At 60.6% G+C, this 55,709-nt stretch carries 56 protein-coding genes and 1 tRNA gene (2 of these 57 running past the window's edge); 33 read left to right on the top strand and 24 right to left on the bottom strand.

Going from position 1 to position 55,709, the window contains the following annotated elements:
* The 6 genes from ACWHXD_RS08015 to ACWHXD_RS07990 all read left to right on the top strand — a co-directional run.
* Positions 1–1,065, top strand: partial view of an OprD family porin gene (locus ACWHXD_RS08015; RefSeq protein WP_138762206.1) — the 3' portion only. Its footprint begins 228 nt before the window's first position; the window shows 1,065 of its 1,293 coding nt (coding positions 229–1,293); the start codon falls outside the window, past its left edge; it ends in the stop codon at positions 1,063–1,065.
* A gap of 27 nt (positions 1,066–1,092) precedes the next feature.
* Positions 1,093–2,082, top strand: a complete 990-nt coding sequence (locus ACWHXD_RS08010) for a Bug family tripartite tricarboxylate transporter substrate binding protein (RefSeq protein ID WP_192901642.1) — start codon at positions 1,093–1,095, stop codon at positions 2,080–2,082.
* 147 nt (positions 2,083–2,229) lie between these two features.
* Complete coding sequence (locus ACWHXD_RS08005) at positions 2,230–2,688, top strand: tripartite tricarboxylate transporter TctB family protein (protein WP_044272791.1); 459 nt, start codon at positions 2,230–2,232, stop codon at positions 2,686–2,688.
* 1 nt (position 2,689) lies between these two features.
* Positions 2,690–4,204, top strand: coding sequence for a tripartite tricarboxylate transporter permease (locus ACWHXD_RS08000; RefSeq protein WP_032892992.1), 1,515 nt, complete (start codon positions 2,690–2,692; stop codon positions 4,202–4,204).
* Entirely contained in the window at positions 4,197–5,225 is a 1,029-nt protein-coding gene (locus tag ACWHXD_RS07995; RefSeq protein ID WP_138762208.1) for an AbrB family transcriptional regulator, read from the top strand. The genes ACWHXD_RS08000 and ACWHXD_RS07995 overlap by 8 nt, the downstream gene beginning before the upstream one ends.
* A 117-nt stretch (positions 5,226–5,342) precedes the next feature.
* Entirely contained in the window at positions 5,343–6,278 is a 936-nt protein-coding gene (locus ACWHXD_RS07990) for a YncE family protein (RefSeq protein WP_138762209.1), read from the top strand.
* A gap of 16 nt (positions 6,279–6,294) precedes the next feature.
* On the opposite strand, the gene ung is transcribed toward ACWHXD_RS07990, so the two are convergent.
* A complete protein-coding gene (gene ung / locus ACWHXD_RS07985; RefSeq protein WP_138762210.1) occupies positions 6,295–6,987 on the bottom strand; it encodes a uracil-DNA glycosylase in 693 nt (230 codons plus the stop codon).
* 136 nt (positions 6,988–7,123) lie between these two features.
* On the opposite strand from ung, the gene dspII reads away from it, so the two are divergent.
* Positions 7,124–8,236 carry an enoyl-CoA hydratase/isomerase DspII gene (gene dspII, locus ACWHXD_RS07980; protein WP_138762211.1) on the top strand — a complete coding sequence of 371 codons (1,113 nt, stop codon included), beginning with the start codon at positions 7,124–7,126 and terminating at the stop codon, positions 8,234–8,236.
* On the opposite strand, the gene ACWHXD_RS07975 is transcribed toward dspII, so the two are convergent.
* Positions 8,222–8,674 carry a DUF3757 domain-containing protein gene (locus ACWHXD_RS07975; protein ID WP_098952473.1) on the bottom strand — a complete coding sequence of 151 codons (453 nt, stop codon included), beginning with the start codon at positions 8,672–8,674 and terminating at the stop codon, positions 8,222–8,224. The two genes, dspII and ACWHXD_RS07975, sit on opposite strands and share 15 nt — an antisense overlap.
* Before the next feature lie 157 nt (positions 8,675–8,831).
* Positions 8,832–9,191 carry a hypothetical protein gene (locus ACWHXD_RS07970; protein ID WP_032892999.1) on the bottom strand — a complete coding sequence of 120 codons (360 nt, stop codon included), beginning with the start codon at positions 9,189–9,191 and terminating at the stop codon, positions 8,832–8,834.
* A 243-nt stretch (positions 9,192–9,434) separates the two neighbouring features.
* Between ACWHXD_RS07970 and ACWHXD_RS07965 the strand changes: the two genes are divergently transcribed.
* From ACWHXD_RS07965 to ACWHXD_RS07935, 7 genes are all read left to right on the top strand, one after another.
* Positions 9,435–9,647, top strand: coding sequence for a cysteine-rich CWC family protein (locus ACWHXD_RS07965; RefSeq protein ID WP_138762212.1), 213 nt, complete (start codon positions 9,435–9,437; stop codon positions 9,645–9,647).
* Positions 9,637–10,329: a pseudouridine synthase gene (locus ACWHXD_RS07960; RefSeq protein WP_138762213.1), complete on the top strand. Its 693-nt coding sequence runs from the start codon at positions 9,637–9,639 to the stop codon at positions 10,327–10,329. Before ACWHXD_RS07965 ends, ACWHXD_RS07960 begins: the two co-directional genes overlap by 11 nt.
* A gap of 305 nt (positions 10,330–10,634) precedes the next feature.
* Complete coding sequence (locus tag ACWHXD_RS07955) at positions 10,635–11,519, top strand: alpha/beta fold hydrolase (RefSeq protein WP_032893003.1); 885 nt, start codon at positions 10,635–10,637, stop codon at positions 11,517–11,519.
* A gap of 113 nt (positions 11,520–11,632) precedes the next feature.
* Positions 11,633–11,706: transfer RNA gene (locus ACWHXD_RS07950), tRNA-Gly, on the top strand.
* Positions 11,707–12,005: 299 nt separating this feature from the next.
* Positions 12,006–12,416, top strand: coding sequence for a type II toxin-antitoxin system HicB family antitoxin (locus ACWHXD_RS07945; protein WP_069557924.1), 411 nt, complete (start codon positions 12,006–12,008; stop codon positions 12,414–12,416).
* An 84-nt stretch (positions 12,417–12,500) separates the two neighbouring features.
* Entirely contained in the window at positions 12,501–12,839 is a 339-nt protein-coding gene (locus ACWHXD_RS07940) for a hypothetical protein (RefSeq protein ID WP_138762214.1), read from the top strand.
* 86 nt (positions 12,840–12,925) lie between these two features.
* Positions 12,926–13,426, top strand: a complete 501-nt coding sequence (locus ACWHXD_RS07935) for a methylated-DNA--[protein]-cysteine S-methyltransferase (RefSeq protein WP_138762215.1) — start codon at positions 12,926–12,928, stop codon at positions 13,424–13,426.
* Positions 13,427–13,510: 84 nt separating this feature from the next.
* Here ACWHXD_RS07935 and ACWHXD_RS07930 read toward each other — a convergent pair whose 3' ends face one another.
* From ACWHXD_RS07930 to fos, 3 genes are all read right to left on the bottom strand, one after another.
* Positions 13,511–14,038 (bottom strand): DUF4142 domain-containing protein, encoded by a 528-nt coding sequence (locus tag ACWHXD_RS07930; protein WP_003189402.1) that lies wholly within the window; start codon positions 14,036–14,038, stop codon positions 13,511–13,513.
* A 119-nt stretch (positions 14,039–14,157) separates the two neighbouring features.
* Entirely contained in the window at positions 14,158–14,799 is a 642-nt protein-coding gene (locus ACWHXD_RS07925; protein WP_138762216.1) for a LysE family translocator, read from the bottom strand.
* Positions 14,800–14,846: 47 nt separating this feature from the next.
* On the bottom strand, positions 14,847–15,263 hold the full coding sequence (fos, locus tag ACWHXD_RS07920; protein WP_138762217.1) for a fosfomycin resistance glutathione transferase: 417 nt from the start codon (positions 15,261–15,263) through the stop codon (positions 14,847–14,849).
* 101 nt (positions 15,264–15,364) lie between these two features.
* Here fos and ACWHXD_RS07915 point away from each other — a divergent pair, with 101 nt between their 5' ends.
* Positions 15,365–15,604, top strand: a complete 240-nt coding sequence (locus ACWHXD_RS07915; RefSeq protein ID WP_138762218.1) for a CopG family ribbon-helix-helix protein — start codon at positions 15,365–15,367, stop codon at positions 15,602–15,604.
* A complete protein-coding gene (locus ACWHXD_RS07910; RefSeq protein ID WP_138762219.1) occupies positions 15,594–15,878 on the top strand; it encodes a type II toxin-antitoxin system RelE/ParE family toxin in 285 nt (94 codons plus the stop codon). The genes ACWHXD_RS07915 and ACWHXD_RS07910 overlap by 11 nt, the downstream gene beginning before the upstream one ends.
* Positions 15,879–15,885: 7 nt before the next feature.
* On the opposite strand, the gene ACWHXD_RS07905 is transcribed toward ACWHXD_RS07910, so the two are convergent.
* The gene (locus ACWHXD_RS07905) at positions 15,886–16,791 is read right to left on the bottom strand and encodes a LysR family transcriptional regulator (protein ID WP_414478936.1); all 906 of its coding nucleotides are present in this window, start codon (positions 16,789–16,791) and stop codon (positions 15,886–15,888) included.
* A 77-nt stretch (positions 16,792–16,868) separates the two neighbouring features.
* On the opposite strand from ACWHXD_RS07905, the gene ACWHXD_RS07900 reads away from it, so the two are divergent.
* On the top strand, positions 16,869–17,345 hold the full coding sequence (locus ACWHXD_RS07900) for a DMT family transporter (protein WP_138762221.1): 477 nt from the start codon (positions 16,869–16,871) through the stop codon (positions 17,343–17,345).
* Here the strand turns inward: ACWHXD_RS07900 and ACWHXD_RS07895 are convergent.
* On the bottom strand, positions 17,317–17,991 hold the full coding sequence (locus tag ACWHXD_RS07895) for an NAD(P)H-binding protein (RefSeq protein WP_138762222.1): 675 nt from the start codon (positions 17,989–17,991) through the stop codon (positions 17,317–17,319). The two genes, ACWHXD_RS07900 and ACWHXD_RS07895, sit on opposite strands and share 29 nt — an antisense overlap.
* A 668-nt stretch (positions 17,992–18,659) precedes the next feature.
* Positions 18,660–19,808 carry an L-threonine dehydrogenase gene (gene yiaY / locus ACWHXD_RS07890; RefSeq protein WP_032893080.1) on the bottom strand — a complete coding sequence of 383 codons (1,149 nt, stop codon included), beginning with the start codon at positions 19,806–19,808 and terminating at the stop codon, positions 18,660–18,662.
* A 123-nt stretch (positions 19,809–19,931) separates the two neighbouring features.
* On the opposite strand from yiaY, the gene ACWHXD_RS07885 reads away from it, so the two are divergent.
* On the top strand, positions 19,932–20,948 hold the full coding sequence (locus tag ACWHXD_RS07885) for a DUF4917 family protein (protein WP_032893082.1): 1,017 nt from the start codon (positions 19,932–19,934) through the stop codon (positions 20,946–20,948).
* Between the two features lie 62 nt (positions 20,949–21,010).
* Here ACWHXD_RS07885 and ACWHXD_RS07880 read toward each other — a convergent pair whose 3' ends face one another.
* Positions 21,011–21,538 (bottom strand): helix-turn-helix domain-containing protein, encoded by a 528-nt coding sequence (locus ACWHXD_RS07880; RefSeq protein ID WP_032893083.1) that lies wholly within the window; start codon positions 21,536–21,538, stop codon positions 21,011–21,013.
* Positions 21,539–21,698: 160 nt separating this feature from the next.
* Here ACWHXD_RS07880 and ACWHXD_RS07875 point away from each other — a divergent pair, with 160 nt between their 5' ends.
* The 5 genes from ACWHXD_RS07875 (at position 21,699) to ACWHXD_RS07855 (ending at position 27,774) form a co-directional block, all read left to right on the top strand.
* Complete coding sequence (locus tag ACWHXD_RS07875; protein WP_014717335.1) at positions 21,699–22,481, top strand: aldolase; 783 nt, start codon at positions 21,699–21,701, stop codon at positions 22,479–22,481.
* Between the two features lie 30 nt (positions 22,482–22,511).
* Positions 22,512–23,384: a dihydrodipicolinate synthase family protein gene (locus ACWHXD_RS07870; RefSeq protein ID WP_138762223.1), complete on the top strand. Its 873-nt coding sequence runs from the start codon at positions 22,512–22,514 to the stop codon at positions 23,382–23,384.
* Positions 23,385–23,584: 200 nt separating this feature from the next.
* Entirely contained in the window at positions 23,585–24,124 is a 540-nt protein-coding gene (locus ACWHXD_RS07865; protein ID WP_032893085.1) for an RNA polymerase sigma factor, read from the top strand.
* A complete protein-coding gene (locus ACWHXD_RS07860; protein WP_138762224.1) occupies positions 24,121–25,089 on the top strand; it encodes a FecR family protein in 969 nt (322 codons plus the stop codon). Before ACWHXD_RS07865 ends, ACWHXD_RS07860 begins: the two co-directional genes overlap by 4 nt.
* Positions 25,090–25,215: 126 nt before the next feature.
* Positions 25,216–27,774, top strand: coding sequence for a TonB-dependent receptor (locus ACWHXD_RS07855; RefSeq protein WP_138762225.1), 2,559 nt, complete (start codon positions 25,216–25,218; stop codon positions 27,772–27,774).
* 611 nt (positions 27,775–28,385) lie between these two features.
* On the opposite strand, the gene ACWHXD_RS07850 is transcribed toward ACWHXD_RS07855, so the two are convergent.
* The 4 genes from ACWHXD_RS07850 to ACWHXD_RS07835 all read right to left on the bottom strand — a co-directional run bounded on the left by ACWHXD_RS07850 (position 28,386) and on the right by ACWHXD_RS07835 (position 31,817).
* A complete protein-coding gene (locus tag ACWHXD_RS07850; protein ID WP_138762227.1) occupies positions 28,386–29,603 on the bottom strand; it encodes a class I SAM-dependent methyltransferase in 1,218 nt (405 codons plus the stop codon).
* A 206-nt stretch (positions 29,604–29,809) separates the two neighbouring features.
* The gene (locus ACWHXD_RS07845) at positions 29,810–30,427 is read right to left on the bottom strand and encodes a TPM domain-containing protein (protein ID WP_032893090.1); all 618 of its coding nucleotides are present in this window, start codon (positions 30,425–30,427) and stop codon (positions 29,810–29,812) included.
* Between the two features lie 31 nt (positions 30,428–30,458).
* On the bottom strand, positions 30,459–31,187 hold the full coding sequence (locus tag ACWHXD_RS07840) for a TPM domain-containing protein (RefSeq protein ID WP_032893092.1): 729 nt from the start codon (positions 31,185–31,187) through the stop codon (positions 30,459–30,461).
* A gap of 18 nt (positions 31,188–31,205) precedes the next feature.
* A complete protein-coding gene (locus ACWHXD_RS07835) occupies positions 31,206–31,817 on the bottom strand; it encodes a LemA family protein (RefSeq protein ID WP_014717327.1) in 612 nt (203 codons plus the stop codon).
* 242 nt (positions 31,818–32,059) lie between these two features.
* Here ACWHXD_RS07835 and bglX point away from each other — a divergent pair, with 242 nt between their 5' ends.
* Positions 32,060–34,351: a beta-glucosidase BglX gene (gene bglX, locus ACWHXD_RS07830; RefSeq protein ID WP_138763625.1), complete on the top strand. Its 2,292-nt coding sequence runs from the start codon at positions 32,060–32,062 to the stop codon at positions 34,349–34,351.
* A gap of 115 nt (positions 34,352–34,466) precedes the next feature.
* On the opposite strand, the gene ACWHXD_RS07825 is transcribed toward bglX, so the two are convergent.
* The 6 genes from ACWHXD_RS07825 to ACWHXD_RS07800 all read right to left on the bottom strand — a co-directional run bounded on the left by ACWHXD_RS07825 (position 34,467) and on the right by ACWHXD_RS07800 (position 41,298).
* The gene (locus ACWHXD_RS07825; RefSeq protein ID WP_138763624.1) at positions 34,467–35,624 is read right to left on the bottom strand and encodes a phospholipase D-like domain-containing protein; all 1,158 of its coding nucleotides are present in this window, start codon (positions 35,622–35,624) and stop codon (positions 34,467–34,469) included.
* A gap of 1 nt (position 35,625) precedes the next feature.
* Positions 35,626–36,204 carry a YceI family protein gene (locus ACWHXD_RS07820; protein WP_138763623.1) on the bottom strand — a complete coding sequence of 193 codons (579 nt, stop codon included), beginning with the start codon at positions 36,202–36,204 and terminating at the stop codon, positions 35,626–35,628.
* A gap of 172 nt (positions 36,205–36,376) precedes the next feature.
* The gene (locus ACWHXD_RS07815; RefSeq protein WP_138763622.1) at positions 36,377–37,135 is read right to left on the bottom strand and encodes a helix-turn-helix domain-containing protein; all 759 of its coding nucleotides are present in this window, start codon (positions 37,133–37,135) and stop codon (positions 36,377–36,379) included.
* A 65-nt stretch (positions 37,136–37,200) separates the two neighbouring features.
* The gene (locus ACWHXD_RS07810; RefSeq protein ID WP_138763621.1) at positions 37,201–38,643 is read right to left on the bottom strand and encodes an amidase; all 1,443 of its coding nucleotides are present in this window, start codon (positions 38,641–38,643) and stop codon (positions 37,201–37,203) included.
* Positions 38,640–39,950, bottom strand: coding sequence for a citrate-proton symporter (locus tag ACWHXD_RS07805; protein ID WP_032893098.1), 1,311 nt, complete (start codon positions 39,948–39,950; stop codon positions 38,640–38,642). Before ACWHXD_RS07805 ends, ACWHXD_RS07810 begins: the two co-directional genes overlap by 4 nt.
* 169 nt (positions 39,951–40,119) lie before the next feature.
* Complete coding sequence (locus ACWHXD_RS07800) at positions 40,120–41,298, bottom strand: M20 aminoacylase family protein (RefSeq protein ID WP_138763620.1); 1,179 nt, start codon at positions 41,296–41,298, stop codon at positions 40,120–40,122.
* Positions 41,299–41,741: 443 nt separating this feature from the next.
* Here ACWHXD_RS07800 and ACWHXD_RS07795 point away from each other — a divergent pair, with 443 nt between their 5' ends.
* Complete coding sequence (locus ACWHXD_RS07795) at positions 41,742–43,163, top strand: PAAR domain-containing protein (protein WP_138763619.1); 1,422 nt, start codon at positions 41,742–41,744, stop codon at positions 43,161–43,163.
* The gene (locus ACWHXD_RS07790; RefSeq protein ID WP_138763618.1) at positions 43,160–43,549 is read left to right on the top strand and encodes a hypothetical protein; all 390 of its coding nucleotides are present in this window, start codon (positions 43,160–43,162) and stop codon (positions 43,547–43,549) included. The genes ACWHXD_RS07795 and ACWHXD_RS07790 overlap by 4 nt, the downstream gene beginning before the upstream one ends.
* Positions 43,550–43,740: 191 nt before the next feature.
* Here ACWHXD_RS07790 and ACWHXD_RS07785 read toward each other — a convergent pair whose 3' ends face one another.
* A complete protein-coding gene (locus ACWHXD_RS07785) occupies positions 43,741–44,055 on the bottom strand; it encodes an amidase (RefSeq protein ID WP_098952497.1) in 315 nt (104 codons plus the stop codon).
* Positions 44,052–45,125, bottom strand: coding sequence for a serine hydrolase domain-containing protein (locus ACWHXD_RS07780; RefSeq protein ID WP_138763617.1), 1,074 nt, complete (start codon positions 45,123–45,125; stop codon positions 44,052–44,054). Before ACWHXD_RS07780 ends, ACWHXD_RS07785 begins: the two co-directional genes overlap by 4 nt.
* Positions 45,126–45,309: 184 nt before the next feature.
* On the opposite strand from ACWHXD_RS07780, the gene olsB reads away from it, so the two are divergent.
* On the top strand, positions 45,310–46,065 hold the full coding sequence (olsB, locus tag ACWHXD_RS07775) for an L-ornithine N(alpha)-acyltransferase (protein WP_003189352.1): 756 nt from the start codon (positions 45,310–45,312) through the stop codon (positions 46,063–46,065).
* Complete coding sequence (locus ACWHXD_RS07770; protein ID WP_047710261.1) at positions 46,065–46,856, top strand: lysophospholipid acyltransferase family protein; 792 nt, start codon at positions 46,065–46,067, stop codon at positions 46,854–46,856. The genes olsB and ACWHXD_RS07770 overlap by 1 nt, the downstream gene beginning before the upstream one ends.
* 120 nt (positions 46,857–46,976) lie before the next feature.
* On the opposite strand, the gene ACWHXD_RS07765 is transcribed toward ACWHXD_RS07770, so the two are convergent.
* Positions 46,977–47,555, bottom strand: a complete 579-nt coding sequence (locus tag ACWHXD_RS07765) for an acyl carrier protein phosphodiesterase (RefSeq protein WP_032893105.1) — start codon at positions 47,553–47,555, stop codon at positions 46,977–46,979.
* 155 nt (positions 47,556–47,710) lie between these two features.
* Here ACWHXD_RS07765 and ACWHXD_RS07760 point away from each other — a divergent pair, with 155 nt between their 5' ends.
* The 3 genes from ACWHXD_RS07760 to ACWHXD_RS07750 are packed head-to-tail and all read left to right on the top strand — an operon-like array spanning position 47,711 to position 50,291.
* A complete protein-coding gene (locus tag ACWHXD_RS07760) occupies positions 47,711–48,022 on the top strand; it encodes an ArsR/SmtB family transcription factor (RefSeq protein WP_032893106.1) in 312 nt (103 codons plus the stop codon).
* A gap of 18 nt (positions 48,023–48,040) precedes the next feature.
* Positions 48,041–49,207, top strand: coding sequence for an MFS transporter (locus ACWHXD_RS07755; RefSeq protein ID WP_032893107.1), 1,167 nt, complete (start codon positions 48,041–48,043; stop codon positions 49,205–49,207).
* Between the two features lie 28 nt (positions 49,208–49,235).
* A complete protein-coding gene (locus ACWHXD_RS07750) occupies positions 49,236–50,291 on the top strand; it encodes an alkene reductase (protein ID WP_047710259.1) in 1,056 nt (351 codons plus the stop codon).
* 312 nt (positions 50,292–50,603) lie between these two features.
* Here the strand turns inward: ACWHXD_RS07750 and ACWHXD_RS07745 are convergent, their stop codons facing one another.
* Complete coding sequence (locus ACWHXD_RS07745) at positions 50,604–51,236, bottom strand: TetR family transcriptional regulator (protein WP_138763616.1); 633 nt, start codon at positions 51,234–51,236, stop codon at positions 50,604–50,606.
* 265 nt (positions 51,237–51,501) lie between these two features.
* Between ACWHXD_RS07745 and ACWHXD_RS07740 the strand changes: the two genes are divergently transcribed.
* Positions 51,502–52,650, top strand: a complete 1,149-nt coding sequence (locus ACWHXD_RS07740) for an efflux RND transporter periplasmic adaptor subunit (protein ID WP_032893110.1) — start codon at positions 51,502–51,504, stop codon at positions 52,648–52,650.
* 3 nt (positions 52,651–52,653) lie between these two features.
* Positions 52,654–55,709, top strand: partial view of an efflux RND transporter permease subunit gene (locus ACWHXD_RS07735; protein ID WP_138763615.1) — the 5' portion only. The gene runs 106 nt beyond the window's last position; the window shows 3,056 of its 3,162 coding nt (coding positions 1–3,056); it begins with the start codon at positions 52,654–52,656; the stop codon falls past the right edge of the window.

Here is a 55,709-nt window from a genome sequence, read left to right as displayed (position 1 = left end):
ATGCTCAACCTGCAATCGGGCTACACCGACGGCACCGTCGGCTTTGGCGTGGATGCGCTGGGCATGCTCGGCGTCAAGCTCGACTCCAGCCCCGACCGCACCGGCACCGGCCTGCTGCCGACCCACGATGACGGCCGCGCCGCCAACGAGTACTCAAAGCTGGGCCTGACCGGCAAAGTGAAAATCTCCGCCACTGAGCTTAAGATCGGCTCGCTGATCCCCGAACTGCCGATTCTCAAGCCCAACGACGGGCGCATCCTGCCGCAGACCTTCAACGGTGGCTTGATCACTTCCAAGGAATTCAACAACCTGGTGTTCACCGGTGGTCGCCTGGACAAAGCCAAAGACCGCGACGACACCAACTACGAAGACATCGCGCTCAATAACAAGAACAGCCGCTTCCTCAGCGGTGCAACCGGCAAGCACTTCAACTTCGGTGGCGTCGACTACAAGTTCGCCGACAAGATCACCGGCAGCTACCACTTCGCCCAACTCGACGACGTCTACCGCCAGCACTTCCTCGGCATGGTCGCATCCCGCCCGATGGGCCCTGGCACCTTCGGCGCCGACCTGCGCCTGGCGATCAGCGATGACACCGGCTCGGCCCGCGGCGGCAATATCGATAACAAATCCCTCAACGGCCTGTTCAGCTATGCCCTCAATGGTCATAAGCTCAGCGCCGGCTACCAGCACATGTCCGGCGACAGCGCCTTCCCGTATGTGGATGGCAGTGACCCGTACCTGGTCAACTTCGTGCAGATCAACGATTTTGCCGGCGCCGAAGAACGCTCCTGGCAAGCACGCTACGACTACGATTTCGCCAAGCTGGGCATTCCGGGCTTGAGCTTCATGAGCCGTTACCTCTCGGGTGACAACATCAAGCTCAAGAACGGCGAGACCGGCAAGGAGTGGGAACGCAACAGCGAGATCAAGTACGTGGTGCAAAGCGGCACGTTCAAAGATGTGGCCGTGCGCCTACGTAACGCCACCTATCGCTCCAACTATTCGGCCCGTGACGCAGATGAAATGCGCTTGCTGGTCAGCTACAGCGTCGCACTTTGGTAGTACCCCCTCATAACAAAAACGATGGAGATCGCCATGACCCTTTCACTGCGTAAACTTGCCCTCGCCGCCGGCTGCATGCTGTTCGCCGGCCAACTGCTGGCCGCCGACGAACCCAAGCGTCCGGAATGCATCGCCCCGGCCTCCCCCGGCGGCGGTTTTGACCTGACCTGCAAACTGGCGCAAAGCGCGCTGGTGAACCAAAAGCTGCTGACCAAACCGATGCGTGTGACCTACATGCCAGGCGGCGTGGGCGCGGTGGCCTACAACGCAGTCGTGGCCCAGCGCCCTGCGGACGCCGGCACCCTGGTTGCCTGGTCGAGCGGTTCGCTGCTGAACCTGGCCCAGGGCAAGTTCGGCCGTTTTGATGAAAGCGCCGTGCGCTGGTTGGCGGCAGTGGGCACCAGCTATGGCGCCATCGCGGTGAAAAGCGACTCGCCCTACAAGACCCTCGACGACCTGGTCAAAGCCTTGAAGAAAGACCCAGGCAGCGTGGTGATCGGCTCCGGCGGCACCGTCGGCAGCCAAGACTGGATGCAAACCGCGCTGATCGCCAAGGCCGCCGGGATCAACCCGCGCGAACTGCGTTACGTCGCCCTTGAGGGTGGTGGTGAAATCGCTACGGCCTTGCTGGGTGGCCACATCCAAGTGGGCAGTACCGACATCTCCGACTCCATGCCGCATATCCAAAGTGGCGACATGCGCCTGCTGGCAGTGTTCTCCGAGAAGCGCCTGGATGAACCAGAGATGAAGGACATTCCGACCGCCAAAGAGCAAGGCTACGACATCGTCTGGCCGGTGGTGCGTGGCTTCTACCTGGGGCCAAAGGTCAGCGATGCCGACTACGCCTGGTGGAAAGACGCCTTCGACAAACTGCTGGCCTCCGAGGAGTTCGCCACGCTGCGTGACCAGCGCGAGCTGTTCCCGTTTGCCATGACCGGCCAGGAGCTGGACACCTACGTGAAGAAGCAGGTGGCTGACTACAAAGTGCTGGCCAAAGAGTTCGGCCTGATCCAGTAACCGCCCCTCTTTTGTGTAATGCCCCTGTAGGAGCGAGCTTGCTCGCGAAGAACCCAAGGACATCCACGTGCGTCCAGACAGCACGCGTTATCGTTGACGTTTTTCGCGAGCGAGCTCGCTCCTACAAGAGGGGCCTTGGAGTTTTCTATGCTCTTACAACGCATTTTTGCCGCGGTGCTGTTACTGGCCTGTATCGGCCTGGCACTGATGGCTTGGCCGTATCAGGCGGCCTTTTCCTACGAACCCGTAGGGCCAAGAGCCTTCCCCCTGCTGCTGCTCGGGCTGATGGGCCTGGCGCTTGTCTACATGATGATTCGCCCGCAGGCGACCAAGCATACCGACGACGAACCGGCGCTGGATCGACCCACGCTGATCAAGATCGGCATCTGTGTGGCCCTGCTGCTGGTGTTTGCCGGCACATTCGAATCCTTGGGTTTCATTCTCAGCAGCATGCTGATCGGTATTCCGATGGCACGGCTGTACGGCGGCCGCTGGTGGCCCAGCGTGGTGATCATCACCTTGATGAGCGTCGGTCTTTATCTGCTGTTCGATAAAACCATGGACGTACCGTTGCCCCTCGGCCTGCTCGACGTTCTGGAGAACTGATATGGATACTTTTGGCTATTTGGGCCAGGGTTTCGGCATTGCGCTGAGCCCCTATAACCTGGTGACCGCGTTGTGCGGCACCCTGATCGGCACCGTGGTCGGCCTGTTGCCGGGCCTGGGCCCGATCAACGGCGTGGCGCTGTTGATCCCCATCGCCTTCGCCCTGGGCTTGCCGCCCGAGTCGGCGCTGATCCTGCTGGCAGCCGTGTACCTGGGCTGCGAATACGGCGGCCGCATCAGTTCGATTTTGCTGAACATCCCGGGCGAAGCGTCCACCGTGATGACCACGCTCGACGGCTACCCGATGGCCCGCAAAGGCCTGGCTGGCGTGGCGCTGTCGTTGTCGGCCTGGAGTTCGTTCATCGGCGCGTTTATCGCCACCTGCGGCATGGTGCTGTTCGCCCCGCTGCTGGCCAAGTGGGCGATTGCTTTTGGCCCTGCGGAATATTTCGTGTTGATGGTGTTTGCGATTGTCTGCCTGGGCGGCATGGCCGGTGACAAACCGCTGAAGACTTTTGTGGCGGCGCTGATCGGCTTGTTCCTTTCCTGCGTGGGCATCGACGCCAACAGCGGTGTATACCGCTTTACCGGCGACAATATTCACCTGACCGACGGCATCCAGTTCGTGGTGCTGGTACTCGGGCTGTTCTCCATCAGCGAGATTTTGCTGCTGCTGGAAAAAACCCACCGTGGCCAGGAAGCGGTGAAAGCCACCGGGCGCATGATGTTCAACGCCAAGGAAGCCTTGTCGGTACTCACCGTGAACCTGCGTTGCGGCGTGTCGGGTTTTATCATCGGCGTGTTGCCGGGTGCCGGTGCGACCATGGCGTCGGCCGTTGCCTACATGACCGAGAAACGCATCGCAGGCGCGAGCGGCAAGTTCGGCCAAGGCGACATGCGCGGCCTGGCCGCCCCTGAAACCGCGATTGGCGCATCGGTCTGCGGCGCCATGGTACCGATGCTGACCCTCGGCGTTCCGGGCTCGGGCACCACAGCGGTGATGATCGGCGCCCTGTCGCTGTACAACATCACCCCTGGCCCGCTGCTGTTCCAACAGCAACCGGACATTGTCTGGGGCCTGATCGCCTCGTTGTTCATTGCCAACATCATGCTGGTGGTGCTCAACATCCCGATGATCCGCATCTTCACCCGTATCCTCGCCGTGCCGAACTGGGCGCTGGTGCCGGTGATCGCCATCATCACCGCGATTGGCGTGTACGCCGTGCATGCCACCACCTTCGATCTGTTCCTGATGATCGCCATCGGCATCTTCGGCTACATCCTGCGCAAGCTGGACTTCCCGCTGTCGCCGCTGCTGCTGGGCTTTATCCTCGGCGGCCTGATGGAGCAGAACCTGCGCCGTGCGCTGTCGATCTCCAACGGTGCGCTGGAAATCCTGTGGTCGAGCCCGATCACCTTTGGCGTCTGGGTACTCACCGCAATCATGCTGCTCGTACCGCTGCTGCGTATCTGGCGTAAACGCGTGCAACAGCGTCGTGCCCTGGCCGATGTCTGAGGTCACCTTTAAACATTGGTGGGGAACACCGCTGGTCGGCTTGGCCGGCGGTTACCTGGCCAGCCTGGTGGGCTGGCCTTTGCCGTACATGGTCGGCTCGTTGTTGGCGATCATCCTGGTGCGTTGCCTCACGCCCTGGCAGTTGGCGGAGATTCCCGGCGGGCGCAAATGCGGCCAATGGGTAGTGGGCATCGGCATTGGCCTGCACTTCACCCCGGTGGTGATCGAGCAGGTGATGAGCCACTTCGGCTTGATCTTTTTCGGCGCACTGGTCACCAGCTTGTCGAGCGTGGTGGGCGTGTGGTTGATGCGCCGCAGCGGCGAAGACCGCGCCACGGCGTTTTTCTCCAGCATGCCGGGCGGTTCCGGCGAGATGGTCAACCTCGGCGCCCGCAATGGCGCGGTGCTCAGCCGGGTGGCGGCCGGGCAAAGCCTACGGGTGCTGGTGGTGGTGCTGTGTGTGCCGGCGATCTTCAAGTATTTGCTCGGGGGCGGCGCACCGCAGTTTCATCCGGCGCCCGTGGACTGGGCCTGGCTGGCCCTGCTGTTTCCGGTGGGGGCGCTGATTGCCTGGGGCTGGCAACGCTTGCGCCAACCCAACCCCTGGCTGTTCGGGCCGTTGCTGGTGAGTGCGATCGCCAGCGTGACCTGGGATTTGCACATCGGCCTGCCAGACGGCGGCAGCCAGATCGGCCAATGGTTGATCGGCAGCGGTTTGGGTTGCCACTTCAATCGGCAGTTCTTCCGCCGCGCGCCCTCGTTCATGGGCCGCACCTTGATTGGCACGGCATTGACCATGCTGCTGGCGACATTGGCGGCGGTGGGCTTGAGCGCTCTGACCCAGTTGGACCTGCGTTCGCTGACCCTGGGCATGATGCCCGGCGGCATTGCAGAAATGAGCCTGACGGCCGAGACGCTACAATTGTCGGTGCCGTTGGTGACGGCAATGCAGGTGATGCGTCTGCTGTTTGTGCTGTTTTTGGCAGAGCCGTTGTTCAGGCACTGGAACCGCCAATCTTAATTCTGGAAGTGGCCCCTCAAGGGCCACGACCGTTTGTCTGAACTGGCAATCTTCACAGCTAGCCAAACTCACCTTAGCGGCCTTTCATGGAGCGACTTCCCACTGAGGAGCGCAATCGTGGTGACCCCAACCGAAACAACGCTCGCAAACGAAAATGAAGAACCCGTCGCAATCGTAAATACGGTTGCCGTCCCGGGGTCCCCCAATCACCTAGTACTCAATGGGGATGGAACGCGTCTGTATGTAGCAAGCTCCACATTGCCACAAGGCATTACTGTCATCGACACAGCGAACTTTAGCGTCCTCAGGACAATCACCACTGTGGGATCGCCCATTTGGCTGGCAATGCACCCCACTGCCCCGCGCCTTTACGCCAGCGATAACAGCCAGGCCAGCAATACGCCGATCACCGTGATAGACACTTTGACCGATAACGTCAGTGACCATATAAGGGGGTTTACTACTATCAATGGGTTGGCCTTGAATTCTACCGGAACACGCTTGTACGTCGCCGACCAAGGCGCTTCAGAGTTGGTAGTGATCGATGCCTCCACTCACCAGCGAATCGCCGCCCCCCAAGTACGCTACCCTCGAGAGATCGCGATAGCACCAGGCAACGCCCGTTTACACCTTGCCTCGGATCTTGATGGGTGGACTAGCATCAACCTTGGAACTAACAGGGTGGTGACCCAAACCAATACCGTTGCCGGCCAACCTACCTCCATTGCGCATGCTCGCTTCAACGCACAGGTCTACATCACCTACCAAGATCGTGGTGAGGTCTATATCGGCAACACCTCCACCGCACAGGTCAGTAGGATACTGACCGGTTTGCTAGCTCCCTTTCAGGTGGCCTTTCATACTATGCTCGAGATCGCCTACATCACGGAAACCGATGGTAACCGCATGAGCATTCTCAATACCCGCACACAAACCGTAACCGGTACCCTCACTGGCTTCAACAAACCACGGGGTATCGTCGTGACACCCAACGGCCGAACCGCCTATGTTGCCAATATTGGCAATAGCACGGTGTCACAAGTCCGTTTGTAGCCCGACGTCGTCCGGTTCAGAGTGGCGGCAGCCGCCACTCGATCGGGGCCTCACCATTCTGCTCAAGAAACTTGTTGGCCCGGCTGAAATGCCCGCAGCCCAGAAACCCGCGATACGCCGACAACGGTGACGGATGCACCGACGTCAGCACCAGATGCTTGGTGGCGTCGATGAGCTTCTGCTTGCTTTGAGCATGGGCGCCCCACAGCAGGAACACCAAGTGCGGCTGATGCTCACTGACCACTTCGATAATCCGATCGGTAAAAAACTGCCAGCCCTTGCCCGCATGGGCATTGGCATTGGAGCGCTCCACCGTCATGGTGGTGTTGAGCATCAGTACGCCTTGGTCGGCCCAGCTTTGCAGGTAACCGTGGTTGGGGATGTCGATGTTCAGGTCGCGCTTGAGTTCTTTATAGATATTGACCAGCGACGGCGGCGCCGGCACGCCCGGTTGCACCGAGAAGCACAGGCCATGGGCCTGGCCAGGGCCGTGGTACGGGTCTTGGCCGAGAATCACGACCTTGACCTTGTCCAGCGGTGTTGAATTGAGAGCGTTGAAAATCAATGGGCCGGGCGGGTAGATCTCCTTGCCAGCGGCATGTTCCTGGCGCAGAAACTCGCGCAATTGCGCCATGTAGGGCTTCTCGAACTCATCGCGCAGAGCGTGTTTCCAGCTGGGTTCGAGTTTGATACGGTCGCCATCGGTCATAGTTCAATTGTCTTGTAAAAAAGAATGAGGCGAACCCTAGGAAAGCCGACCCCGCTTGTCAATTGATCTGACACAGCACCGGCACTTTCCCACGAAGGGATCATACTCATCCTTCACCTTCTCGATTGAGGTCACGATGAACCTGCATTTCGAAGAACTGACCGGCAATGGCGGCGCTCGCATCGGCATCGCCAGCCTGGACGCGCCAAAGTCCCTTAACGCCCTCTCCCTGCCGATGATCCTGGCCCTGGATGAGCGCATGGAGGCTTGGGCCAAAGACCCACAGATCGTCTGCGTGCTGCTGCGCGGCAACGGCCCCAAAGCCTTTTGCGCCGGTGGCGAAGTGCGCAGCCTCGCCCAGGCATGCCGTGAACAGCCCGGTGAAGTTCCGACCCTGGCCGCGCAGTTTTTTGCCGCTGAATATCGTCTTGACTACCGCCTGCACACCTACCCGAAGCCGTTGATCTGCTGGGGCCACGGTTATGTATTGGGCGGCGGCATGGGCCTGTTGCAAAGCGCCGCCGTGCGTATCGTCACACCGAGCAGTCGTTTGGCCATGCCCGAGATCAGCATTGGCTTGTACCCGGATGTGGGTGCCAGTTGGTTCCTGTCGCGCTTGCCAGGCAAGCTCGGCCTGTTCCTGGGCCTCACCGGCGCCCATATCAACGGTCGCGACGCGCTGGACTTGGGCCTGGCCGACCGTTTCCTGCGCGATGACCAGCAAGACGAATTGCTCGATGGCCTGCTGCAGCTGAACTGGCAGGAACAGAGCGCGATGCAACTCAACAGCTTGCTCAAGGCCCTGGCGCAGGAGGCAATCGGCGATCAACCCGAAGCGCAATGGCTACCGCGCCGCGCACAGATCGACGAATGGCTGGATGTAGGAGATGTGCGCTGTGCCTGGCGTGCCTTGAGCCTGCTGCGCGACCACAGCGACCCGCTATTGAACCGCGCCGGCAAAACCCTCAGTGAGGGCTGCCCGCTGACGGCGCATCTGGTGTGGGAACAACTCCAGCGCGCCCGTCACCTCTCCCTGGCCCAGGTGTTCGAGATGGAATACACCCTGAGCCTAAATTGCTGCCGTCATCCGGAGTTCGCCGAAGGGGTTCGGGCGCGCCTGATCGACAAAGACCAGACGCCTCATTGGCATTGGCCGGATATCAACACACTGCCGGAAGCGGTGGTGCAGGCGCACTTTGACAAGGCCTGGGAAGGTAGGAATCCTCTGGCGGATTTATCTGACTACTGACAGGTCTGTACGCTTGTCGTTGACCTTGAAAGCGCAATTGTCCGGCTGGCTGTCCGTGCAGGTGTACACTGGCAACTTGAACGCATCGGGCTGTAGCTCCCAATACAAGGTGCTGGTCAACGACATGTTGATAACCTCATTGCCCTTGCGTGGCCTCAACGCTACCACCCCGTTCCGACTGGTGCGGTAGATGCACTTATCCATGTAGCCGTTTCCTCTCTCCTCGCCCTCGGCCGGCATGAACACTGCGCCAATGAATCCGTCGATAACACCACGAGACGCAACCCTCGGGCTTTGCCAGCGCAGGCCATGGTCCTTGGCGCGATAATGGCCGTCGGCGTATGCGATCTGCGTTGTATAAGGACAGCCCTGCTCCGCTCTTGCCGGTGCAATGACGTAGCTCATCAGCAGTAGCACGCAAATCAATTGTTTGAACATAGGGGTTCCATCTGCTCAGTCTCACCACGCAAAAGCACTCGGCTCTGCGCTAGTGAAATACAGCTAGCAACTCAAAGATAGCTGTTAAATCTGACAGTACGGACGTACGGTACCCATAAAAAGCGGCGCATGATGCGCCGCTTGTTTTTCAAGATATTTAACGGTGCCCGCCGCGGCCACCTCCGTGGTCGGAACCACGGCCACGCCCGCCGTTGCCCCAGCGGTCGCCCCATCCATGGTTTTGGGAGGGCCGGTAGCCGGCGCGGGGGTAATAACGCGGGGCTGGTTGGTAGTAGCGCGGCGCCGAGTAATAGCGAGGCTGTGGTGCATAGTAACGGGGCGCTGGCGCGTAATAGCTGCGCCCGGAAGGGTAATAACGCGGGCCGCCGTAGTAGTAGGCGGGCGCCGGTGCGGTGTAGACCTCGGAGCGATAGTAGGTAGCGCCTCCATCGTAGTAGGGCACGCAGGCTGAAAGGGTCAGGCCGAGCAAAGCGATAAGCAGCAGTCGTCGATACATGGCGGCCTCCTGGACCGCGGAAGAGCTCCTCCAGCGACGCTGGCGAGCGGCATTCAGCCTTCACTGAATGACGAAACATCTGACATCAAAAACAGAATCTGGTGCGTTCGCGACACAAGTGAAAACATCTGTTTCAGACGAAGTGAAGCCCCGCCAAACAGCCATGATGATGGAATGCCGCTCAGCCGCGCTGTATCGTGCAATAACTAACGCGCCCTACCCGATTCCCTTCTGAACCGACCCATGACCACACCGACCCTCTGCCCCGCCTGCGGTGCCCGCAACGACTGCTCCCTGGCCGACCCACGCACAGCCGATCAGGCCTGCTGGTGCTACAGCGTCACCATCGACCCGGAGGTACTTGAAGCCCTGCCGGATGAGTTGCGCAATAAAGCCTGCCTGTGCCCGCGCTGCGCCCAAGTGGACGAACAGTTGCGTACCCGCCATGCGCGTTGATCGCTTCCTCAGCAACCTGCCACAGTTCAATCGCAAGCAAGTGCGCCTGTTGCTGGTGGAGCGTCGGGTGACCGTCGAGGGTGTTGCGGTCAGCGATCCGCACCATGACGTACGGGAATTCAGCCAGGTCTGCGTGGACGGTGAAATCCTGCAAGCGGGCAAGCCGGCGCGTTATTTCATGCTGCACAAACCCCAGGGTTGCGTCAGCGCCACATCAGACCCGCAACACCCCACGGTCCTGGACCTGCTGGACGAACCGGACAAAGCCGACCTGCATATCGCCGGGCGCCTGGATTTCAACACCACCGGCCTGATGCTGATCACCAACGACGGCCAATGGTCGCGGCGCCTCACGCAACCGCAGACCAAGTTGCCCAAGGTGTACCACGTGCAAACCGAACAGGACATCGGCCCGCATTACGCGCAGACGTTCGCGGCAGGCGTGTATTTCGCTTTTGAAGATCTCACTACCCAACCTGCCGAACTTGAACTGCTAAGCCCTAGAACGGCCCGGTTGAGCATCATCGAAGGCCGCTATCATCAGGTGAAGCGCATGTTCGGGCATTTTGATAACAAGGTGACCGGCCTGCACCGCGAGCGAATGGGCCCTTTGGTGCTGGATGCGTCGCTTGCGCCGGGTCAGTATCGGCCACTGACTGACGACGAGATCCGACAAGTCTGACGACCGTTCAGCCGGTGACGGCAAAAAACCAGCCGCTTGCCTTGCGACCTGCCTTCGGTGCTGCTTGAATCAAGGCGTCAGCCAGATGATGACTGACGAGTCGCCCTATAACCTCCAAGAAACACCTTGCCTCGCCCGCGCTTGATCTTCGGGCCCTCCCGGCAAACAGCCCGCCATAACAACACCCGCCGGCCAGCCGTCATCGGACCGACATGGGCCCTCATTTTCCAGGCGTATGCCTACCTGTCATAAAGCTCGTGCAGAGTGATTTGCGCGCACTACCCGCTTGCCAGGAGTCTTACGACATGAGGCCAGAAATCGCTGTGCTGGATATACAGGGTCAGTATCGGGTGTACACGGAGTTCTATCGCGCGGACGCAGCAGCCAAGACCATCGTCTTGGTCAACGGCTCCATGGCGACCACAGCGTCCTTCGCTCAAACCGTGAAAAGCCTGTACCCGCAATTCAATGTGGTGTTGTACGACCAGCCCTACGCTGGCCGTTCCAAAATCCACAACCGTCATGAGCACATGCTGACCAAGGAAGTCGAAGGCCAGATCCTCCTGGAACTGCTCGACCACTTCGCCGCTGAACACGTGTTGTCCTTCTCCTGGGGCGGCGCCGCCACGTTGGTCGCCCTTGCGCACCGGCCCCGTCGCGTGGAAAAAGCGGTGATCAGCTCATTCTCGCCAGTGATCAATGCGCCAATGCGTGACTACCTGGAACGGGGCGTCGACTACCTGGGCAACCTCGACCGCGACCGTGTCGGCCACCTGGTCAACAGCACCATCGGCAAGCACCTGCCGTCGCTGTTCAAGCGCTTCAACTACCGCCATGTCAGCAGCCTGGCCGCGCACGAATATGGGCAAATGCATTTTCACATCAGCCACGTGCTCAACAGCGACCGGCAGTGTTACCTCAAGGCCGCCAGACAGATCGACATTCCGGTGCTGTTCTTGAACGGCGAATGGGACGAATACACCAGTGCAGACGACGCCAAGCTGTTTGGCCAGCATGTGGCCAAGAGCAGCTTCAGCACCATCCAGGCGACGGGACACTTCCTGGACATGGAACATAAAGCCGCATGCCGCGATAGCCGTGAGGCCGTGGTGGGCTTCTTGAAAGGGCAGCGGCCCGCCAGCCCGTTGCGATATAGCCAAGGCCAGGCGCAGCATGCATGGGCGCTTTGAAATCAAGCCTGACACTGTGGCGAGCAAGCTTGCTCGCCACACGCAACTCTCACATTTTTCAAAGAAAAACTTCAAATCCAGCCGAACATCTGGTACAAAGTCAGCCGCTCTGAGCGGGTATAGTTTAGTGGCAAAACGAAAGCTTCCCAAGCTTTAGTTGAGGGTTCGATTCCCTCTACCCGCTCCACTCAGATTTGCACTTGCGCCAGGAGGGTTCTGGCGCAAGATGCACAAAAAACCGGTCCTTGGTGACCGGTTTTTTTATGCCTTGGATTCGGTCTTCAGCGTTGTTCTGCTGCTCGAAGCCGTGCCTGAGGACGTGAAGTATCTCGCAATACCTCCAAACGGCGTCATTTCCGCGCGCCCATACACTTCATTCAACACCTATCGAAATCTCGGACATCAACCGTTGGTAGGTAGAGTGTTGATAACTTTATAGCTGTGGGTATAGTAACCACCAAAACCCACCAAAAGGAGGGCAAGAACATGCTTTACCCCATCGCAATTTCAACGGGCGACGCGGACCACGCCTGGGGCGTGGAAGTCCCGGATATTCCTGGCTGTTATTCGGCCGGCGAGGACCTAGATGACGCCATGGCCATGGCCCGCGAAGCCATCGAAGGGCACTTCGAGATCCTGGCAGAAGATGGCGCGCCGATCCCCAGCGCGCAGAAAGTCACCGTGCACGCCGCCAACCCTCAGTACGCCGGTTGCACGTGGGCTGTGGTGGACATCGACGTGACCAAATACCTGGGCAAAGCTCAAAAGCTCAACATCACCCTGCCCGGCTATCTGTTGAATCGCATCGATGAGTACGTGTTGAATCATCCACAGGAAAAAAGCCGTTCGGGGTTTCTGGCGTCGGCAGCGCTCAAGGTATTACAGCAGGAGCGGTAGTTGCGCCTAAGTAAAATCTTACTGCGATGAGGGCTAAACATCGCGATGATACAGGCTCGTCGCCCCAGAGACCGGAAGCAGGCAATGCTGAGAACCAAGCCACCCACACCCAAAATCATCCTACGCCAAGTGGCGGGCTGGGTACTGGTTTTACCACTGCTGATCTCGTTTGTGCGTCTGCCCTTCCCCTTCCCTTTTAGAGTATTGCTGGAGTTAGGAGTGATTGTCGCGTCAGGGTATGGCGTAAGGTTTGCGTGGCGTCACGCAACCCCACGTGTGGCTATGTTCGCTTTGATTTTGACCCTGCTCAACGTCGTTTCTATGGTCATGTTAAGTACGGCGTCAGTCCTGAAGGCCCTTTGCATCATCGCCTGGCTCTACGTGTACCCCTATTACTCAAGCTGGGTTTACTGGAACTTCTAGTTTGACCGCAAGAAACGTAGTTTCCAGACGCCCTGATGGAACTACAGTGACGTCGTCCCCCTTCACTCCCCTCAAGGAGCCTGCCGATGACTTACCACTACAAGCTCATGCCTTCCCCTGTCGGTGAACTCACCCTGGTGGCGCGCGATGGCAAACTCAGCGCCATCCTCTGGGAAGTAGAACGCGCCAACCGCGTACGCTTGGGTGAATTGATCGAGGCCCATGACAGCCCGGTGCTTTTGGAAACCGAACGCCAACTGCAGCAATACTTTGCCGGAACGCGTAACCAGTTCGAACTGGAGCTGGACTTCACCGGCACCGACTTCCAGAAGCAGGTCTGGCAGGCACTGCTGACCATCCCCTTCGGCGAAACCCGCAGCTATAGCCAAATCGCCGAGCAGATCGGCAACCCCAAAGCCGTGCGCGCTGTCGGCGCCGCAAATGGGCGTAACCCGATCTCAATCATCGCGCCCTGCCACCGGGTGATTGGGGCTTCTGGCGGCTTGACCGGTTTCGCGGGCGGGCTGGCGGCCAAGCAGTATTTGCTGGCGCTGGAAGGCACCGGTCAAGGTGAACTGGCGTTATAGGCCGCGTCCAGAACGGGCCTGAACTCGGCATAAAAAACGGCGGCTGGATCCTCTCCAACCGCCGCTTTTCATATAAGGCAGGCCTCAGCCGTCGCCTTGATGGCCCTTGCCATAGGTCGAGGCCAGGGCGCGGGCTTTTTGCAGGCGCTCTTCAAGCTTGGGCAGCGTCTCATCCACCAGTGCCTTTATCTCCGGCACATCCGACGCGGCGCCCTCTTTCTGGAACAAGGCGATGGCGTCTTCGTTCTCCTTGACCTGCTGCGCAGTATAGGCAGCGTCAAAGGAATCGCCGTCCTTGAGTTCTGGCATCAGGGTTTCGGCTTTATCGACGATCTTCTCTCGCGGGGCCACTGGCAAATCCAGCTTCTTGGCGATCGCCGCCAAGTGCTGGTTGGCCAGCGTGCGCTCGTTGATGACCTCAATGGTGTAGTCCTTGATTTCCTGGGATGAGGTCTTGGCGTGGGCCATGCGACTGGTTTCGATATCGGCCATGCCTTTGGCCGAAGCCTGCTCGATGAATTCTGCAGGCGACTGGGCGAAAGCATTGCTGGCGCCGAGGCCCAGCAGCATCGCGAAACTGGCGGTGCGTAACCGGATAGCCATGCGGCTCATGATGGGTTCCTCCAGGGCAAAAATAGGTGCGTGGGCATACACCCCGCCCTGAATTCGAATTTTCAGGGCGGCAAAGGTTTAGAAAAAACTTCCCCGTGCGACGAACGGTCGTCGCCGCCTCAGGCCGCTTTGCTGCCGAACAGACCCGGCAATGCGTGCGCCAAGGCATTGAGGGCGAAGCCGATAAACATCACGCCGCAGAGCTTGGTGATCAGAATTTCATGGCGTTGATACAGCGTGCGCACCCGTTGGGCACCCACCACGCCGATCAGGATCGCGTAGGCCAGCAAGCCACCGATAAAGCTCAGCAGAATCAAGGTCGGCAGCATCGACCAGGTCAACAGCTCGGCCCGGCTGGACAGCAACGCAGTGAAGGTCGCCACGGCCACCGGATAGGCCTTGGGGTTGGTCAAGCCAAACAGAATGCCGTGCCAGAACGGGTGCCGCGCGGCGCCCTGAGGGGCATCGCTGCTGCGGCGTTGGGTACGGATCGCACGCCAGCCCAGCCAGAACAGATACACCCCGCTGATTACGCCAAGCACATCAAAGGCGCTGCTGCCGACTTCCCGCGCACCGACGATGGCAATCAGCGCCGTGCTGCACCACACCACATCCCCGAGCAAATGCCCGCACAAAAAACCCGCCCCTGCACGCCGGCCACGGGCCGCACCAATGCCGAATACGGCCAGGACACCGGGGCCTGGGGTAATGCCGTAAATAAAACCCGAAGCCAGCACGGCGAACAGCAAGGATGGGGTCATAAATAGACGCTCCGACAGACGCTTAAAGATGATCGATTCTGCATGTTTCAGCGCGGTGGGTAAAACTTCATTCCGGCATAGGGCTTGGCACGGCAGGCTTGCAGGCGCGAGGCCAGATCGCCGACATGAGCCTCCAGCTTATGGCCATCGGGATCGAGAAAATAAAACGACGCGCCTTCGCTGCGGTTGTCTCGCCACTCCTGTACGCCAGCGGCGCGCAGGCGTTCGACCAAGGCAGTGAAATCAGCAGCATCGACAGTGAAGGCATAGTGGGTGTAATCCACCGCCGCAGTAGTCGAACGCAACGGGTCCAGCGACAGACACAGCCAAAGCCCAGGCAGTGAGAGGTAGGCACCGTTGTCCCAGGTTGCATCGAGCTGCAGGCAGAGCAGGTCGTGATAGAAACTGACGCTGCGCGGTACATCGGTGACGGCCAGGGTCAGGTGGTTGAATCCAGAAAGCATGACTGTTCTCCTTGATCGTCATACGCCTGACGAGCGGGGCAAACCGTGGCGGTAATGACGATGTAGTATGTTGCACTACACATCACTACATCGAGGTTCATATGTCTGTTATGTCCCTACGGATACCGGAAGACGTCGCCGATACCCTCGCCAGTCTCGCCAAGGCTACCGGTCGCAGCAAATCCTTTCTGGCCGTTGACGCATTACGCGAATACCTGGCCCGCGAAGCCTGGCAAATCGAAGAAATCCAAAAAGCCGTGAAAGAAGCGGATGCGGGGGATTTCGCCACGGCTGCCGAGATAAAGGCTGTCGCTGATAAATGGCGCGCCAATGCAGGTTGAGTGGCTGAGGGCAGCCCTCAGAAACCTTGACGATGAAGCGGCTTATATTGCCGAAGAAAACCCCAAAGCAGCCCATGAATTTGTCCAGGCAATTCTAAGTGGTCTGGAACAGGTCGCCGCGTTTCCCGCGATGGGGAAAGAGGGGCGAGTGCCGGGGACTCGCGAGTGGGTTGTATCCCGATGGCCCTACATTGTTCCTTACCGAATTCGAGAGGGGCGACTACAAGTAATGCGGATTTTTCATACACGTCGTCAACCTCCGAAAGCCTGGTAACAGGAGCCTAATCAACCAGCCCCACCACCCGCTCAATCAACCACTGCAACCCTGCATCCCCACCCCGCCGCGTATGCCAGGCCAGCTCAAAGGCAAACGAAGGGATATGAAACGGCGGTGGCACGGCCAGCAATTGTCGAGCATCGATATTCAGCAACCCCCGGGACGACACCGTCAGAATCAAATCTGTGCCCTGGATCAACTGCGGCGCCACGCCCCAGTGCGGCAGGCTGATCGCCACATGCCGGCGTTCACGAATGGCCGTCAGTGCCCGTTCGATTTCCGGCGTGCCGCTGCCACGCATCTCCAGCAGTACATGGGGGCGCGACAGGTAGGCCGGCAGGTCCAGCACCCCACTGGGCGCAAGGCTGTCGCGGTCGACCAGGCAGGTGTAATGCTCTTCGAACAGCGGCGTAGTGCGCAGTTCGGCGGGCATGTCGGGGAATACACCCGCCGCCAGATCGAGGTCGCCATTGAGCACACCGTCGACCATGCCTTCGCGGCTGGCCTGGATGATCTGCAAGTCGATACCGGGCGCTTCCTGGCGTAGGACGCGAACCAAGCCGGGCAGGAAAATCGCTGCGCTGTAGTCAGACATCGCCACGCGAAAGCGGCGCTTGGCAGAAGTGGGATCAAAACGATTCGGCGCCAGCAATGCCTGCACTTGAGCCAGGGCTTCGGCCAAGGGTGCCGCCAACTCCAGGGCGCGCGCGGTTGGCACCAGTGTGCCGCCCTGACGCATCAGCAGCGGGTCGCCCAGCATATCGCGCAGCCGCGCCAACGCATGGCTGACTGCCGGCTGGCTCAGGTGCAGACGCTCGGCGGCGCGGGTGACGTGCTGCTCGCTGAGCAAGGCGTCGAGGATCACCAGCAGGTTAAGGTCGATGCGGCGCAGATCATTCATCAGCTGCATGCCCAGCATAAGAATTTGGAATTTAAATTTGCGCGACGAATAACCTAGAGTCCAGCAAAACTTCTGGGAGCGTCGAAATGACTGTGTTGCAGTGGGTAGGTTTGTTGGCGCTGGCGGCGTTCGCCGGTGCAGTGGTGCCGTTTCAAAGTGCGATCAACGCCAACCTCGGGCGCGGGCTCGGCCATCCTTTGTGGGCCACCTTGGCGTCGTTGCTGGTAAGCATCATCGTGCTGCTGCCGGTGATTGTGGCGCTGCGTTTGCCTCTGCCGAGCCTGGCCTTTATCAGCAAGGCACCATTGTGGATGTGGGCCGGCGGTGCCTTTGGCGTGTGTTTCATTTCATTGGCGTTGATGCTGCTGCCTAAGCTCGGCGCATCAGGCTTCATTGCGCTGGCCATGGCCGGGCAGATTCTTGCCTCGTTGCTGCTGGACCATTTCGGCCTGTTCGGCCTGGTGGAACGCCAGCTGACAACCTCGCGGGTACTGGGCGCATTGCTGCTGATCGGCGGCGTGGCATTGATTCAGTTCAGCGGCGCTCAGCCGCCAGGCGATTGATCTGCGCCTGCTCCACCACCGGCTGCGGCGCGCCCTGGCTGGCCGCCTGCAACATCGCACGGCCGACGGTCTCGGTGCTCACCACCCAGCCCGGCTTTAGTCGCCGCACAAACGAAAGCACCGGCCCGAGCACGCTATAGAAAGATTGATACAACGGCGTCTTCGAACGCACACCGTGCAACGGCTGGATGATCCCCGGACGGAACAGATACACCGCCTTGAACGGCAGGCGCAGCAAGGCATTTTCGGTCTTGCCCTTGACCCGCGCCCACATCGACTTGCCGGCTTCGGAACTGTCCGTGCCGGCGCCGGACACATAGATAAACGTCATCTGCGGATTGAGCCGCGCCAGGGTACTGGCCGCCACGAGGATCAGATCATAGGTGAGGTGGGTATAACGCGCTTCCTTCATGCCCGCCGACGAAACACCGAGGCAGAAGAAGCACGCATCAAAACCTTGCAGCAGGTTTTCCAGGGGTTGGAAATCCAGCATGTCGCTGTGCAACACCTGATGCAGCTTGCCGTGCTCCTGGGTCAAGGGCGTGCGGCCCACGGCCACCACTTCCTGCACATCGGCCGCCAGCAGGCACTCGCGCAGCACACCCTGGCCCACCATGCCGGTGGCGCCGAATAACAGAACTCTCATGAAAGGACCTCAGCGGCACGCCGCACGCTTGATGCTTGAATGCATTAGGCGTGTAGCTTAACGCGTGCCGCTGAAGGCTGCCCTTATCAAAACATAGGTATCTACACAAAGAGTTGCTGCTGCCGAAGCTAACCACGATGCGGAGCGAGCCGCTCTTGATCTTGATCTGCTTGTGATCTTGATCTCAGGCGCCCCGTTAAACCACGCTGGCCGGAATTCGACAGGGATTTGGGGGGTAAACCGGCAGGGATGCCGGTTTAGCCGCCCCGCGCCATGGATGGCGCGTGGCGGCGGCCCCCCAAATCACTGGCGGATTACGGGCACACCGAGCCAAAGCGAGGTGCCGAGTGGTGGGGCAAGAGCCCTTTGGTTACTTTGGGGCTTTTCCAAAGTGACCCGCCGTCAGGGCGGAACCCTAAGTGGCCGTTACCGCAGCAATGGATATACACACAATCCAACTGTGTCGCCTGCCAGGCCGCCTTCGCGAGCAAGCCCACAGTTGGATTGCGGGGTGTCAGGTAGATTGGTGTTGACTGTCAGGCCGCCATCGCAGGCAAGCCAGCTCCCACAGTTTGATCGCGGGGCGGCAGGTAGATAAGCGTCGGCTGTCAGGGCGTCACGGGAGCAAGTCCAGCATCGCGCCAACATTGTGTAGGTACCTATGCCTATCAAAAAGCGCTCCGAAAGATCTCCTCAATCTGACGCTGGTCCGCCCGCCGAGGGTTGGTGAGCCCGCAGGCATCTTTCAACGCATTGCTGGCCAGCAACGGAATGTCCTGCAACTTAGCGCCAAGCTCACGCAAACCAGCAGGGATTTCGACGTCCTGAGACAACCGACGAATCGCCGCAATCGCGGCCTGGGCGCCCTCTTCTACGGTGATGCCCTTGATATCCGCACCAAGGGCCCGGCCCACATCGCTCAGGCGCTTGGCGCAAACACTGGCGTTGAAGCTTTGTACATGGGGCAACAACACCGCGTTACACACACCGTGGGGCAGGTCGTACAAGCCGCCCAATTGGTGGGCCATGGCATGCACAAAACCCAGGGACGCATTGTTGAAGGCCATGCCTGCAAGGAATTGCGCATAGGCCATGTTCTCCCGTGCAGCCTTGTCAGTGCCGTCGCGGACCGCCAGGCGCAAGTTGGCGCTGATCAACTCGATGGCCTTGATCGCGCAGGCGTCGGTGATCGGTGTCGCAGCGGTGGACACGTAGGCTTCGATGGCGTGGGTCAGCGCATCCATGCCCGTGGCGGCGGTGAGGCCCTTGGGCATACCGACCATCAGGGCCGGGTCGTTGACCGACAGCAGCGGCGTGACGTTGCGATCAACGATGGCCATTTTTACGTGGCGGCTTTCGTCGGTGATGATGCAAAAACGCGTCATCTCGCTGGCCGTGCCAGCGGTGGTGTTGATGGCCACCAGCGGCAGTTGTGGCTTGCTCGATTGATCGACGCCTTCATAGTCGCCGATACGCCCGCCGTTGGTGGCGCACAGGGCGATGCCCTTGGCGCAGTCATGGGGCGAACCGCCGCCCAGGGACACGACGAAATCGCAGGCGCTCTGTTGCAGCAACGCCAGGCCTTTTTCGACGTTTTCCACGCTGGGGTTGGGCTTGGCGCCGTCGTAGATCACCGAGTCGATATCCTGCATCGCCAGCTTCTCGGCGATCATGCCAGCCACACCGGCTTTGGCCAGGCCGACGTCGGTGACGATCAACGCCTTGCCGAAGCCGTAGTTGCGAATGGCGGTCATCGCTTCGTCGAGGCAATCGATGCCCATGATGTTGACGGCGGGGATGAAAAACGTGCTGCTCATGGTCAATCCTCAAAGGCTTTATGCCGACAGAATCAACCTGTACCGCGTGGCGCATCTTGATCAGGATCAATGCCGGCTCGTGATAAAGTCACCCCCCAGCCGATTTCGAGTAGACCCGCCGCAATGAAGGATTTCCAGGATATTGACGCCCACCTTGAAGACTGGAGTGCCCTGCGCGCTGCCGTCGACTTCAGCGGGATTCTGATCGGTAACGGCGCCAGCCGCACGATTTGGGAAGACTTCGCCTACGACTCGCTGTTCGAAAACGCCCGTACCGTCGAAGAAAAACCCCTGAGCCCCTCCGAACTCAGCGTGTTCGACGCCTTGCAAACCCGCAGTTTCGAGCAAGCCCTGGGCGCCTTGAAAACCACCAGCCGGGTCAACAAGGCCCTGGCGGTCAGTTCGGCGGCGCCGCGTAACCGCTACTACGCGATCAAGGAAGCGCTGATCAACACCATCCATACCGTGCACATTCCCTGGCGCCTGGTGCAGCCGTCGACGCTGGCGACGATCCACGCAGAATTGGCCACCTACGCCACCGTTTTCACCAGTAACTACGACTTGCTCAACTACTGGGCGACCCTGCACGCACCGGGTATCGACGACCTGTTTCGCAGCGCCGACTCAAGCTTCGACCTGCGCAATACGCGCACCGACATCACCCGCATCCTGTACCTGCACGGCGGCTTGCATCTGGTGCGTAACCTTGACGGCACGGCGCGTAAATTGCCGTCCACTGACAGCACCCTGCTCAGCAGTTTTGCCATCAATAACACGATCAAAACCCTCGACGATGTGCCGCTGTTCGTCAGTGAAGGCAAGGTGCAGGAGAAGCTCAAAAGTATCCGCAGTTCGGATTATTTGTCGTTCTGTTATGAACAGCTGTTGAGCCACGAAGGCGCGCTGTGCATCTTCGGCCATGACTTGGGGCCGCAGGATAAACACCTGGTGGATGCTATTGGCCAGGCCAGCATCAGCACCCTGGCGATCTCGGTGTCGGGGCGCAGTGATGGGTTTATTCGTCAGCAGAAGCGGCGGTATTCGGAGTTGTTCGAGGGCAGTGGCGTAACGCTGAAATTCTTTGCGGCGCGCACTCATCCGCTGGGCAATCCGGCACTGTCAGTCCCTGTGGAACGCTGATCAAAATGTGGGAGCTGGCTTGCCTGCTCCCACATTGACTGCATTTCAATGAGTAAGAAGGGTCACTCCTCAGCGCTGTGCACCACCACCAACAGCTGTGCCTGCACCTCTCCCACCGAGCGAATCCGGTGGGGTTTCTGCGCGTTGAAATGCAGCGCATCGCCGCGCTCCAGCAGCACGCGCTCGTTCATGAAATCCACTTCCACCTGGCCTTCATGCACGAATAAAAACTCCTCCCCCAGGTGCTCCTTGAAGGTCTTGTCGGTGAACTCAGCCGGCGGGTAGATGATGAACGGCAACAGGCTGCGTTCGCTGACTTGATGGGCCAGCACCGCATAACCCGGCGAGGTGTCGGGCCGCTCATGGCTGCGCACCAGGCTGTAGCTGTCGAGGCTGACGTTGTCTTCGCTGAACAGCTCTTCGACCTTCACGTTCAATGCCTTGGCCAGTTTCAACGCCGCAGCGATGGACGGCGTGTTGAGCCCGCGCTCGACTTTCGACAGGTAACTCTTGGTCATCCCGGATTTTTCGGCCAGGGCCTCCAGGGTTACGCCAAGTTTTTTTCTTAATATTTTCAAGCGGATAGACATTTGCTGCGGTTAATCCATGCAGAAAGCGATGAGACAGGCTTGCCAATGACACAAAGTGTCATATAGCATCTTTAGTGTCATTTGCATTCACCCAACGACCTTGCGAGCAGCGGGCGACCAGCAAATCCGACGTCCATTGAACCACCCAAAGGACACCGATATGGCCAAGACATTAGCACTCCCAAAAGACCAACTGGTCAAGCAAGCACTGAGCCAGATGCAAAACAGCCTGGCAGATAATACGTGGACCGACCGGCAAAAGCTGGCGCTGACCTGCCGAATCCTGTTCGAGTACGGCCACGACTCCGGCCTGGCTGGGCAGATCACCGCACGCGGGCCGACGCCCGGCACCTACTACACCCAGCAACTAGGCCTGGGTTTTGACGAAATCACCGCCAGCAACCTGCTGCTGGTCAACGAAGACTTGGAGGTGCTGGAAGGCCACGGCATTCCCAATCCCGCCAACCGTTTTCACACCTGGGTGTACCGCGGCCGACCGGATGTAAACTGCATCATCCACACCCACCCCACGCATATCGCCGCGCTGTCGATGCTGGAAGTACCGCTGCAGGTGTCGCACATGGACCTTTGCCCGCTGTACGAAGACTGCGCGTTCCTGGAGGCCTGGCCCGGCGTGCCGGTGGGCAATGAAGAAGGGGAAATCATCACCACGGCCCTGGGCGACAAGCGCGCCATCCTGCTCTCGCACCACGGGCAGTTGTCCACCGGGGCCAACATCGAAGAAGCCTGCGTGATTGCGCAGTTGATCGAACGGGCTGCCAAGTTGCAGTTGCTGGCGATGTCTGCGGGCAGCGTCAAACCGATCCTGCCGGAGCTGGGGCGCGAGGCCCATGACTGGATCTCCAAGCCCAAGCGCCACGGCGCCGCGTTCAACTACTACGCCCGGCAAAACCTGCGCAAGCACGCCGATTGCCTGAACTGATTGCCCCCTTTTTCGACCGGAGTTTTCCCCATGTCCAGCCCAACCATTCACGGCATCATCGGCTACACCATCACCCCCTTCAGTGCCGACGGCCAACGCGTTGACCTCGACGCCCTCGGGCACTCCATCGACCGCTTGATCAACAGCGGCGTCCACGCCATCGCGCCCTTGGGCAGCACGGGCGAAGGCGCTTACCTGAGTGATGCCGAGTGGGATGAAGTCAGCGCCTACAGCATCAAGAAGGTCGACAAGCGCGTGCCGACCATTGTCAGCGTGTCCGACCTCACCACCGCCAAGGCCGTGCGCCGCGCCCGCTATGCCGAAGAGCACGGCGCCGATGTGGTCATGGTCCTGCCGGCCTCGTACTGGAAACTCAGTGAGGCGGAAATCCTCGCCCACTACGCCGCGATCGGCGACAGCATCGGCGTGCCGATCATGCTCTACAACAACCCGGCCACCAGCGGCACCGACATGTCGGTGGAGCTGATCCTGAGGATTCTCAAGCAGGTCGAGAATGTGACCATGGTCAAGGAGAGCACTGGCGACATCCAGCGCATGCACCAGTTGAAACTGCAAAGTGACGTGCCGTTCTACAACGGCTGCAACCCGCTGGCACTGGAAGCCTTCGCGGCGGGTGCCAAAGGCTGGTGCACCGCAGCGCCTAACCTGATCCCACAACTGAACCTGAGCTTGTATCAGGCCGTACTGGCCGATGACTTGAACAAGGCACGCGAGCTGTTCTACCGACAGTTGCCCTTGCTGCAATTCATCCTCAAAGGCGGACTGCCGGCGACGATCAAGGCCGGGTTGCGCTTGACCGGCTTGGAAGTGGGTAACCCACGCCTCCCGGTATTCCCTCTGGGCGAAGCAGGGATCGAGCAACTGAAAACACTTCTGACGTAAACACCCGCCCCCTGTAGGAGCGAGCTTGCTCGCGAAGTACGCCAACGATAACGCAGCCCATCGGGTGTTCGTGTCGCCTGTTGGTTTTTCGCGAGCAAGTTCGCCTCTACAGAAGATGGCACTTGCATAGAGACAAATGACAATAGTTCTCGATATCATTCACGACTTTTCCAAGCCGTGCTTCGTCAAGAAGGATATCCATGTCTCGTCCCCAGCCCGACCCGTCGTCGGCCGATGCCTGTCGCGGGTTTTATGCAGACATTCTGTATTTCCTGCGTAAACGCACGGACAACGCCAGCGACGCGGCGGACATGGCCCAGGATGTGTTTACCCAATGGCTGGGCTACCGCGACCGGGCCAAGGTCGAGCAGCCACGGGCGTTTCTGTTCCAGATGGCGCGCAATCTGCTGCGCGATCATTGGCGCAAACAGAAAGTACGACAAACCATCCACCCTGATCATGCCGAAATGGATGCCGAGCCGGTCACTGACGAGCACAACGACCCCATGGCTGCCGCCCTGCGCCTGCAACGCCTGGAGCAGTTGAAAGAAGTCCTCGCCGAACTCTCGCCCCGCCGCCGAGAAGCCCTTATGCTGCACCGCTTCGAAGGCTTGAGCCAGGCGCAGATCGCAACGCGCATGGGCATCTCCACCAGCATGGTGGAAAAGCACATCGCCTTTGCCCTGCTGCACTGCAAGCGACGCCTTCAACCCGACACCGGCACGGAGCAGCCAGAATGAACCGCCCGAGCGACACCAACGCGCTGGACAGCCAAGCGAGCGATTGCATCGACGCCCAGGCCGCCAGTTGGTTTGCGCGCAACCGCAACGAAGTCAGCCGCGCCGACCGTAAAGCCTTTGCCGCCTGGCAGGCGGTGCCCGCCCATGCGCGCGCCTATGCCGAATTCGAACAGCTGTGGGCCGACCTCGCCCAGTTGCAACAGCTAAATAAACCAGTGGCACTGCCCAAGCGTAAGCTAAGCCTCTGGCGCCCTGCCCTGGCGGTGGCCGCCGCCGTGCTCTGCGCGGTGTTGGCGACCTCTATCGGCACACCGCGCGAGCTGTATCACAGCCAGGTGGCCACCCATGCCAAAGGCATGCGCACGTTGAATCTGCCGGATGGCAGTACCTTGTATGTGAATGCCAACACCCATATCCGCGTGGACTTCAACGCCCATCAACGGGTGCTGCACCTGGACAAAGGCCAGTTGTATATCGAAGTGGCGGCCGACAAGGAACGCCCCCTCTACGTACAAGCCGGCGAGTCGAGCGTACGGGTGGTGGGCACTGCTTTCGATGTGCGTCGCGGGCAGCAGCAATTGGTGGTCAGCGTTGCCCATGGCCAGGTCGCTTTCGCGCCAAATGGCAACAGCCCCGCCACCCTGCTCGGCGCCCAGCAGCGGGCCTCCTACAACTACGCCAAAGGCACCGTGCAACCGCAAAGCCTCAGCGCCGAAGAGGTCGCCGATTGGCGCAGCGGGCACTTGGCATTTCGCAATCGCGAACTGGCCAGCCTGATCGACGAGTTGAGCCTGTACCGCCCGCAGACGTCGTTGCAGGTGAGCAAGGCCGTGGCGCAACTCAAGGTATCGGGCAACCTTGATGTGAATGACCCAGACGCCCTGCTCAAGGCATTGCCCGCGTTGTTGCCGGTGAAAACCGTACTCTCGGCCGATGGCACGATAAGAATCGAGCCGAGCAAATAGACGGCAACCTCACACATGAGAATATTTTGCATTCGCATGTGTGGTTTTTTTTGCCTGCCCCGTCTTCCTCCTGTCTGTGTTTGATACGCACACCTTTTTGGCTATTTAGCCGCTCCGGGGGATTTCATGTTTCGCGCGCCTTGCCACGCTTCGCACCTGTTTCTTCGACCGACACTCATGGCTACGTGCCTGGCCTTGAGCCTCAGCGCCGAGGCCGAGTCGTTGAAGCTGCACCTGCCGGCCCAGTCGCTGGCCACATCCTTGAGCCAGGTGGCCCAGCAGGCGAAAATCCAGCTGCTGTTCGATGAAACCCTGCTCAAGAACGTGCAGGCGCCGGCGCTTGACGGTGACTACACCCCGGAAGTAGCCATTCGCTCCCTGCTCAAGAACGGTGAACTCATCCTGCTCAAGGTCGGCAGTACCTACGTGGTGCGCCCCGATACGGGCAAAACCACCAGCGGTGGCGCGATCCAGTTGGACACCCTGAGCGTGATCGGCACCGGCAATGAGGTGAACGCCAGCACCGTCAACCGCTCCACCCTGACCCAGGCCGACATCGACCGCTACCAGTCCAATAACATCCCCAGCCTGTTGCAGACCTTGCCCGGTGTCAGCCAGGGCGGCTCGCTGAAACCCGGTGGCCAGACCATCAACATCCGTGGTTTCGGCGATGCCGAAGACGTACCGCTGACCGTTGACGGTGCCACCAAGACAGGCTTTGAGCGTTACCAGCAAGGCACGGTGTTTATCGAGCCCGAGCTGATCAAGCGCATCGAAGTGGAAAAAGGCCCCAACTCGCCGTTCACCGGCAATGGCGGCTTCGGCGGCACGGTCAACATGGTCACCAAGGACGCCCCGGACCTGCTCCAGGACGGCCGCAACAGCGGTGCGATGCTCAAATATGGTTACTCCAGCAACGACCATGAACAGGTCTACAGCAGTGCCGTATACGGCCGTACCGACGATGGCCGTTTCGATGCGCTGGCCTACCTGACCCAACGCGACGGCGGCGATATGAAAGTGGCCGCCAAGTTGCCTAACGACAACAATGAGTACCCGATCAACCCCCAACGCCTGCCCAACAGCGCCCAGGATGTGGACGGCAAGCTGTTCAAGGTCAACGCGCACTTTACCGATGAGCACAGTGTCGGGCTGTCGTACTCGCGCTCCCACAGCAACCGCTGGACCCCGTTTTCCGCCGCCAGCTACCCCACGCCGCCGACCCAGTTCAACATCAACCGCTATGGCTACGAAGGCGCGTTGAAGCGTTTTCTCGCCCATCGCGACACGGTCGACACCACTTGGTCGGGCAAGTATGAATACCAGCCGCTGGACAACCCGTTGGTGGACTTGACCATCAAGTATTCCCAGTCCAACACCGAGCAGACCGATGAGCGTGACGCCACAGCGTTTTTCCAGTTGGCCACCGGTGGGCGCAAGATGGACACCGCCTACACCGACAAGCTCCTGGATATCCGCAACGTCAGCCTGTTCGACACCGGCCCTTTGCAGCATGCCGTGACGGTCGGCGGGCAAGTGCGCAAGCACACCCGCGAAACCGAAATGTGGATGCCCGGCGCCACCTACAACACGCCGCGCTACAACTACGGGCACTTCCAGCCGGGTTTCATGCCCCACGGCAAGGTCGATACCAACAGTTTCTTTATCCAGGACGCGGTGACGTTGGGCGATGTAACGATCACACCGTCCCTGCGCTATGACCACGTGCGCAACCGCGGCGAAGGCAACGATGCGCCCTACTACAACAACCCCAACCCGGCAGTGGGTCACGACTACAGCGACCGCACCTACACCGGCTGGTCGCCACGCCTGGCGCTGTTCTGGACCGTGACGCCGAATGTGGGGCTGTTCGCCAACTGGAGCCAAACCTGGCGCGCCCCGGTGATCGACGAACAATACGAAGTGCAGGGCGTGGGCAGCCGCACCGCCACCAGCGTCGACCTGGACCCGGAGCGCATTACCTCGATCACCCTGGGCAACATCACCAGCTTCGACAACCTGATCGCCCAGGACGATAACCTGCAACTGCGCACCACCCTGTTCCACAACAAGGTCGAAGACGAGATCTTCAAGGCCACCGGCGTGGGCTGCCAGAACCAGGCTGTCAACGGCGGCAGCATCGCTTCAGCGTGCCCGCCTGGGCCGATGTCCAACTACCGCAATATCGGCAGCCTGACCATCAAGGGTGTCGAACTCGAGTCGATCTATAACTCCACCTACCTGTTTGGCTCGGTGTCGTTCGCCTATGCCAAGGGCCAGCACCAAGGCGCCTACACCAACCCTTGGGGCCCGGACGTAGCCGCACGAGACATCCCGCCGACCAAATGGGTGCTGGTTCTGGGCACCCACATCCCGGCCTGGGATGCCCAAGTGGGCTGGATGGGCCAATTCATCGGCGCCACCGACCGCCTGCCCAGCGACAAATACTCCGGCGGCCCAGGCTCCAGCATTGGCGATCTGTTCTACGACCAATACGGCAACAAGCGCTACAACACCCAGGGCCTGTTCGCCAAATGGACACCGCAGCAGGCGTACCTCAAAGGCACCGAGGTGAACTTCACCGTGGACAACCTGTTCAACAAAAACTTCCGCCCAGCCTTGAGCGGCGACCGGGCGTACACCAAAGGGCGTGATGCGAAGATCAGCGTGACGCGGTTCTTCTAAGCACACACGCATTCCAAATGTGGGAGCTGGCTTGCCTGCGATAGCCATAAGTATCTACACAACTGTGCAGTTCGCCGCAGCCACCGGTAACCACGATGCGAAGCGAGTCGCTCTTGATCTTGATCTGCTTTTGATCTCAAGCGCCCCGTCAAACCACGCTGGCCGGAATTCGACAGGGATTTGGGGGGTAAACCGGCAGGGATGCCGGTTTAGCCGCCCCGCGCCATGGATGGCGCGTGGCGGCGGCCCCCCAAATCACTGGCGGATTACGGGCACACCGAGCCTAGGCGAGGTGCCGAGTGGTGGGGCAAGAGCGTTTTGCTTACTTTTGCGCTTTTCAAAAGTGAGCCGCCGTCGGGCGGAACCCTAAGTGGCCGTTACCGAAGCAATGGATATGTACACCATCCAACTGTGTTGACTGCCAGGCCGCCTTCGCGAGCAAGCCCGCTCCCACAATTTGATCGCGGGGCGTCAGCTAGATAAGTGTCAGCTGGCAGGCCGTCATCGCAGGCAAGCCAGCTCCCACATTTGGATCGCGGGGCGTCAGGTAGATATGCACTGGCCGCCGGGGCCGTCACGGGAGCAAGCTCCCACAGCGAACCGCGCCCATTTCAGGCCAGATAGCCATCCCCGCGCAACAGGGTTTCCAGGCAGTGCTCAGTGATGTGATAGAACGCCTTGAGCTCCTGGATTTTCGCCAATAGCTGCGCATTGTCCACAGGCTCGGCACGTTTGACCGCCAGGATCATCTTGTTCTTGTTAGTGTGTTCCAACGAGATGAACTCAAACACCTTGGTCTCATAGCCACAGGCTTCAAGGAACAACGCACGCAGGCTGTCTGTGACCATTTCCGCCTGCTGGCCCAGGTGCAGGCCGTATTGCAGCATCGGCTTGAGCAGCGCCGGGCTCTGGATCTGCAGGCGGATCTGTTTGTGGCAGCACGGCGAGCACATGATGATCGACGCGCCGGAACGGATGCCGGTGTGTATCGCGTAGTCAGTGGCGATGTCGCAGGCGTGCAAGGCAATCATCACGTCCAGCTCACTGGGCGCCACGCTGCGTACATCGCCGCATTTGAACACCAGCCCCGGGTGTTCAAGGCGTGCGGCGGCGCTGTTGCACAGGGTGACCATGTCTTCACGCAACTCGACACCGGTAACCTCGCCCTCGGCCTTGAGGGTATTGCGCAGGTAATCGTGGATGGCGAAGGTCAGGTAGCCCTTGCCCGAGCCGAAATCGGCGACACGCACCGGGCGGTCGAGCTGCAACGGCGACGACGTCAGCGCATGGCTGAACACTTCGATGAACTTGTTGATCTGCTTCCACTTGCGCGACATCGAGGGGATCAGCGCCTGCTTGGCGTCGGTCACGCCCAGGTCGGCGAGGAACGGCCGGCTCAGGTCGAGGAAGCGATTTTTTTCACGGTTATGCTCGGCCGACGGCGCCTCGCGCAGTTGCTGCGGTTTGCTTTTGAACAACGAGCTTTTGTTCTTCTTGCTGTATTCCAACTGGGCTTCGTCGGTCAGCGCCAGCAAGTGCGCGTTCTTGAACGAGTTGGGCAACAGCTCGGCAATCGCCGCCACGCCGTCGGCCACGGGAAAGTTCTTGGTGATGTCGCGAGTCTTGTAGCGATAGACGAACGACAGGCAGGGCTGCTCCTTGACCACCACCGGCTTGATGATCAGCCGCTGCAGTTCGGCTTCTTCACCGACGTACTTGGCCAGCACCAGCTTGATAAAAGCGTTCTGCGCCAGGCTTGCGCTCAACAGTTCGATGAACTGGGCATGATGATCCGGCGCAGGGCGGGCAGGTTGAGCGGTGACGGACATGAACAAAAACGCCTCGGGTAAAGAATGCCGGGCATTTTAGGCGGGATGGGGGTTGAGGGCACGGGGTTATTTGATCAACGGTCAATCAGCTGCCCTGTGTAGGAGCGAGCTTGCTCGCGAAAAACGTCAACGATAACGCGGGTGTCCTGAATGAACGCGGCGTCGATGAGTTTTTCGCGAGCAAGCTCGCTCCTACAAAAAAGCGGTTATTCGAGTACGACCAGGCGATTGGGCAGCTCGTTGCGGGTTTGGGTAACGGGCACATGCACCTTGAGCAACTCGCCACAGGCTTCAACGCAAGCGATAAACCCGGCCAGCGTCTGCCCCTGTTTCACTTGCTGGGTAAACGCCTGGACAATGGCGTCCCAATTGCTGTCATCCAGGCGCTTGGAAATCCCTTCATCCACCAGGATCTCCACATAACGCTCGGCCTCGCTGACAAAAATCAGCACCCCGGTGCTGCCCACTGTGTGGTGCAGGTTCTGCTCCATAAACTGCCGCCGCGCCAGGTTGGATGCACGCCAGTGGCGTACCGAGCGCGGGATCAGCCGGGTGGTGACCTTGGGCAAACGGAACACCAGGCACAGCACGATGAACGTCGCCCACTGCGCCACCAGCAAGGTGTACATGGTCAGGTAGCCCGACAGGTAATGCACCACGCCAGGCACCACCAACGCGATCAAGCTCGCCCACAGCAACGGAATGTAGGCGTAGTCGTCGGCGCGCGCCGCCAGCACGGTGACCAACTCCGCGTCGGTGGTTTTCTCGACCCGGGCGATCGCTTCGGCGACTTGGCGCTGCTCGTGTTCAGTCAGTAATGCCATGGTTGTAGATGCTCTATTTTCGTTATTGTCATTACCAGCCGCCCGAAGCCCCGCCGCCGCCAAAGCCCCCGCCGCCGCCGCGGAAACCACCGCCACCGCCGCCCCCACCGCCGCCGCGTCCACTGCTGTTGAGAATCGCCAGCAGAATGGCACCCACCGGCAAGCCCATGCGGTTGCACAACCACAACACGCCGATCAGCAGGATAAACAGGCCGATGGAAAAACCGGGATTATCCATGGCGAAGTTGGCATCCGCCACATGGGCCGGCACCGCCAAGGGCTCACCGCCCACCACCTGGATCATCGCGGCCACGCCATCGCTGATGCCCTGGCTGAAATTGCCGGCCTTGAACTTGGGCAGGATCACCTGGTTGATGATCACCCAGGATTGCGCATCGGTCAGCACGCCTTCCAGGCCATAGCCGACTTCGATGCGCAACTGGCGGTCATCACGGGAGACGATCAACAGCGCGCCGTTGTCCTTGCCCTTCTGGCCAATGCCCCACTGGCGGCCCAATTGATAACCGTAGTCCTCAATGGGCACGCCCTGCAGGTCGGGCACGGTGACCACCACCAACTGGTCGCCCGAGGTTTGCTCCAGCGCCTGCAATTGCTGGGTCAGTTGCTCGCGCACCGCCGGGTCGATCATCTGCGCGCTGTCCACCACCCGCCCGGTCAGCGCCGGGAAGGTCAGCGCCGCCTGGGCCACGCCCACGCAGGCCAACAGCCACAGCGCCAGGCCTATCCGTAATAAACGCATCGACACCTCAGTGCAGCCTTATTTGAACTTCACTTGCGGCGCTTTATCGGCATCGGCGCTGGTGGCTTCAAACGTGGCGCGGATCGGCAAGTCGCTGTACATCACGCTGTGCCACAGGCGGCCCGGAAAGGTGCGGATCTCGGTGTTGTAAGCCTGCACGGCCTGGATAAAGTCACGGCGAGACACGGCAATACGGTTCTCGGTGCCTTCAAGTTGCGATTGCAAGGCCAGGAAGTTCTGGTTGGCCTTCAGGTCCGGGTAACGCTCGGACACCACCATCAAACGGCTGAGTGCGCCGCTCAGGCCATCCTGGGCTTGCTGGAACTGCTTGAGTTTCTCGGGGTTGTCCAGGGTGCTGGCATCCACCTGGATCGAGGTGGCCTTGGCCCGCGCTTCAATCACCGCGGTGAGGGTTTCCTGTTCGTGGGCGGCATACGCCTTCACCGTTTCCACCAGGTTGGGGATCAGGTCGGCACGGCGCTGGTACTGGTTCTGCACCTGGCCCCAGGCGGCCTTGGCCTGTTCGTCCAGGGTCGGGATGTTGTTGATGCCGCAACCGCTCAGCACGCTGCTGATCAGTAACAGCGCCGCAGCCTTGAAGCCCCAGCGATAAGTGTGTGCTGCTTGCATGGTGTTTCTCCTGCCCAATCTGGATGGAATGTGACGACTAACCCTATAAACCACGCGCTTGGGGCATAATCCGCCACCACTGGAATGCTTCGAGCCAATCAGCTACAAAGATGCCCAGCGCGAAAAAGAGTTCAGAGTGTGCTGCATTTATCTGAACAACACCCGAACAACAATAGACGTTCCCCACATTTTGGCCGACAGCATCGCTTTGAATGCTGCGCAGTAGCCGAACAAGGATATTCATGAAAAAGCTGTGTTTGCTCGGCCTTGTTGCCACGCTGGCCACCCACCCCGTCTGGGCAGAAACAAAGCCTGCTGCGCTTAACGACAAGGACGCCTTTGTCAGCGACCTGCTCAAGCAAATGACCCTGGATGAGAAGATCGGCCAATTGCGCCTGATCAGCATCGGCCCGGAAATGCCCCGCGAGCTGATCCGCAAGGAAATCGCCGCCGGCCGCATCGGTGGCACGTTCAACTCCATCACCCGCCCGGAAAACCGGCCGATGCAGGACGCGGCCATGCGCAGCCGCTTGAAGATCCCGATGTTCTTCGCCTACGACGTGATCCACGGCCACCGCACCATTTTCCCGATCAGCCTGGCCCTGGCTTCCAGCTGGGACATGGACGCCATTGGCCGCTCCGGGCGCATCGCCGCCCAGGAAGCCGCTGCCGACAGCCTCGACATCACCTTTGCGCCGATGGTCGATATCTCCCGCGACCCACGCTGGGGCCGCACCTCCGAAGGTTTCGGTGAAGACACCTACCTGGTGTCACGCATTGGCGAAGTGATGGTCAAGGCGTTCCAGGGCACCAGCCCCGCGAATGCCGACAGCCTCATGGCCAGCGTCAAGCACTTTGCCCTCTATGGCGCGGTGGAAGGCGGGCGCGACTACAACGTGGTCGACATGAGCCCGGTCAAGATGTACCAGGACTACCTGCCGCCCTACCACGCGGCGATCAAGGCCGGCTCCGGCGGCGTGATGGTGGCGCTCAACTCGATCAACGGCGTGCCCGCCACTGCCAACACCTGGCTGATGAACGACCTGCTGCGCAAAGACTGGGGCTTCAAGGGCCTGACCGTCAGCGACCACGGCGCGATCTTCGAGCTGATCAAGCACGGCGTGGCCAAGGACGGGCGTGAAGCCGCCAAGCTCGCGATCAAGGCCGGCATCGACATGAGCATGAACGACTCGCTGTATGGCAAGGAGCTGCCTGGGCTGCTCAAGTCCGGCGAAATCCAGCAGAGCGACATCGACAACGCCGTGCGCGAAGTGCTCGGCGCCAAGTACGACATGGGCCTGTTCAAGGATCCGTACCTGCGCATCGGCAAGGCCGAGGATGACCCGGTCGACACCTACGCCGACAGCCGCCTGCACCGTGCCGAGGCCCGCGACATTGCGCGCCGCAGCCTGGTGTTGCTGAAAAACCACAACGACACCCTGCCGCTGAAAAAATCCGCGACCATTGCCCTGGTCGGCCCGCTGGCCAAGGCCCCCATCGACATGATGGGCAGTTGGGCTGCTGCCGGCCGGCCTGCGCAATCGGTGACCCTGCTCGACGGCATGAACGCCGTGATCGGCGAAAAAGGCAAAGTGATCTACGCCCGTGGCGCCAACATCACCGGCGACAAGGCGGTGCTCGACTACCTCAACTTCCTCAACTTCGACGCCCCGGAAGTGGTGGACGACCCGCGCCCTGCCCAAGTGCTGATTGATGAAGCGGTGAAGGCGGCGAACAACGCCGACGTTATCGTCGCGGCGGTGGGCGAGTCCCGTGGCATGTCCCACGAGTCGTCGAGCCGCACCGACCTGAACATCCCGCAAAGCCAGCGCGACTTGATCAAGGCCCTCAAAGCCACCGGCAAGCCGCTGGTGCTGGTGCTGATGAACGGCCGTCCGCTGTCGATTCTGGAAGAAAACCAACAGGCCGATGCGATCCTGGAGACCTGGTTTTCCGGTACCGAAGGCGGTAACGCCATTGCCGATGTGCTGTTTGGCGACTACAACCCATCGGGCAAGCTGCCGATCACCTTCCCTCGCTCCGTTGGGCAGATTCCGACCTACTACAACCACCTGACCATCGGCCGGCCATTCACCCCAGGCAAGCCGGGCAACTACACCTCGCAGTACTTCGATGACACCACAGGCCCCCTGTTTCCGTTTGGCTATGGCCTGAGCTACACCACGTTCAGCCTCTCGGACATGGCGCTGTCGTCCACCACCCTGAACAAGACCGGCAAGCTCGACGCCAGCGTCACCGTGAAGAACACCGGCAAGGTCGATGGCGAAACGGTTGTGCAGTTGTATATCCAGGACGTGGCCGGCTCGATGATCCGCCCGATCAAGGAGCTGAAGAACTTCCAGAAGGTCATGCTCAAGGCCGGCGAAGCGCGCACGCTGCACTTCACCATCACCGAGGACGACCTGAAGTTCTACAACAGCCAGCTCAAGTACGCGGCCGAACCGGGTGAGTTCAATGTGCAGATCGGGTTGGACTCCCAGGACGTGCAGCAACAAACCTTCGAACTGCTCTGATCTGAAGCTGTAAACACGGTCTGGGTGGGAGCTGGCTTGCCTGCGATAGCGGTGGAATATTCACCACCGCCATCGCAGGCAAGCCAGCTCCCACATTGGGGTTGAGGTGGCCCGCCTAGCCGCGTCGATCCAGCAGGTTCACCACCAGCCGATCAATCCAGCCCCACACCCGCTGCTTCACCCGCCGCCACAACGGCCGCGCCTTCCATGCCTCCAGGCTCACCGCCTGGCTCTGGGCAAAGTCCGCTTCGAAACTGCCCACCACCGCTGCCGTCAATTGCGGGTCCAGTGCTTCCAGGTTGGCTTCCAGGTTGAAGCGCAGATTCCAGTGGTCGAAATTGCACGAGCCAATGCTCACCCAATCATCCACCAGCACCATCTTCAGGTGCAAAAAGCACGGCTGGTATTCAAATATCTGCACGCCTGAACGCAGCAGGCGCGGGTAATAACGGTGCCCGGCGTAACGCACCGACGGGTGATCGGTGCGCGGCCCGGTGAGCAACAGACGCACGTCCACACCGCGCCCAGCCGCCCGGCGCAAGGCACGGCGCACGCTCCAGGTGGGCAGGAAGTACGGGGTGGCCAGCCAGATACGCGATTTGCTGCTGTTCAAGGCGCGAATCAACGATTGCAGAATGTCGCGGTGCTGACGCGCATCGGCATACGCAACGCGGCCCAGCCCCGGCCCGGTAGCGGGAACCTTGGGCAAGCGGGGCAAACCGAAATGGGTCGCCGGTTTCCATTCTCGGCGCGCGGCGTTAGCGTGCCATTGCCGGTCGAACAGGGCCTGCCAGTCCAGCACCAGCGGGCCGCTGATTTGCACCATCACTTCGTGCCAGTCGGCGGTGTCTTGGCCCGGCGTCCAGAATTCGTCGGTGACGCCCGTACCACCGACCACGGCGACACGCTGATCAATCAGCAGCAACTTGCGGTGATCGCGATACAGGTTGCGCATCCAGCGCCGCCAGTTCAGGCGGTTGTAAAAGCGCAACTCCACGCCGGCATCGGTCAAGCGCTTGCGCAGCCCCAGGGTAAACGCCAGGCTGCCGTAATCGTCGAACAGGCAACGCACGTGCACGCCGCGTTCGGCGGCCAGCACCAGTGCCTGCACCATCGCTTCGGCGCAGGCCCCGGCTTCGACCAGGTACAACTCAAGGTCAACCTGCTGCTCGGCCCGGGCGATGCCCACCAGCATCTGCGGGAAGAAATTCGGCCCGTCGATCAGCAATTCGAACTGATTGGCGCTGCGCCATGGGAACACCGCGCCGCTCATGTCAGCGCGCCGTGAAGATCAGCACCGCACCCACCGGCACCGACAAACTGATCGACTTGAGCCCTGCCGCCTTGCGCAAGGTGGCGACACCGGGCGCCAGGTCGAAATCTTCAGCGTGCAATACCACAGGCTCCAGGGTCACCACTTGGAAGCGTCGATCATCCAGGCGCGTGGCCAACAGCTCGGCGCTGTAGGTCTGGGTCTTGCCGTGCAGCGTGACGCTCAAGGGCAGGCGCAATTCCAACTGCGCGCCGGACGCCAGGTCGTTGATGGGTTGCAGATTGATCTGCGCGCTGATCTGCGCTTCGGGGAAGGTCTTGATCTCGAACAGCTCTCTACGCATGCGCTCGTCGCGCAGCGGGATGCCGCTGTTGATCGACTCCAGTTCCACTTCCAACTGAGCCGCGCCTTTGGCATCGACCTTGCCGTGCAGCACCAGGAAGCGCTGCACTTCGGCAATCTCGGTGTTTTTGGTGGTGACGAAGGACAGGCGTGAGGATTCATTATCCAGGTACCAGTCGGCGTGGGCGGGCACTGCTGCAGCGGCCAAAAGGGTGAAGGCCAAGGGTTTGATTGACATTGAAGACTCGCGGGGGAAAACCTGAGCGAACCATAAGCGCAATCTCATGAACGGCGCAAATTCATTGTGGGAGCGGGCTTGCTCGCGAAAGCGCAGTGCCAGTCAATACATGTGTAGCTGATACACCGCCTTCGCGAGCAAGCCCGCTCCCACATTTATTCGGCGGTGACTATCAAACCAACGTTCGCTGCACTTCGCAGATCGTTTCTTCAAGGCTGCCCATATGCAAATTCAGCACACGCTCCACCGGCGCCTGATGCATCGGCCAATGCAACGCCATGCTCCCCACCAGGCGGCCATTGGCGCGCACCGGCAGCGCCACCGCCCGGATCAGGAACGGCAAACGCACAGGATATTCCCAATAGCCCTCGGTACGCTGGCCGAAGCCCTGGTGCTGGGTTTGCTCGCAGGCGCGATAGTGCTCGTCCGCCGCCATATGATTGCGGCCTGCCAGGCGCTGTACTTCTTCGGCCGGCAATTGCGTCAGGCACGCCTTGCCCATCGCCGAGTGGAACAGGCTGGCGTACTGGCCGACGATCTGACAGTTGTTCGGGTAAAGCTTGCGCAACACGCTGGGAATGGCGCTCTCCATGACCTCCAGGCGCTCGCCATCGAAGCACGACAAATCCACCACCAGCCCGGTGCGCTCGCTGAGTTCCAGCAACCAGGGCGCGGCGCTCTCCACCACCTGGCGCTTGAAGCGTTGCTGGGTATCGCCGAACAAGCGCCGGGCACGCAGGCGGTAACGTCGATCACTCAGGCCCCGATAGACCCAACCCTGCTCCTGCAAGGTCAGCAACATGCGCGACACCGTGGCCTTGGGCAGGCGCGTGAGGTAGTGCAGCTCTTCCAGCCCCAGGGCCTGGTGCTCGCCCAGCAACTCGACGATTGCCAGTGCGCGCTCAACCGAGCGTACGGTGCCTGTCTCCATGTTCGATCTCCCTGTTGCCGGTGGATGATCTTTTTTTCACAGCAAGATACAGGCCCGGTCAGCGCTCAGCGGGTCGTTGCAAGGCACGCCGGCGGCCGGCGTTGTACCCATTGGGTCAGTTGCTCATGGGCGTAGGCCAATTGCAGCACGGCCCTGTCGGCCTGGGCCGGGCCAATGATTTGCAGGCCCATGGGCAAGCCCTGGGGGTTGAAGCCCACGGGGATGCTCATGCTCGGCAAACCGGCGAGGGTCGGGCCGATCACCACTTCCATCCAGCGGTGATAAGTGTCCATTTCACGCCCGCCGACGAGGCGTGGCCACGGCTGTTGTGCATCGAAAGGGAACACCTGAGCGGTGGGCAACAGCAGGAAATCGTAACGTTCAAACAACTTGGCCAAGGCGCGGTACCACTCACTGCGGTCCACCGACGCCTGGTACACCTGTTGAGCGCTCAAACCCTGGCCGCCCTCCACTTCCCATTGGGCTTCGGGTTTGAGCAGTGCGCGTTTTTGCGGGTTGGCGTAGGCCGCGCCGAGGTTGCCGTGCACCAGCCAATGGCGGTGTACCAGCCAGCAGCGCCACAGGCGCGCCATGGAAAAGTCCGGTTGGCAGCCATGCACTTCACAGCCCAGCCTGGCGAAATCGTCCAGCGCCGCCTCGCACAGGCTCATCACGCCATCATCCATCGGCAGATAACCGTTGTAGTCCCCCAGCCAACCGAGGCGTGCGCCCTTGAAGTCGCGCTGCAACGGCTGGCCCAGCACCGCCGGATCGGCCTGGGAGGACAGCGGCGCGCGGGGGTCGTAACCGGCCTGGATGCTCAGCAACCGCGCCACATCCGTGACGCTGCGCCCCATCGGGCCTTCGGTGCCCAGTTGCTGCACGAACAGCTCCGGCATCGGCCCGTGGGGCACCCGCCCTTGGGAGGGGCGCAAGCCGAACACGTTGTTGAACGCCGCCGGGTTGCGCAGCGAGCCCATCATGTCGCTGCCGTCGGCCACCGGCAGCATACGCAGCGCCAAAGCCACCGCCGCCCCGCCACTGCTGCCGCCAGCTGCAAGGCGCGGGTCATAGGCATTGCCGGTGGTGCCGAACAGCGTGTTGTAGGTGTGGGAGCCCAGGCCGAACTCCGGCACGTTGGTCTTGCCGATGATGATCGCGCCACTGGCCCGAACCCGCGCCACGCTGATGGCGTCTTCGCCCGGCACATGCTCGGCGAACAGCGGCGAGCCCAAGGTGGTGCGCAAGCCCTGGGTGGCCGCCAGGTCCTTGATGGCCTGGGGCATGCCATGCATCCAGCCACGGGAGTGGCCCTGGTCCAACTCCCGATCGCAGGCCCTCGCCTCGGCCAGCACGGCCTCACTGTCGCGCAGTGACACCAGCGCATTCACGCCAGGGTTAAAGCGCTGGATCTGCGCCAGGTATGCCTGCATCACCTCTTCGCACGACACCTGCCGCCCATGAATGGCTCGCGACAGCTCAGTGGCATCCCAATCAACAATACTCAAGGCTTCACCTCTCTGGAAAACGGCAACGGCTTGCTCGCACGCGGTGCCTCGCGCATGCAATAAGTGCCCAGCAGCGTCAGCACGCACGCAAACAATACATAAAACGACGGCGCCACCGGTGTGCCCAGCACCTTGCTCAGCCAGGTCACGATCAACGGCGCGAAACCACCGAACACCATCACCGCCACGTTATAGGCCACCGACACGCCGGTGGAGCGCACCTCAATGGGGAACTGCTCAGCCAATGCCGTCGGCGCTGGCCCGAAGAACCCGCCAATCGCCGTGCACAACATCACCTGCATTACCAGCAAGCGCTCGATGGACGGCGCGGCGGCCACCCACACATACAGCGGGTAGACCATCACGAAAAATGCCAGGGTGAAGGCCATCAACACCGGCCGCCGCCCCAACCGATCCGAGAGCAGGCCGGACAAGGGGATCACCACGGTCATCAGCGCCACCGCAAACATCTGCACCATCAACACCTGGTCCAGCGGCAGGCCGAGGTTCTTGTGGGCGAAGGTCGGCATGTTCACCAGCACCACATAAAACGACACCGTCGCCCCGCAGGCCAGGCCCATCGACACCAAGATACTGCGCCGATGCTCACGCAGCACTTGCATCAGGCTCGGCGCCGGGCCGGTGGCTTGCTTGCGCGCTTCGATGAATTCTTCCGGGTCTTCCATGTGCCGACGGATCCACAACCCCACCGGGCCGATCAACAAGCCCAGCACAAACGGCAGGCGCCAGCCCCACAGGTCGAGGGTCTCGGGCGAAAAGAAATGCGTGACCAACGCCACCATCGCCGCCCCACCGAACACCGCCAGGCACTGCCCCACCAATTGCCAGGAGCCATACAAGCCCTTGCGATGGGCTGGCGCGCTCTCTACCAGAAATGCCGTGGCGCTCGCGTACTCACCGCCAGTGGCAAAGCCCTGGAGCATGCGCGCCACCACGATCAACAACGGCGCGCCCATGCCGATGGCGGCATAGTTCGGCGCGAAGGCGATCAGCGCGATGGACACGGTCATCAGCCGGATAATCAACTGCATCGCCGCCTTGCGGCCTTTGCGATCAGAATAGATACCCAACAGGATGCCGCCCACCGGGCGCATGAAAAAGCCCACGCCGAAGGTGGCCAGCGCCATCAGCAGCGAGGCGTACTCGTCCTCCGAGGGAAAGAACTGCCGGGCGATGATGCTGGCCAGAAAGCCGTAGACGATAAAGTCATACCACTCCAACGCGTTGCCGATCACGGCCGCCACCACTTGGCGGGTGCGCGAGACACCAGGTTTTGCAGTCTGCATGAGGAGCACTCCATTCAACCGATCAGGGAAAGGGTCCAGCGGCAGAAAAAGACGTTACTGTAGGAGCGAGCTTGCTCGCGAAAAACGCGCAGGCAACACGGGCTACTTGAAAGCGCTGCGTCAGCGTTAACGATTTTCGCGAGCAAGCTCGCTCCTACAAGGGTTTGGGTTAGCCGGCTGGCTTCAGCCAGCTCTCGGCCAGCGCGCCCCAGTAGGCGGCGCCGGTCAGCAGGATGTCGTCGTTGAAGTCATAGGCGGGGTTGTGCACCATCGGCCGCGACACGCCGTTGCCGATAAACAGGTAACTGCCGGGGCAGCGTTGCAGCATCCAGGCGAAGTCTTCGCTGCCCATCAACGTGCGGGTGTTGCCATCCACGGCGTCGGCACCGAGCAAGGCCACGCCGACCTGGCGGGCGAATTCGGTTTCTTCGGCGTGGTTGACCAGTACCGGGTAGGCCGGGCGGTGTTCGATCTGCACGGTGCAGCCGAAGCTGGCGGCCTGGGTCTGGATGATTGCGTTGACCCGCTCCAGCATCTGTTCGCGTACCTTGGGGTTAAGTGCGCGCAGGCTCAGGCGCAGCAGGGCTTGCTGGGGAATCACGTTGGCGGCTTGCCCCGCTTGCAGGGCGCCGACCGTAACCACGGCGGCTTCCTGGGTGTCGATATTGCGCGCCACTACCGTCTGCAAGGCCATGACCATGCTGGCGGCCGCCACCAGCGGGTCCACGGTCAAATGCGGCATCGAGCCGTGGCCACCTACGCCTTCAAGCGTCACGGTAAGCAGATCCTGAGAGGCCATCATCGGCCCCACTCTCAAGCCCAGATGCCCCGCCGGCAAGCCTGGCATATTGTGCATGCCGAACAGCCCATCACAGGGAAAACGCGCCAGCAAACCGTCCGCCAACATCGCCTCGGCGCCGCCCTGGCCTTCTTCGGCGGGTTGGAAAATCAGGTTCAACGTGCCGTGAAATTGCCGCGTCGCCGCCAAGTAACGCGCAGCGCCGAGCAACATGGTGGTGTGGCCGTCATGGCCGCAGGCATGCATGCAACCGGCGTGCTGGCTGGTGTAGGCCGCGCCGGTATTTTCGATGATGGGCAAGGCGTCCATGTCGGCGCGAATCCCAAGCGTGCGCGTGCTGTTGCCATTGCGCAAAACACCGACCACACCGGTCCTGCCGATGCCGGTGTGCACCTCGTAACCCCACTCCTTGAGTGACTGTGCGACCAGCGCTGAGGTGCGGTTCTCTTCAAAGCCGAGTTCGGGGTGGGCGTGGATATCGTGACGCACAGCGTGCAAGTCGCTGGCAACGTCACTGAGCCAATCCAGGATGTGCTGGTGCGGGCGCATGGTGATTCTCCTCACAGGCGGGTGGTCCCGTTCTTGTTGGCGACACATCGACAGCTAAGCGCGATGTGCGCGTGAGGACAATCAAAGGTGGTTCCACTCTGTGGAACCTCAGGGTCGAGCTTTTTTCCGTGGACCCACACACATCCATAGGTGGGAGCTGGCTTGCCTGCGATGGCGGAGTGTCAGCCAAACATTTGTAACTGCCCCACCGCTACCGGGAGCAAGCTCCCTCGCCACAAGTGGCGCCGCAGACCTATCAGATTTATACGACGAAACTCACGGAATCGTCTGACTTTACCCTAAGTAAATCCCTCTCCAGAGTTTGGCTTGCTACGTGACTTTTCCTTACTCGTTTACCTCGATTAAAAGGCGCCACGCGTCAGTTTTCTTATCGAGACGAGCAGGAAAGCACGGCTAAAAAAACATGGATAAGAGGCGAAAAAATGAGCGTAGGTCATTTCATCTGTCAAGGTGACAAAACCAGTTGCGGCGGGGAAGTGCTGGGCGTAGATCAAACAACCCACATGAATGGCCGTCTTCGTGCCTGCGAAGGTGACCCAGTTACCTGCGGCAAGGATGGGCAAACGTACAAGATCATCGGCGGCATTTCCTTCATGGAGAGCAATGGCCGGCTTGTTGCCGGTACGGTGGATAGTTACAGCGGCTGTCCCTGTAAAGCCGAGCTGATTCCTTTGGCGTTATTCGGCGAGTACCATGGCAGAGGTGGCTCGGTCGTAAGCGCCAACAGACTGGCCGCTGAGCCGGTCCAGCCAGTAACCCACTGGGCAGCGTCCTCTCAACGCACCTCCACCTCGCCAAGTGAGTCGCCCCAATCCGCATTTGCCGCATTTAAAGCGCTCATAGGCGAAGAGCCGGGTTTTTACATCGTGCCCAAAAGCATGAGCCGCGAGGCGCTGGAAGCCACACTTTTTCCGACGCTCGACCCGGCTGTAATGCGCAAGTTTCAATCGCTGAATCCCAACACAGGGCCCGTCAAAGCCGGCTCGATGATCGTGCTCAGCGACCCGAACAACACCTCCTGCACCTATCAGGAAGCGCAACTGATGCAGGCGGCTCAACACGTCAGCGCATCACTGGATGAGCTGACGCCGGACGAGGCTGACTTTCTCTATCGCCACGGTGCCGAGATCGCTGGCTTTATCGGCCATACCTCAACCTGGCTCGGCGTCAGTGCGGTGGTGATGGAAACGCACATGAACAACCTACGCGACACCCTCCAAGCCATCGAGCGCCTGCATCAACAAAATTATCGTCAGCACGGTCACCTTAAATCGCCCCAGTTCTTCGCGGATCGACAGCGTCTTATGAACCAGCTGGATGCCCATCTGTTGAACTCCACTCGACTGCGCGGCCAAACCACCCTGGGCGACCACCCCAAGTTGAAAACAGCCCTCGGCATTTCCAGTCGCAGCTTGGTGCATCATTGGGACAAAGCCGGTACGCCAGGGCAGATTCCGGGTTATTCCGCCCACGTGGAAGCGACCAGCCGCGCTACCAGATACATGAAGGCGGGCGGTTACATCGCGATTGGGATTGGCGGAGTGTCTTCGCTGACGGCTATTGAGCAGGTGTGTAACGGCGAATCTGGACCAGCTTGCGAAAAGGTCAAGTTTACTGAAGGCGGAAAATTTGGGCTTTCAACTGCCCTCGGCGTTGCAGGTGGCGCGATGGCTAGTTCTGCCAGTGGTCCGATCTGCCTAGCGATTGGCGTAGCCACTGGAGGTATCGGAGGTGTTGTATGCATCGCAGCTATAGTAGGGACAGGCGCATGGATGGGTACGACTGTTGGTAGTATGACTGGCGAAGCTATCGGAGAAAAAATTTACGAAATGACTCAACCATGACCAGTATCGACACTTGGCCTCCCTGGGCTGCAATCATTGTTTTGGGGGCCCCAGGTCTGCTCTCAGTTGCCGGGATCGCTCATAGTTTGCACCTGAGCCACCGTCATCTGGACGCATTAAAGGACGCTTTGAAAAACAGTCGGTATATCTACCTCTGGGGAGATAGCCTGGGAAAACGGGGCTTGATTTGGTCACTCTTGGAAATATCAAAAATCGCGGGGATGGTCGTGTGGCCGAGGGCTTATGTTCTTACCGGTGATGTAAACCCTGCTGATATCGAAACATTTCCAGCTCGTCTGAAACGACGTCTGATCGTCAATATGACGCTGATGTTCACGTCATTCACATGGGGGGTAGTTGCCGCCATGCTTGTGAAGTTCAGGTAGCTCAAACGGGCCTCAGCAGAGGTCCGACATCAGCAAAAAACCAGCGCCATTGCGTCCCCGGATCTAACTGCCAGCGCATATCCCCTGTGGGAGCGGGCTTGCTCGCGAATGCGCAATACCAGCCAATACATGTGTTGACTGACCCACCGCATTCGCGAGCAAGCCCGCTCCCACAGGGGGTGATGGGGGTGTCAGGGAGTCAGGCGGCAGCCTTGGCGGTTGCCCATCCATCGCGCTGTATGCGTACGCCCCAACCCACTCGCCGTCACTTCACTGCGTTCCGGCTTATCGATAAACGCACTGATGGGCACGTACTGCTTCACATACCCGAGGCAATAGTCCGCCGGGTTGTTGGCCACGTACCGGCACGAGCAGTACTCCTTGGCGGTGTACGCCGCGATGATGTCGGGGAAGGCTTGCAGGTTGACGCGTTCATGCCAAACCCAGCCCAAGAGTGCGATAAACAACACCAGTAAAACGCTGATAAATGGATGACGACGGATCATGAGCGCACCGCCGCCAGCACGCGTTGGAGCAGTTCGTTATGCCGGTAACTGCCATCGCGATCATCGCCGTAGCGCACGATCACCAAGTGTTCGTCAGGCAACACAAACAGCGCCTGGCCCCAGTGCCCCAGCGCGGCGAAGGTGGTGGCCGGTGCGTCGGGCCAGGGTCGGGGGGCGCCGGTGTTGAGCCACCAATGGCCGCCCGGCACGGCTTCATCCTGGCCGGCTTTGTAGTGGTCGAAGGGCCTGCGGTTGAAGGCGACCCAGTCCTGGGGCAGCAGTTGCCGCTCGCCCCAGCGCCCATCTCGCGCCATCAGTAGCCCTACTCGTGCCAGATCGCGGGCCGTGAGGTAGGCATAGGATGACGCGACAAACGTCTCATCGGCATCGGTTTCCCAGGTTGCGTCGCGAATGCCCAGGGGCTGGAACAGCGCGTCCCACGGGTAGGTCATGTAGGCCTTGTGGCCGAGCATGCCCTTGAGCGCGGCGGACAGGATAGTGCTGTCGCCACTGGAATAACGGAAAGCCTGGCCAGGGGCGGCGACCGCATCGGTATCCGCTGCGAATTGCGCCATGTCGGTGTGGCCACGGGTGTAAAGCATCGCCACCACCGAAGATTTCAATGGGGCGTATTCGTAGTCTTCCTGCCAATCCAACCCCGAGGCCCAGTGCAGCAGGTCGGCCATGCTCACCTTGGGATGCTGCTTCATCGGCGGATAGAAACGTGCAGCGGGGTCGCTGAGTTTGAAGCGGCCTTGCCCATAGGCCACGCCCAGCACGGTAGCCATCAGGCTTTTGCTGACGGACCAGGTCAGGTGCGGCGTGCTCGCAGTGGTGGGCGCGGCGTAGCGTTCATAAATGATTTGGCCGTCACGAATGACCAGCAACGCATCGGTGCGAATACCGGTGCGGGTGGCATCGTCGCGGGGTGGGAAAGCGTAGGCGTCCAGGGCATCGACAGCGGGACCGGCGAGAAGCGTGCCCATGGCCCACTCCTTTTCAGGCCAGATTTCAGCGCGGGCATTCACGGTGACAAACAGCAGGGCAACGCACAACAGGCCTCGGACCATGGACGCGAACTCAAGGGGGCATTCAAGCCCGCGAGCCTAGCCCACGCCAGTGACAGATTTGCGACAAGGGGCCTGTCATCCAACCGTCACCGTAACTTCATGGAGCTGACACCGAGGCTACATAGCCTGACTTTGGACAACAAAGTCGACTGGCCGCAACCTGGCCGGCACCCGGAGACTCGCTATGACTCAGATCGCCCGCATCAGCGACAAAGGCAATGAACGCCGTCTGCAAGCCGAACGCCTGGTAGGCGCACAGGCATTGCAGGAAGCCCAGGCCCTGCGGTTCAACGTGTTCAGCGGCGAGTTCAACGCCAAGCTGAAGGGCGCGGAACTGGGTCTGGACATGGATGACTATGATGTTCACTGCAGCCATATCGGCGTGCGGGATTTGAACAGCGGCCGACTTGTCGCCACCACCCGTCTGCTCGACCACCAGGCGGCCAGCACCCTGGGCCGGTTCTACAGTGAAGAAGAATTCAGCCTGCATGGCCTGCTGCACTTGCAGGGCCCGATCCTGGAAATCGGCCGTACCTGCGTCGACCCGGCCTACCGCAACGGCGGCACCATCGCGGTGCTCTGGGGCGAGTTGGCCGAGGTGCTCAACCAGGGCGGCTACAGCTACCTGATGGGTTGCGCAAGCATCCCGATGCACGATGGCGGCATCCAGGCCCACGCGATCATGCAGCGCTTGCGCGAGCGCTACCTGTGCAACGAACACCTGCGCGCCGAACCAAAAAAACCGCTGCCGGCCCTGGACCTGCCGTCCAACGTCATCGCCGAAATGCCGCCGCTGCTCAAGGCCTACATGCGCCTGGGCGCGAAGATCTGCGGCGAGCCGTGCTGGGATGAAGACTTCCAGGTGGCCGACGTGTTTATCCTGCTCAAGCGCGACGAGTTGTGCCCGCGTTATGCGCGCCACTTCAAGGCGGCCATGTGATGAACCGCCTGCGCATTTACGGGCGCATCGCCCGCGTGTTGTTGGTGGTGGCGCTGGGGTTGAGCATGGCCAGTGTGTTTGGCCTGTTCGAGCGCCTGGGGGTGGCTAACTCGATGGTGCGGCGCCAGCGTTGGTCGCGCTTTTTTATGGCGCGACTGACCAACGCCCTGCCCTTTCGCGTGACGGTGCACGGCGAGTTGCCGCAAACGCCGATGCTGTGGGTGAGCAATCACGTGTCCTGGACGGATATCCCGTTGCTGGGCATGGTGGCGCCGATGTCGTTTTTGTCCAAGGCCGAGGTGCGTACCTGGCCGGTGGCGGGCTGGTTGGCGGCCAAGGCGGGCAGCCTGTTTATTCGTCGCGGTTCAGGTGACAGCCAGTTGATCCGCAAGCAGATGACCCGTCATCTGGAGCAACAGCATCCCTTGCTGATGTTCCCTGAAGGCACCACCACCGACGGGCGCGGCCTGCGCACGTTTCATGGGCGCTTGCTGGCCAGCGCGATCGATGCGGATGTGTCACTGCAGCCGGTAGCGATTCGGTATCTGCGCGACGGCCAAGTCGACCCGCTGGCGCCCTTTATTGGCGATGATGATTTGCTCTCGCACCTGATGCGCTTGTTTTCCAATGACCGCGGCGATGTGGAGATTCATGTGCTCAAGCCGATTGCCTGCGCCGGGCAGGAACGTGCGGCGTTGGCGTATCAGGCGCAGCAGGCGGTGCAGAAGGCGTTGTTCGGGCCGGTGCCGGAGACTGAGCAAGTGGCTGCTCGGCCAGCATTCGCCGCCTGAAGCAATGTGAACACCCTCTAAAATGTGGGAGCTGGCTTGCCTGCGATGGCGGTGGGTCAGCCACAGCATTCTCAACAGGTAGGCCGCTATCGCAGGCAAGCCAGCTCCCACATTCAGATCTCATGTAGTCAGTTGAGATTGTGCAAACTTCTGCAACTCTGGGTAGAACAGTCGAAAGTCCTCACTCAGCGGCTCATACAAAACCCGCAACTCCTGCATCGCATACCCTAACTCTTCAGGCTGTGTCAGCCGCCGCGAAATCCCCCGCAGCACCTGGTCCATCACCGCAAACTCGCGGTACGAGCCCAACCAATCATCGGCTGCCATATAGGGTGCGATCTGCGCCAGCCGCCCCGGCAACGCGGGTTCGGCCGCCAACACCCGATACACCTGGGACGTAAAACGCTCCAGGGGCTGGTCGGCATACAGCGCCCAATCGCGCGCCAGGCAATGGTCAAAAAACACATCGAGGACGATGCCGGCATAGCGCCTGCGGGTCTGGCTGAAACGCGACAACGCCTCCCCCACCAAGGGGTGGCTGTCGGTGAACCGGTCGATGGAGCGATGCAGCTGGATCGCCGCTTCGATTTGCGGGCTGAACTGGCCCTGCAGGCGGCCTTTGACGAAGTCGCCATAGAGGCTGCCCAGCAATTGCCCAGGAAGTTGGCCGCCCAGGTGCAGATGTGCGAGATAATTCATGCCGCGCAGTCTACCACTGCCACCAACATATCGTTATAACCCGATATACCGATTCGCTTTGACCTCAGATCAAAATCATATTGGTATATCGGGATATGACGATTTAAAGTTCGCCTCATCGCGATATAACGCTTTACGACACCGAGCACCCTGCCATGTCCATCGACCTCGACGAAATAATAAAAGCCCTGGCGCACCCAGTACGACGAGACATCCTCACCTGGCTCAAAGACCCGAAAGTGCAGTTCCCCGAGCAGTTGCACAACCACGAATACGGCATCTGCGCCGGGCAGATCGACCAGCGCTGCGGCTTGTCCCAGTCGACCGTGTCGGCCCACCTGGCCACCTTGCAACGGGCGGGGTTGATCAGCAGCCAGAAGGCCGGGCAGTGGCACTTTTTCAAGCGCAATGAGGAAGTGGTCCAAGCCTTTCTCGCTGCGCTCATTACCGAACTCAGCGCACCGTAATCACCAAGGACACGCCCCATGCCCCTCTCGCTACTCATACTGGCCCTGAGCGCCTTCGCCATCGGCACCACCGAGTTCGTCATCATGGGCTTGCTGCCCGATGTGGCGGCGGACCTGGGTGTGTCAATTCCCGGCGCCGGCTGGCTGGTGACCGGCTACGCCCTGGGCGTGGCCATCGGCGCACCGTTCATGGCACTGGCTACCGCCAAGCTGCCACGCAAGGCGGCGCTGGTAGCGTTGATGGGTGTTTTCATTATCGGCAACCTGCTCTGTGCCCTGGCAAGCGACTACAACGTGCTGATGTTTGCCCGTGTGGTCACGGCGTTGTGCCACGGTGCCTTCTTCGGGATTGGTTCAGTGGTGGCGGCCAACCTGGTGCCGGCCAACAAACGTGCGTCGGCGGTGGCGCTGATGTTCACCGGGTTGACCCTGGCCAACGTGCTGGGCGTGCCCCTGGGTACGGCGCTGGGCCAGGAAGCCGGCTGGCGCTCGACCTTCTGGGCCGTGACCGTGATTGGCGTGATTGCCTTGATCGGCCTTATTCGCTTCTTGCCCGCCAAGCGTGACGAAGAAAAACTCGACATGCGCGCCGAACTGGCCGCCCTCAAGGGTGCCGGTATCTGGCTGTCGCTGAGCATGACTGCGCTGTTTGCCGCGTCCATGTTCACCCTCTTTACCTATGTCGCACCGCTGCTCGGCGATGTCACCGGCGTATCGCCCAAAGGCGTGACCTGGACCCTGTTGCTGATCGGCCTGGGCCTCACCGTGGGCAACATCATCGGCGGCAAACTGGCAGATAAGCGCCTGGCGGCCACCTTAATCGGCGTGTTCATCAGCATGGCGGTGGTGTCCACGCTGCTGAGCTGGACCAGCGTTGCGGTGATCCCAACCGAGATCACCCTGTTCCTGTGGGCCACCGCCTCGTTCGCCGCAGTGCCGGCGCTGCAAATCAACGTGGTGACCTTCGGCAAGGCCGCGCCGAACCTGGTATCCACCTTGAACATCGGCGCCTTCAACATTGGCAACGCCCTCGGCGCCTGGGTCGGCGGCAGCGTGATTGCCCACGGCTTCGGCCTGACCAGCGTGCCGCTGGCGGCCGCCGCACTGGCGATTCTCGCGCTGCTGGTGACCCTGATCACTTTCCGTCAGGGCGGCAATGCCGACCTGGCCCCCGCGACCCACTGATCAACTTAAAAGAGAAGGTGTTTTTTCCATGACGACTATTTTCGATCCGATCACACTGGGCGACGTGCAGCTGTCGAACCGCATCATCATGGCGCCGCTGACCCGCTGCCGCGCGGATGCCGGGCGCGTGCCCAATGCGCTGATGGCCGAGTACTACGTGCAACGCGCCTCCGCGGGGCTGATCCTCAGCGAAGCCACTTCCGTGACGCCCATGGGCGTGGGCTACCCAGACACCCCCGGTATCTGGTCCAACGATCAGGTGCGCGGCTGGGCCAACATCACCAAGGCCGTGCATGGTGCGGGCGGCAAGATCTTCCTGCAGTTGTGGCATGTTGGCCGCATCTCCCACGAGTCCTACCTGGACGGCGAAACCCCGGTGGCCCCGAGTGCAGTCCAGGCTAAAGGCCACGTCAGCCTGGTTCGCCCGCTGGCCGACTACCCTACCCCGCGCGCCCTGGAAACCGCTGAAATCGCCGACATCGTCGACGCTTACCGCACCGGCGCCGAGAACGCCAAGGCCGCCGGTTTCGACGGCGTGGAAATCCACGGCGCCAACGGCTACCTGCTCGACCAGTTCCTGCAAAGCAGCACCAACCAGCGCACCGACCAGTACGGTGGCTCCCTGGAAAACCGTGCGCGCCTGTTGCTGGAAGTCACCGACGCCGCCATCGAAGTCTGGGGCGCCGGCCGCGTGGGCGTGCATCTGGCACCGCGTGCTGATGCGCATGACATGGGCGACGACAACCTCGCTGAAACCTTCACCTACGTCGCCAGCGAACTGGGCAAGCGCGGCATCGCCTTTATCTGCTCGCGCGAAAAAGAAGGCGCGGACAGCCTGGGCCCACAGTTGAAAAAAGCCTTCGGCGGTGCGTACATCGCCAACGAACGTTTCACCAAAGACAGCGCCAATGCCTGGCTGGCGGCGGGCAAGGCGGATGCGGTGGCCTTTGGTATTCCCTTCATCGCCAACCCAGACCTGCCGGCGCGACTGAAGGCCGATGCGCCGTTGAACGAGCCGCACCCGGAAACCTTCTATGGCAAAGGCCCGGTGGGTTACATCGACTACCCGACGCTGCCGATCTAACGTAACCCGCAAACCCAATACTGTAGGAGCGAGCTTGCTCGCGAAAAACTAACAGGCGCCGCGTTCACTCAGGAAGCACGCGTTATCGTTAACGTTTTTCGCGAGCAAGCTCGCTCCTACAGTGTCAGGGGTAGCCTCTTGGAAACATCGCTTCACAGAACCGCAACAATATCGCTACAAAATACTTAGCCGGCTACCTATCAACCGCCCGCCATGCCGTATATAAAGTCACCCCACAAATCAGGCAGAAGGACGATTGACCGTCTTTAGGCTTTACTGTTGACACAACGGGTTGCAATTACGCATTTTGTTTCAATTGCGCAGGCTGGGGCTCAGGCGCAGCATGTCCAGCCCTATATCAGCCCAGCGCTCGGCGTCCTGGTGCAGTTCAAAGCTATCGGGGACCAGCAGCCACTGGCCGATCAAACCGTGGATAAAGGCATGCAAGCAGACAGCCCCACGGGTGGTGTCGAGATTTTCAGGCAGTTGCCCGCGATTGACCGCGTTACGCAACGTCAGGCTGATACGCAGGTTGCATTCCAGGCTGTGGGTCTGGCGCTGGCGGCGCATGTCGCACATTTCGTCGGTGAACTCGCACTTATGAAACAGAATCTCGTTGATGCGCCGGGTTTTCGGGTCCAGGGCCACTTCATGGTAGAGATGAATCAGCAGCTTGCGCATACAGCCCAGCGGGTCGACTTCATCCTCGCTTTCACTTGCCCGGGCCAATTCGTCCAGGGGTTCGTGCAGCGTGTCGAGCAAGGCCTGGAGCAAATCGGACTTATTGCTGAAATGCCAATAGATAGCCCCACGCGTGACGCCCGCCAACGCGGCGATGTCCGCCAGGGTGGTGCGCGCCACACCACGCTCATAAAAGGCTTGCTCGGCGGCTTGGAGAATCTGGCTGCGCGTTTCCTGAGCTTCCTCTTTGGTGCGACGAACCATGGCAGTAAAACCTCAATCAGGACACTGTGGATGGTACTTGACCACCATCTGAATAATTGTGGGACGACGCCGTCATGGGCGCCGAACGTACTAGAATCGAGGCTTGCGGCGGTGCTTTGTCAGCATTGCGCGAAGCCTGTCAAGAGTTTACAAACAACCATGAACGTAAGTATATTGCGTAGCAAGCTACTTATCCACTCACGGCTTGTTTTTTACCCTTCCACACTTCTTGTGCGCACTCTGCGCGCCTGACCCGAGGATCTTCATGCAACTTAAGCCAGCTGTTACCGCTCTGGTCACTGCCGTCGCCCTGGCATCGCTGCTCAGCGGATGTAAAAAGGAAGAAGCGGCACCGCCCGCTCAAACCCCTCAGGTCGGCGTGGTCACCATTCAACCGCAAGCCTATACCCTGACCACCGAGCTGCCAGGCCGCACCACGGCCTTCCGCATTGCGGAAGTTCGGCCGCAGGTCAACGGCATCATTCTCAAGCGCCTGTTCAAGGAAGGCGCCGACGTGAAGGAAGGGCAACAGCTCTACCAGATCGACCCGTCGGTGTATGAGGCCACGCTCAAAAGCGCGCAAGCCAGCCTGACCCAGACCAAGTCCATCACCGATCGCTACAAGCAATTGGTCGATGAGCAAGCCGTCAGCCGCCAGGAATACGACACCGCCGTTGCCAACCGCATGACGGCCGAGGCAAACGTTCAAACCGCCCAGATCAACGTGCGCTACACCAAGGTGTACGCGCCGATCTCCGGGCGTATCGGCCGTTCTGCGGTGACCGAAGGCGCACTGGTCAGCAACGGCCAGGCCGACGCCATGGCGGTGATCCAGCAACTGGACCCGATCTACGTCGACGTCACGCAATCTTCGGCTGAAATGCTCAAGCTGCGCCGCGACCTGGCCAGTGGCCAACTGGAAAAAGCCGGCGACAACGCTGCCAAGGTCAAGCTGACCCTGGAAGACGGCACGGCCTACGCCCAGGACGGCAAGCTCGAATTCTCCGAAGTGTCGGTCGACCAGACCACCGGTTCCGTGACCCTGCGTGCCGTGTTCCCCAACCCTGACCACGTGCTGCTGCCGGGCATGTTCGTGCACGCCCAGTTGCTGGCCGGTGTGAACAGCAAGGCCATCCTGGCTCCGCAGCAAGGCGTGACCCGTGACCTGCGCGGCATTCCGACGGCGCTGATCGTGAACAAGGACAACAAGGTCGAGCAACGCGAACTGGTTGCCAACCGTACCGCCGGTGCCTACTGGCTGGTGGAAAAAGGCCTCAATGCCGGTGATCGCGTCATCACCGAAGGCTTGCAGTACGTCAAGCCGGGCGCCGAGGTGAAGGTCACGGAAGCCTCCAACGCCAAACCCGCCGGTACCGCTGCTGCGCCTGCTGCCGCTGCTGGTCAAGGGGAGTAATCCATGTCGAAATTTTTTATCGACCGTCCCATTTTCGCCTGGGTAATTGCCCTGGTGATCATGCTGGTCGGGGCACTCTCGATCCTGAAGTTGCCCATCAACCAATACCCGGCCATTGCGCCAACGGCCATTGATATCCAGGTGACCTACCCAGGCGCGTCCGCACAAACCGTGCAGGACACCGTGGTGCAGGTCATCGAGCAACAGCTCAACGGTATCGACAACCTGCGTTATGTCTCCTCGGACAGTAACTCCGACGGCAGCATGACCATCACCGTGACGTTCAACCAGGGTACCAACCCGGATATCGCCCAGGTTCAGGTACAGAACAAGCTGAACCTGGCCACCCCACTGCTGCCGCAAGAAGTGCAGCAACAGGGTATCCGTGTGACCAAGTCGGTGAAGAACTTCCTGATGGTGATCGGTCTGGTGTCGGAAGACGGCAGCATGACCAAGGACGACCTCTCCAACTACATCGTGTCCAACATCCAGGACCCGATCTCCCGTACTGCGGGGGTGGGTGACTTCCAGGTGTTCGGTTCGCAGTACGCCATGCGTATCTGGCTCGACCCGGCCAAGCTGAACAACTACCAGCTCACGCCAGTGGACGTCAGCAATGCCATCAAGGCCCAGAACGTACAGGTGGCCACCGGCCAATTGGGCGGCCTGCCTGCCCTGCCAGGCACCCAGCTGAACGCCACGATCATCGGCAAGACGCGCCTGCAAAGCACCGAGGAATTCGCCAAGATCCTGATGAAGGTGAACACCGACGGCTCCCAGGTTCGCCTGGGTGACGTCGCGCGTATCGAACTGGGCGGCCAGAACTACAGCATCAGTGCACAGTTCAACGGCAAGCCGGCTTCGGGTATGGCGATCAAGCTGGCGGCCGGTGCCAACGCACTGGACACTGGCAAGGCCATCCGCGAAACAGTCAAGTCCCTGGAGCCGTTCTTCCCGCCTGGCATGAAGGCGGTGGTGCCCTATGACACCACCCCGGTGGTGACCGAATCGATCTCCGGTGTGGTTCACACCCTGGTCGAAGCGATCGTGCTGGTGTTCCTGGTGATGTTCCTGTTCTTGCAGAACTTCCGCGCCACCATCATCACCACCATGACCGTACCGGTGGTATTGCTGGGTACCTTCGGGATCCTGGCGGCGTGCGGCTTCACCATCAACACCCTGACCATGTTCGGCATGATCCTGGCCATCGGCTTGCTGGTGGACGATGCCATCGTCGTGGTGGAAAACGTCGAACGGGTAATGGCCGAGGAGCACCTGTCACCCAAGGAAGCAACGATCAAGTCCATGGGCCAGATCCAGGGCGCCCTGGTGGGTATTGCCCTGGTACTCTCGGCGGTACTGCTGCCGATGGCGTTCTTCGGCGGTTCCACCGGTGTGATCTACCGGCAGTTCTCCATCACCATTGTTTCGGCGATGGCATTGTCGGTACTCGTAGCCCTGATCTTTACCCCGGCCTTGTGCGCCACCATGCTCAAGCCGATTGATCCGGAAAAACACGGCCAACCCAAGCGCGGCTTCTTCGGCTGGTTCAACCGCACCTTCGACCGTGGCGTACTCAAGTACGAGCGCGGCGTGGGCGGCATGATCAAACACAAGATCCCGGCGTTCCTGGTGTATGCGCTGATCCTGGTCGGCATGATCTGGATGTTCACCCGTATTCCAAGCGCGTTCCTGCCTGAGGAAGACCAGGGTGTGATCTTCGCCCAGGTGCAGACACCGGTCGGCGCTTCGGCTGAACGTACGCAAAAAGTCGTCGACGACATGCGCGCCTTCCTGCTGAACGACAAGGAAGGCGAGCCAGGCGAAGGCAAGGCGGTGAAGTCGGTGTTTACCGTGAACGGCTTCAACTTTGCTGGCCGTGGCCAGAGCTCGGGTCTCGCGTTCGTGATGCTCAAGCCGTGGGATGAGCGTGACTCGACCCAATCGGTGTTCGAAGTGGCCAAGCGTGCCCAGGGTTACTTCTTCGGGGCCTTCAAGGACGCCATGGTATTTGCCATCGTGCCGCCTTCGGTACTGGAGCTGGGTAACGCCACCGGTTTTGACGTGTTCCTGCAAGACCAGGGTGGCGTCGGCCACGACAAGCTGATGGCTGCACGTAACCAGTTCCTGGGCGCGGCGGCACAAAGCAAGGTGCTGGCCGGCGTACGTCCTAACGGCGTGAACGATGAGCCGCAGTACGAGCTGACAGTTGACGACGAGAAGGCCAGTGCCCAGGGCATCAGCCTCGCCGATATCCAGCAGACCCTGGCCATTGCCTTGGGTGGTAGCTACATCAACGACTTCATCGACCGTGGTCGCGTGAAGAAGGTGTATGTACAAGGTGACGCCGCCAGCCGCATGTCGCCCGAAGACCTGGACAAATGGTTCGTGCGCAGCAACGACGGGAAGATGGTGCCGCTGTCGGCTATCTCGTCGGGCCAGTGGATCTACGGTTCGCCCAAGCTTTCGCGATACAACGGTGTAGCGGCGATGGAAATCCTCGGTACCCCGGCACCGGGCTACAGTACCGGTGATGCGATGGCCGAAGTCGAACGCATTGCCAAAGAGCTGCCGGCCGGTGTCGGTTACGCCTGGACAGGCCTGTCGTACGAAGAACGCCTTTCCGGTTCCCAGGCGCCAGCGCTGTACGCGTTGTCGCTGCTGGTCGTGTTCCTGTGCCTGGCAGCACTGTACGAAAGCTGGTCGATCCCGATCGCGGTGATTCTGGTTGTGCCACTGGGTGTGATCGGTGCACTGATCGCCACCAGCATGCGCGGCTTGTCCAACGACGTGTTCTTCCAGGTGGGCCTGTTGGTGACGGTGGGCCTGGCGGCGAAAAACGCCATTCTCATCGTGGAATTCGCCAAGGAACTGCATGAGCAAGGCAAAGGCATCGTCGAGGCGGCTATCGAAGCGTCCCGCATGCGTCTGCGCCCGATCATCATGACCTCGTTGGCGTTCATGCTCGGCGTACTGCCGCTGGCAATCTCCACCGGCGCCGGCTCAGGCAGCCAGCACGCAATCGGTACCGGCGTTATCGGCGGTATGATCACGGCCAC

Source organism: Pseudomonas fjordensis, assembly GCF_976987115.1.
The sequence above is the reverse complement of the archived record's forward strand: the minus strand, read 5'-3'. Positions and strand labels throughout refer to the sequence as shown.

Bases quoted from the DNA above. Each gene is read 5' to 3' on its own strand.
- ACWHXD_RS08005 (WP_044272791.1), top strand. From the start codon at position 2,230: ATGCTCTTACAACGCATTTTTGCCGCGGTGCTGTTACTGGCCTGTATC.
- ACWHXD_RS08000 (WP_032892992.1), top strand. From the start codon at position 2,690: ATGGATACTTTTGGCTATTTGGGCCAGGGTTTCGGCATTGCGCTGAGC.
- ACWHXD_RS07995 (WP_138762208.1), top strand. From the start codon at position 4,197: ATGTCTGAGGTCACCTTTAAACATTGGTGGGGAACACCGCTGGTCGGC.
- ung (WP_138762210.1), bottom strand. From the start codon at position 6,987: ATGACCGATGGCGACCGTATCAAACTCGAACCCAGCTGGAAACACGCT.
- dspII (WP_138762211.1), top strand. From the start codon at position 7,124: ATGAACCTGCATTTCGAAGAACTGACCGGCAATGGCGGCGCTCGCATC.
- ACWHXD_RS07975 (WP_098952473.1), bottom strand. From the start codon at position 8,674: ATGTTCAAACAATTGATTTGCGTGCTACTGCTGATGAGCTACGTCATT.
- ACWHXD_RS07970 (WP_032892999.1), bottom strand. From the start codon at position 9,191: ATGTATCGACGACTGCTGCTTATCGCTTTGCTCGGCCTGACCCTTTCA.
- ACWHXD_RS07965 (WP_138762212.1), top strand. From the start codon at position 9,435: ATGACCACACCGACCCTCTGCCCCGCCTGCGGTGCCCGCAACGACTGC.
- ACWHXD_RS07960 (WP_138762213.1), top strand. From the start codon at position 9,637: ATGCGCGTTGATCGCTTCCTCAGCAACCTGCCACAGTTCAATCGCAAG.
- ACWHXD_RS07955 (WP_032893003.1), top strand. From the start codon at position 10,635: ATGAGGCCAGAAATCGCTGTGCTGGATATACAGGGTCAGTATCGGGTG.
- ACWHXD_RS07945 (WP_069557924.1), top strand. From the start codon at position 12,006: ATGCTTTACCCCATCGCAATTTCAACGGGCGACGCGGACCACGCCTGG.
- ACWHXD_RS07940 (WP_138762214.1), top strand. From the start codon at position 12,501: ATGCTGAGAACCAAGCCACCCACACCCAAAATCATCCTACGCCAAGTG.
- ACWHXD_RS07935 (WP_138762215.1), top strand. From the start codon at position 12,926: ATGACTTACCACTACAAGCTCATGCCTTCCCCTGTCGGTGAACTCACC.
- ACWHXD_RS07930 (WP_003189402.1), bottom strand. From the start codon at position 14,038: ATGAGCCGCATGGCTATCCGGTTACGCACCGCCAGTTTCGCGATGCTG.
- ACWHXD_RS07925 (WP_138762216.1), bottom strand. From the start codon at position 14,799: ATGACCCCATCCTTGCTGTTCGCCGTGCTGGCTTCGGGTTTTATTTAC.
- fos (WP_138762217.1), bottom strand. From the start codon at position 15,263: ATGCTTTCTGGATTCAACCACCTGACCCTGGCCGTCACCGATGTACCG.
- ACWHXD_RS07915 (WP_138762218.1), top strand. From the start codon at position 15,365: ATGTCTGTTATGTCCCTACGGATACCGGAAGACGTCGCCGATACCCTC.
- ACWHXD_RS07910 (WP_138762219.1), top strand. From the start codon at position 15,594: ATGCAGGTTGAGTGGCTGAGGGCAGCCCTCAGAAACCTTGACGATGAA.
- ACWHXD_RS07905 (WP_414478936.1), bottom strand. From the start codon at position 16,791: ATGCAGCTGATGAATGATCTGCGCCGCATCGACCTTAACCTGCTGGTG.
- ACWHXD_RS07900 (WP_138762221.1), top strand. From the start codon at position 16,869: ATGACTGTGTTGCAGTGGGTAGGTTTGTTGGCGCTGGCGGCGTTCGCC.
- ACWHXD_RS07895 (WP_138762222.1), bottom strand. From the start codon at position 17,991: ATGAGAGTTCTGTTATTCGGCGCCACCGGCATGGTGGGCCAGGGTGTG.
- yiaY (WP_032893080.1), bottom strand. From the start codon at position 19,808: ATGAGCAGCACGTTTTTCATCCCCGCCGTCAACATCATGGGCATCGAT.
- ACWHXD_RS07885 (WP_032893082.1), top strand. From the start codon at position 19,932: ATGAAGGATTTCCAGGATATTGACGCCCACCTTGAAGACTGGAGTGCC.
- ACWHXD_RS07880 (WP_032893083.1), bottom strand. From the start codon at position 21,538: ATGTCTATCCGCTTGAAAATATTAAGAAAAAAACTTGGCGTAACCCTG.
- ACWHXD_RS07875 (WP_014717335.1), top strand. From the start codon at position 21,699: ATGGCCAAGACATTAGCACTCCCAAAAGACCAACTGGTCAAGCAAGCA.
- ACWHXD_RS07870 (WP_138762223.1), top strand. From the start codon at position 22,512: ATGTCCAGCCCAACCATTCACGGCATCATCGGCTACACCATCACCCCC.
- ACWHXD_RS07865 (WP_032893085.1), top strand. From the start codon at position 23,585: ATGTCTCGTCCCCAGCCCGACCCGTCGTCGGCCGATGCCTGTCGCGGG.
- ACWHXD_RS07860 (WP_138762224.1), top strand. From the start codon at position 24,121: ATGAACCGCCCGAGCGACACCAACGCGCTGGACAGCCAAGCGAGCGAT.
- ACWHXD_RS07855 (WP_138762225.1), top strand. From the start codon at position 25,216: ATGTTTCGCGCGCCTTGCCACGCTTCGCACCTGTTTCTTCGACCGACA.
- ACWHXD_RS07850 (WP_138762227.1), bottom strand. From the start codon at position 29,603: ATGTCCGTCACCGCTCAACCTGCCCGCCCTGCGCCGGATCATCATGCC.
- ACWHXD_RS07845 (WP_032893090.1), bottom strand. From the start codon at position 30,427: ATGGCATTACTGACTGAACACGAGCAGCGCCAAGTCGCCGAAGCGATC.
- ACWHXD_RS07840 (WP_032893092.1), bottom strand. From the start codon at position 31,187: ATGCGTTTATTACGGATAGGCCTGGCGCTGTGGCTGTTGGCCTGCGTG.
- ACWHXD_RS07835 (WP_014717327.1), bottom strand. From the start codon at position 31,817: ATGCAAGCAGCACACACTTATCGCTGGGGCTTCAAGGCTGCGGCGCTG.
- bglX (WP_138763625.1), top strand. From the start codon at position 32,060: ATGAAAAAGCTGTGTTTGCTCGGCCTTGTTGCCACGCTGGCCACCCAC.
- ACWHXD_RS07825 (WP_138763624.1), bottom strand. From the start codon at position 35,624: ATGAGCGGCGCGGTGTTCCCATGGCGCAGCGCCAATCAGTTCGAATTG.
- ACWHXD_RS07820 (WP_138763623.1), bottom strand. From the start codon at position 36,204: ATGTCAATCAAACCCTTGGCCTTCACCCTTTTGGCCGCTGCAGCAGTG.
- ACWHXD_RS07815 (WP_138763622.1), bottom strand. From the start codon at position 37,135: ATGGAGACAGGCACCGTACGCTCGGTTGAGCGCGCACTGGCAATCGTC.
- ACWHXD_RS07805 (WP_032893098.1), bottom strand. From the start codon at position 39,950: ATGCAGACTGCAAAACCTGGTGTCTCGCGCACCCGCCAAGTGGTGGCG.
- ACWHXD_RS07800 (WP_138763620.1), bottom strand. From the start codon at position 41,298: ATGCGCCCGCACCAGCACATCCTGGATTGGCTCAGTGACGTTGCCAGC.
- ACWHXD_RS07795 (WP_138763619.1), top strand. From the start codon at position 41,742: ATGAGCGTAGGTCATTTCATCTGTCAAGGTGACAAAACCAGTTGCGGC.
- ACWHXD_RS07790 (WP_138763618.1), top strand. From the start codon at position 43,160: ATGACCAGTATCGACACTTGGCCTCCCTGGGCTGCAATCATTGTTTTG.
- ACWHXD_RS07785 (WP_098952497.1), bottom strand. From the start codon at position 44,055: ATGATCCGTCGTCATCCATTTATCAGCGTTTTACTGGTGTTGTTTATC.
- ACWHXD_RS07780 (WP_138763617.1), bottom strand. From the start codon at position 45,125: ATGGTCCGAGGCCTGTTGTGCGTTGCCCTGCTGTTTGTCACCGTGAAT.
- olsB (WP_003189352.1), top strand. From the start codon at position 45,310: ATGACTCAGATCGCCCGCATCAGCGACAAAGGCAATGAACGCCGTCTG.
- ACWHXD_RS07770 (WP_047710261.1), top strand. From the start codon at position 46,065: ATGAACCGCCTGCGCATTTACGGGCGCATCGCCCGCGTGTTGTTGGTG.
- ACWHXD_RS07765 (WP_032893105.1), bottom strand. From the start codon at position 47,555: ATGAATTATCTCGCACATCTGCACCTGGGCGGCCAACTTCCTGGGCAA.
- ACWHXD_RS07760 (WP_032893106.1), top strand. From the start codon at position 47,711: ATGTCCATCGACCTCGACGAAATAATAAAAGCCCTGGCGCACCCAGTA.
- ACWHXD_RS07755 (WP_032893107.1), top strand. From the start codon at position 48,041: ATGCCCCTCTCGCTACTCATACTGGCCCTGAGCGCCTTCGCCATCGGC.
- ACWHXD_RS07750 (WP_047710259.1), top strand. From the start codon at position 49,236: ATGACGACTATTTTCGATCCGATCACACTGGGCGACGTGCAGCTGTCG.
- ACWHXD_RS07745 (WP_138763616.1), bottom strand. From the start codon at position 51,236: ATGGTTCGTCGCACCAAAGAGGAAGCTCAGGAAACGCGCAGCCAGATT.
- ACWHXD_RS07740 (WP_032893110.1), top strand. From the start codon at position 51,502: ATGCAACTTAAGCCAGCTGTTACCGCTCTGGTCACTGCCGTCGCCCTG.